Raw genomic sequence first — 56,205 nt, 5'->3', positions numbered from 1 at the left:
CGGCCCCATCCCGCGAATATCAATCTGGCGGTTGTTGCCGCGCTGGCCGCTGGTGGAGTTCCCGGTCAGGTTTACGCCCGGCATGGTGCGGATAATTTCCGATACGTCGCGGGCGGGAGGGTTTTTACGAATTTCGTCGGCGGTAATGGTCGAGACCCCCGGCGCCTGAAGGTTCTGCTGCGCCGCGGTAACCACCATGGTTTCCGCCGGGTCGTCGGCGGTTTTAGCCGCGGTGTCCTCGGCGTGCAGCCCTGGCGCTACCCCGTATATTCCCAGAGCGACCTGTAAGGTCAGGAATTTCATTTTCTTATTCATTATGAGCCCTGCTGTGAGTTTAACTTTCCCAAAAAAACGCGCGTCAATACGCTATTGCAAATGCAAATAGTTATCAATAATATTATCAATAATTTTTTACAGTTCGAAAAAAAACAATACATAGCGCGGGGTTAACGTGGCGGAGACGGTAACGACAGGAAGTAATGCCTGGTGGGCGCGTAAACGCGGCCCGGAGTGGCGACAGGAAGGGGAGTCATGCCATGTCACCTTCTGGTGGCGGGATCCGGCGGGCAGCGAGCTGACGTCGCCCGTTCAGCGGGTGTGGATCTACATCACCGGCGTTACCGACCACCATCAGCATGCGGTGCCGCAGTCGCTGGAGCGCCTTGCGGGGACCGACGTCTGGCGCTGGCAAACGACGCTGCCCGCCAGCTGGCGCGGCAGCTATTGCCTGATTCCCTCCTTACGGACAGACGATTTTCCGGCAGACGTTTTCCGCAGCGCGCGCCCGGATAGCGCGGGGCTGCGTGAAGGCTGGCGCGCGCTGTTGCCGCAGGCGATTGCCGACCCGTTGAATCCTCACAGCTGGCGCGGCGGGCGCGGCCACCCGGTCTCCGCGCTCTCGCTGCCGCTCTCGCCGCCGCAGCCCGGCTGGCAAACGCCGGATGCGCTCTACTTGCCGCCGCTGTGCATCGACTGGCGCAGCCGGCATCTGGGCAACACCCGCCGGGTATGGATCTTTACCACCGGCAGCGACATGCCTGCTGAACGGCCGCTGGCGGTGCTGCTGGACGGTCAGTTCTGGGCCGAGAGCATGCCGGTATGGCCCGCGCTGGCGTCGCTCACCCGCGAAGGCCAGCTGCCGCCCGCGGTCTATCTGCTGATCGACGCCATCGACACGCCCCACCGCAGCGCGGAGCTTCCCTGCAACGCCGATTTCTGGCTGGCCCTACAGCAGGAGCTGCTGCCGCAGGTGCAGAGCCTTGCGCCCTTCAGCGATCGCGGCGAGCACACCGTGGTCGCCGGTCAGAGCTTCGGCGGCCTGGCGGCGATGTTTGCCGGGCTTCACTGGCCGCAGCGCTTTGGCTGCGTGCTGAGCCAGTCCGGCTCGTTCTGGTGGCCGACCCGCGGGGCGCAGCCGGGCGGCGCGCTGGTCGACAGGCTGGCGCGCCGCGAGCTGTCGCCGGGAAATTTGCGTATCTGGCTGGAAGCGGGCGTGCGCGAACCGATGATTTTTCAGGCCAATCAGGCGCTTTTACAACAGCTACAGCAGGCGCAGCAGCCGGTTTTCTGGCGCCAGGTCGACGGCGGTCATGACGCGCTGTGCTGGCGCGGCGGGCTGACGGCAGGGCTGATTCAGCTCTGGCTGCCGCTTTGCGAAAGCCGCGCGTAAGGCGTTTTATGACAGGAGTTTGCGATGCAATTCAGTAACCCTTTCGATAACCCGCAGGGGCAGTTCTACATTCTGCAAAACGCCCGCCAGCAGTTCAGCCTCTGGCCGCAGCAGTGCGCGCTGCCGGAAGGCTGGGCGGTGGTCTGCGAACCGCAAAACGCGGAGGACTGCAGCGCCTGGCTTGCCGCGCGCTGGACCTCTCTCACCCCGGCGCACTACGCGAATTAAGGAATCTGTGATGACCGAACGTTTACCCCTGACGGCGGCGCAGCCGGGGATCTGGATGGCGGAAAAGCTCTCTTCGCTGCCGAATGCCTGGAGCGTGGCGCACTATGTGGCGCTGGAAGGCGCCATTGACCCGACCTTGCTGGGGCAGGCTATCGTTGTCGGCCTGCAGCAGGCGGATACCCTGCGTTTTCGCTTCGGCGAGGATGACGGCGAGCTCTGGCAGGCGCCGGACGACAGCCTTGTTTTTTCGCCGCCCGCGGTTGTCGACGTCCGCGCGGCGAGCGACCCGCACGCCGCGGCGCAGGCGCTGATGCAGGCCGACCTGCTCCAGGATCTGCGCGTCGACAGCGGCAACCCGCTGTTCTGCCATCAGCTGATCCGCGTGGCGGAAAATCAGTGGTTCTGGTACCAGCGCTACCACCACCTGCTGGTGGACGGCTTCAGCTTCCCGGCCATTACCCGGCAGATAGCGCAAATTTATCGCGCCCTGCAGCGCGGCGAGCCGCTACCGGCTTCCCCCTTCACGCCGTTTGCGGAGGTGGTGGAGGAGTATCGGCGCTACCGTGAAAGCGACAGCTGGCAGCGCGATGGCGCCTTCTGGGCGCAGCAGCGCCGGGAGCTGCCGCCGCCGGCGTCGCTGTCGGCGGCGCCGCTGCCCGGACGCGCCGCGACGACGGACGTCTGGCGGCTGAAGGTGACGGCGGATGCCCAGGCGTTCAGCCAGCTTGCCGCCGCCGCGCCGCAGTGCCAGCGCGCCGATCTGGCGCTGGCGCTGGCCGCGCTGTGGCTTAGCCGCCTGTGCGGACGCAGCGCCTGGTCTGCGGGCTATATCTTCATGCGCCGTCTGGGGTCCGCCGCGCTGACCGCCAGCGGCCCGGTGCTTAACGTATTGCCGCTGGCGGTAACGATTGAAGCCGAAGAAACGCTGGCGCAGCTGGCGCTGCGGCTGGCGGCGCAGCTGAAAAAAATGCGCCGTCATCAGCGCTATGACGCCGAGCAAATCGTCCGCGACAGCGGTAAAGCCGCCGGGGACGAGCCGCTGTTCGGCCCGGTATTTAACGTCAAACTGTTCGACTATCAGCTGGCTATCGATGGCGTAAGCGCCACCACCCACACCCTCGCTACCGGGCCGGTCAACGATCTTGAGCTGGCGCTGTTCCCGGACGAGGCGGGCGGTTTATCCATTGAGGTGCTGGCGAACAAGCAGCGCTATGACGAGGCGGAGCTTCAGCGCCATACGGCGCGGCTGTCGGCGATGCTGGCGCAGTTCGCCCGCAGCCCGCATCTGCGCTGCGGCGATGTGGAAATGGTTTCAGCGGCGGAGTATCAGCAGCTTGCGCAGATCAACGATACCGATGTGATGCTGCCGGAAACCACCCTCAGCGCGCTGGCGGCGGCGCAGGCGATGAGAACGCCGGATGCCCCGGCGCTGGCGGATGCCCGCTGGCGGTTCAGCTACCGCGAAATGCGCGAGCAGGTGGTGGCGCTGGCAACGCTGCTGCGCGCGCGCGGCGTGAAGCCCGGCGACAGCGTGGCGGTGGCGCTGCCGCGATCGGTCTTCCTGACCCTGGCGCTGCACGGTATCGTCGAGGCCGGCGCGGCCTGGCTGCCGCTGGATACCGGCTACCCGGACGATCGCCTGCAGATGATGCTGGAGGATGCCCGGCCGTCGCTGTTGATTACCTCTGAGGAGCAGCGCGCCCGCTTCCCGGGGATAGCGACCCTGTGCTATAGCGAACCGCTGCCGGCGACCGACGGCGCCGCGCTGGCGCTGTCACGCCCGGAGCATACCGCCTATATCATTTTTACCTCCGGCTCTACCGGCCGCCCGAAAGGCGTGATGGTCGGACAAACGGCGATCGTCAACCGCCTGCTGTGGATGCAGGAACGCTATCCGCTCGGCGCCGACGATGTGGTGGCGCAGAAGACGCCGTGCAGCTTTGACGTGTCGGTGTGGGAATTCTGGTGGCCGTTTATCGTCGGCGCGCAACTGGTGATGGCGGAACCTGACGCGCACCGCGACCCGCAGGCGATGCAGCGCTTCTTCACCCGCTATGGCGTGACGACCACGCACTTTGTCCCGTCGATGCTGGCGGCGTTCGTCGCCTCCCTTGACGGCGACAATGTGGACAGTTGCCGTTCATTACGCCGGGTGTTTTGCAGCGGCGAAGCCCTGCCGACCGCGCTGTGCCGCGACTGGGAGCGCCTCACCGCCGTACCGCTGCACAACCTGTACGGCCCGACGGAGGCGGCGGTGGACGTCAGCTGGTACCCGGCTTATGGCTCCGAGCTGGCGGCGGTTGTCGGCAACAGCGTGCCGATCGGTTTTCCGGTGTGGAATACCGGCCTGCGCATTCTCGACGCCATGATGCGCCCGGTGCCGTTTGGCGTGGCGGGAGATCTCTATCTCACCGGCATCCAGCTGGCGCAGGGCTATATGGGGCGCGCCGATCTGACCGCCAGCCGCTTTATCGCCGACCCGTTCGCCCCCGGCGAGCGCATGTACCGCACCGGCGACGTCGCGCGCTGGCTGGATAACGGCGCGGTGGAGTACCTCGGGCGCAGCGATGACCAGCTCAAAATCCGCGGACAGCGGATCGAACCTGGCGACATTGACCGCGTGATGCTGAGCCTGCCGGACGTGGCGCAGGCGGTAGCGCATGCCTGCGTCTTTAACCAGGCGGCGGCCGTCGGCGGCGATGCCCGTCAGCTGGTGGGGTATCTGGTGTCAGAGTCCGGCTTGCCGCTGGATACCGACGCGCTGCTGGCACGGTTGCGTGAACAGCTCCCGCCGCACATGGTGCCGGTGGTGCTGGCGCAGCTGCCGTCGCTGCCGCTCAGCGCCAACGGAAAACTGGATCGTAAAGCGCTGCCGCTGCCGACGATTAGCCGGACGACTTGCGGGCGCGCGCCGGAAACGGACAGCGAGCGGGCCGTGGCGCAAGCGTTCAGCGTCCTGCTCGGCTGCGAGGTGGACGATGTGGACGCCGACTTCTTCGCCCTCGGCGGCCACTCGCTGCTGGCGATGCGCCTGGCCGCCCAGCTCAGCCGCGGCTTTGCGCGCGAGGTCACGCCGGGGCAGGTGATGGTCTCCTCAACCGTTGCGAAGCTCAGCGCGCTGCTGGAGACACAGGATGACGGCCGCGCGCAGCGCCTGGGCTATGAGGCTATCCTGCCGCTGCGCGACGGCGACGGGCCGACGCTGTTCTGCTTCCATCCGGCCTCCGGCTTTGCCTGGCAGTTCAGCGTGCTGGCGCGCTGGCTGGCGCCGCGCTGGGCGGTGACCGGCATTCAGTCGCCGCGCCCGGCGGGGCCGATGGCGACAGCGGAAAATCTCGATGCGCTGTGCGACAGCCACCTCGCCACCCTGCAGCAGCAGCAGCCGCACGGCCCGTACTACCTGCTCGGCTATTCGCTCGGCGGCACGCTGGCGCAGGGGATTGCGGCCCGGCTGCGCCAGCGCGGGGAAACGGTCGCGTTTCTCGGGCTGCTCGACACCTGGCCGCCGGAGACGCAAAACTGGGCGGAAAAAGAGGCGAACGGTCTGGACCCGGAGGTTCTGGCGGAAATTAACCGTGAACGCGAGGCGTTTCTGGCCGCCCAGCAGGGGAATGCCTCCGGCGAACTTTTTACCGCCATTGAGGGCAACTACGCCGATGCGGTGCGCCTGCTGACCACCGCTCACAGCGTGCCGTTTGACGGTAAGGCTACGCTATTCGCAGCGCAGAAAACGCTGCCCGCGGGGATCGATCCGCAAAGCGCCTGGGCGCCGTGGGTGCGGGAGCTGGACGTGTACCGGCTGGACTGCGCGCATGTGGAGATAGTCTCCCCGCAGGCGTTCGAGACGATTGGCCCGGTGCTGCGGGAGGCGCTGGGGTAAGGATGGACGTTCCCCTCTCCCGGCCGGGGGAGGGGCATTATTGCCGCTGGCGTCCTAACGGCACCACCAGCGGCGTGTGCGCCACCGGGTCGTCGATAATGGTGCAGCGCATCCCGTAGATCGCCTCAATCAGCTCCGCCGTGACAATCGCTTTCGGCGCCCCCTCGGCGATGATTTTGCCGTCGCGCAGGGCGATAAGGTGCGTGGCGTAGCGGCAGGCCTGATTGAGGTCGTGCAGTACCGCCGCCAGCGTATAGCCTTTCTCCTGATTCAGCTCCCGCAGCAGCTCCAGCAGATCGATCTGGTGGCTGATATCAAGCCACGTGGTGGGCTCATCCAGCAGCATAATGGCGGTTTCCTGCGCCAGCACCATCGCAATCCACGTCCGCTGGCGCTGGCCGCCGGAGAGGGTGTCTACGCTCTGCGCGGCCAGATGGGTGATGCCGGTGGCCTGCATGGCGCGGCTGACCGCCTCGTCATCCTCCTTGCGCCAGCGGGTAAACAGCGGCTGGTGCGGATAGCGTCCGCGCGCCACCAGCTCCTGGACGGTAATGTCGCCCGGGGTGGTGGCGTTTTGCGCCAGCAGGCCGATGCGCTTCGCCACCTCTTTACTGGCAAAGCGCTGAATGTGCTCGCCGTCGAGGTAAACGTGGCCGCGCTGCGGCGCCATCAAGCGGCTCAGGGCGCGCAGCAGCGTCGACTTTCCGCAGCCGTTGGGGCCGATAATGGCGGTAAAGTGGCCGTCCGGAATCGCCACGCTCAGGTTCTCGGCGATGGGGGTTTTGCCGTAGCCCAGCGTGAGCGCTTCGCCGTGCAGGCGGGCCGTGTTGTCTGTCATTTCCTGCGGGACTCCTGAATAAGCAGCGCGATAAGGTAGAGGCCGCCGAGGCTGACGGTCACCACGCCGACCGGCAGCTGATACGGCATAAACAGCCGCTGGGCGCCAAAATCCGCCAGCGTCAGCAGCAGCGCGCCGCACAGCGCCGACTGGGTTAATCCCCAGCGCGCCGTGCCGCAAAGCCGTCTGGCGATGTGCGGGGCGATCAGCGCGATAAACGAAATCGGTCCGGCGAGCGCCGTGGCGGCCGCGGTCAGCAGCACCGCCACCAGCATCATCAGCAGGCGGGAGCGCTCGACGCTGACTCCAAGCGCGCAGGCGCTGTCGTCGCCCATCTCCAGCAGGCGCATCCGGCGCACCAGCAGCGCGGCGCACGCCAGCATCGCCAGCAGCAGCGGCGCGGCGGGCCAGGTCTTCGCCCAGGTCATGCCGTTGAGCGATCCGGCGTTCCACAGCCCGGCGGACAGCGAGGTTTCCAGCGACGCCTGCAGCAGCAGCCAGGTGTTAAACGCCATCAGCATCGCCCGCATGCCGATGCCAATGATGATAAGCCGGAAGGTGTCGATACCGTTGCGCCAGGCCAGCAGCCAGACCAGCAGCGACGCGACGACGCCACCGGCCATAGCCGCGGCGGTGATGGCCGCCAGATGCTGGCCAAACAGCACCATCGCCACCAGCACGCCGCTCCAGGCGCCGACGTTAAAACCCATCACGTCAGGGCTGCCGAGCGGGTTGCGCATCAGCGACTGAAACATGGCGCCGCTGACGCCCAGGGCGGCGCCTACCAGCAGCGCCATCAGCACCCGCGGCAGCCGCCATTCGGTCACCACCAGCGTGACGCTGCGCGGCGCATCGCCCAGCAGCGCGGCAAACACCTGCGAAAAATCGAGGGTCACGACGCCGCTGCGCAGGCTCAGAAGGGCCGTCAGCAGGCTGAGGGACAGCAGCAGCAGGCAGGTGACGACCAGACGACGGGACGGTGCCATCATGCGCGGCCTCCCCGCGGCTGGCGGCGCACCAGCCAGATCAGCACCGGCGCGCCGATAAAGGCGCTGACCACGGAAACGCGCAGCTCTCCCGGCACGATCAGGCGGCCAATAATATCGGCAAACAGCAGCAGGGACGGGGTGGCGAGCAGGGTAACCGGCAGCGACCAGCGGTGGTCGGCCCCCACCAGCCAGCGCGCGATATGCGGCATCATCAGGCCAACGAACGCGATGGGGCCGACGACGGCGGTGGCGCTGCCGCACAGTACGGTAATGGTCAGCAGGCCGAGGATCTGCGTGCGGGCAACGCTGTTGCCCAGCGCGGTCGCGGTATCGGCGCCGAGGCTCAGGCCATTGAGCGAACGGCTGAGCAGCAGCGCAACGGCGGTGGCGATAAGCACCGGGAGGAAGACCACCCTGAGGGTGGCGAGCTGGCGAATATCCAGCGAACCCGCCTGCCAGAAGCGCAGCTGATCGTAGACGTCGGGGTTAAGCAGGGCGATACCGCTCGACAGACCTTCCAGCACCGCGCCGAGCGCTACGCCCGCCAGCGTCAGGCGCACCGGGCTCAGCTGCCCGCCGCCCTGGCTGCCGGTAAACGCCACCAGCAGCGAGGCGATAAAGGCGCCGCAGAACGCCAGCAGCAGCTGCTGCTGAGGGGAAGAGAGGCCGAGCAGCGCGGCGCCGAGGACGATAGCGAAGCTGGCGCCTGCGTTAACGCCAAGGATGCCCGGGTCGGCGAGCGGGTTGCGGGCGAGGGTCTGCATCAGCGCGCCCGCCAGCCCCAGCGCGCCGCCCGCCAGCAGGCCGGCGAGGGTGCGGGGGAGACGGGCGTCGAGCACGATGGCGCAGTCGGCGCTTCGGCACTGGCCGCTGAACGCGTCCACGACTACGCCGACCGGCAGTGAAGCGGCGCCGGTCAGCAGGCTCAGCGTGACGGCGAAAAGCAGCAACAGGATTAATCCGGGCACGGCGACGGCACGCGCCGCGACAGGGGAAAACGACATAGCAACATCCCTGATTTGATAATGATAGTAATTATCGTTATCGATCTTATTTGTTTATGTTAGCATGTGCGGCCACGGAAATGATATGAAAAAAGCATCAGGGCGCGGCATGAACAAACACTCCTGGTTACTGAACCTCAGCTTGTTAAAGACCCATCCGGCGTTTCGCGCCGTATTTATCGCACGTTTTATCTCCATCCTGTCGCTTGGCCTGCTCGGCGTGGCCGTACCGGTGCAAATCCAGATGATGACCCACTCCACCTGGCAGGTGGGGCTGTCGGTCACGCTGACCGGCGGGGCGATGTTCGTCGGCCTGATGGCGGGCGGGGTACTGGCGGACCGCTATGAGCGAAAAACGCTGATTCTGCTGGCGCGCGGCACCTGCGGGGTCGGTTTTCTCGGGCTGTGGCTGAACGCGCTGCTGCCCGCGCCGTCGCTGCTGGCGATTTATCTGCTGGGTATCTGGGATGGCCTGTTCGCTTCCATTGGCGTGACCGCGCTGCTGGCGGCGACGCCCGCGCTGGTCGGGCGGGACAACCTGATGCAGGCCGGGGCGATCACCATGCTGACGGTGCGCCTGGGTTCGGTGATTTCGCCCATGGTCGGCGGCGTGCTGCTGGCCAGCGGCGGCGTCGCCTGGAACTACCTGCTGGCGGCGGTCGGCACCTTTATCACCACGCTGACGCTGCTGCGCCTGCCGAAACTGCCGCCGCCGCCCCAGCCGCGGGAGCACCCGCTGCGTTCGCTGATGGCCGGGCTGCGGTTTTTATGCAGCAGCCCGCTGATTGGCGGTATCGCGCTGCTCGGCGGTCTGCTCACGATGGCCAGCGCAGTGCGCGTGCTCTATCCGGCGCTGGCGCAGGGCTGGCAGATGTCAGCGTCGCAGATTGGCATCCTCTACGCCGCCATCCCGCTCGGCGCGGCGCTGGGCGCGCTGACCAGCGGCAGGCTGGCGCATACGCCGCGCCCGGGCGTGCTGATGCTTGCCAGCACCGTCGGCGCGTTTGCGGCGATTGGCCTGTTCAGCCTGATGCCGGTCTGGCTGCTGGCGGCGCTGTGCCTGGCGGTGTTCGGCTGGCTGAGCGCCATCAGCTCGCTGTTGCAGTACACCCTGATTCAGTCCCAGACGCCGGAGGCGATGCTGGGGCGGATCAACGGCCTGTGGACGGCGCAGAACGTTACCGGCGATGCGACTGGCGCCGCGCTGCTCGGGGGGCTTGGGGCGGTGATGACGCCGGTGGCGTCGGCGAGCGTCAGCGGCGGCATACTGGCAGCCGTCGGCGTGGCGCTGGTGCTGCTGTTGGGCGAACTGCGGCGCTTTCGCCGCGAGGTGCCAGCCTGATGCGGCGGCGCCGCATCAGGTAAAACAGGTTCAGCCGAAGAGTGCCTCCAGCCGCGCCAGCACCTGCATGGCGCTGTAGTAGTCGAGGCGGAAGGTTTCCGTTCCCAGCGCATACACCCGTTTGTCCTTCACGGCCGGCAGGTGGGACAGCAGCGGGTTAGCGTAGATAGCCTCGACGTCTTTCTGGTCGCCCGCGAACAGGAACAGCGCGTTCCCCGCAAGCCCTGCGGCCAGGCTCTCACCGCCAAGCTGTACGATATCGTGGCGTTTGCCCTGGCTCAGGCTGGTTTGCAGCCCGGCGGGCAGCGGCGCCAGGCGGAAGCCGAGCTGGTCCAGCAGCTTGCCCTGCGCCGACTCCGGCGTCCACAGGTTGGCGCTGTGCGCCGCGGCGGTATAGACCAGCGCGCTGACCGGCTGCGGCGGCAGCGTTATCTTCGCCTTTGCGGCGGCAAGCTGCTTATCAAACTCGGCAATGCGCGCGGCGGCCTGCTTTTCCTGGCCGGTGATGGCGCCAAGCTGCGTCAGCAGCGCCTGCCAGCTTTTATCGTCGTAGTTGACGATAAGCACCGGCGCAATCGCCGAGAGCTGATCGTACAGCGCGATGGCCGAATCGCCGCCGGTGGCGCTGATGAGGATCAGATCCGGCATTTGCGCCGCCACGGCCTCCGCGCTCGGTTCGCCGATATAGAGCCGCGTCAGGTTGCGCTGCTTCGCGACCTGGCTCCACTGGCGCAGAAAGCCCTGGTCGTCGGCCACGCGGTTATTGGGCGTGGTCGCGCCGCTTGCGACGATCGGCGCGTCGATCGCCAGCAGCGAGCCGGTGAGGGTAACGCTGGTGGAAACGATGCGCAGCGGTTTGTGGCCGAGGGTGTGGACGCCGCGGCTGTCGGCGACCTGGCGCGGCCAGTCGGCGGCATGCGTTACGGATAATCCTGAGACGCACAGCCAGGCGATAAGCAGAACGTTACGGACAAAAACAGGGAATTTCACGCGGTAAGATTCCTTAATCATTTAAGTTAATGCGTCTCATTTTCACTTTAATGTGCCTCCGGTGCAAGCAGGAAGAGACACTGGCTGTTGACATACGGACGTTTTACTTTTAGGTTACCAATCCAAAATATAAATGATAATCATTATTAATATCTTTATCGTTTTTGAGGATGATATGGAAATGGAAACGTCACTGTCTGAAGACATTCAGCGCGCGGCCGCCCCCCTGACGGCCGAGAGCTTCTTCTTTATGTCGCCGTACCGTAGCTTTACCACCCACGGCTGCTTCCGTCGCGTCGCGCAGCCGGTGCAGGGCGGGGACAATCTTAACGGCGATTTTCAACAGGCCGTTGCCCGCGCGTTTGGCGATGCCCGCGCGGCGGGGATCGCCAAACCGCTGCTGGTAGGCGCTATCCCGTTCGACACGACCCAGCCTTCGGCCCTGTTCATTCCTGAGCGGAGCCGCGCATTTTCCCGCACCGATAAGCAGCGCTCCGCGCGCTATACGACGGGAATGCCGCCGCTGCAGGTGCTGGCCCGCGAGGAGATCCCGGCGCAGCAGGGGTTTATGTCGATGGTGGAGCGGGCCGCGGCGCTGACCGCGACGCCGAAGGTCGATAAGGTGGTGCTGTCGCGGCTGATTGAGCTGGCGACCGACAGGCATGTCGATACCGGCGCCATGCTGGAGCGGCTGATTGCCCAGAACCCGGCCAGCTTTAATTTTCATATCCCCTTGCCGGACGGCGGCGTACTGCTGGGCGCCAGCCCGGAGCTGCTGCTGCGCAAGGAGGGGAGTCATTTTAGCTCGCTGCCGCTGGCGGGGTCTGCCCGCCGCCAGCCGGATGATGTGCTGGATCGCGAGGCGGGCAACCGCCTGCTGGCGTCGGAAAAAGACCGCCACGAGCATGAGCTGGTCACCCAGGCGATGAAAGCGGTGCTGTCGCCGCGCAGCCTCGAGCTGACGCTGCCGCCGTCGCCGCAGCTGGTGACGACGCCGACGCTGTGGCATCTGGCGACGCCGATCGAGGGGCGGGCGAAGCCGGAAGAGAACGCGCTGTCGCTGGCCTGCCTGCTGCATCCGACGCCGGCGCTGAGCGGCTTCCCGCACGCTATCGCCAAAACCCTGATTGCCGACCTTGAGCCCTTCGAGCGCGAGCTGTTCGGCGGCATCGTCGGCTGGTGCGACGACGAGGGCAACGGCGAGTGGGTGGTCACCATCCGCTGCGCCCGCGTGCGGAAGAACCAGATTCGTTTATTCGCCGGGGCAGGGATTGTTCCGGCGTCGTCGCCGCTGTCGGAGTGGCGGGAAACGGGCGTCAAGCTCTCCACCATGCTGAACGTGTTCGGCCTGCACTGAGGACTCCCCATGAGCATTGCGTTTACCCGCTGGCCCGCTGAGCTTGCGGCCCGCTACCGTGAAAAAGGGTACTGGCAGGATCTGCCGCTGACCGACATTCTCACCCGCCATGCCGACAGCGACGCGCTGGCGGTGATTGAGGGCGAGCGCGCGCTGAGCTACCGGACGCTGAACCAGCAGGTGGATAACCTGGCCTGTCAGCTGGCGCGCCTCGGCGTGAAGGCGGGCGAAACGGCGCTGGTGCAGCTTGGCAACGTGACGGAGTTTTATGTCACGCTGTTTGCGCTGCTGCGTCTTGGCGTGGCGCCGGTTAACGCGCTGTTCAGCCATCAGCGCAGCGAGCTGAACGCCTATGCGGCGCAAATCGCGCCGGCGCTGCTGATCGCCGACCGCGAGCACGCGCTGTTCGCCGATGAGGCGTTCCTGCAGGATTTTATGGCCGAACACCGCTGCGTGCGGACGGTGCTGCTGCGCAACGACGACGGCGAGCAGAGCCTGGCGGCGGCTATCGCCCGTCCGGCAGAGCGTTTTGCTCCCGCGCCGTCGCCAGCCGATGAGGTGGCGTTTTTCCAGCTCTCCGGCGGCAGCACCGGGACGCCAAAGCTGATCCCCCGTACGCACAACGACTACTACTACAGCATTCGCCGCAGCAACGAGATTTGCGCCTTCGGCCCGCACACCCGCTACCTGTGCGCGCTTCCGGCGGCGCACAACTATCCGCTGAGCTCGCCCGGCGCGCTGGGCGTGTTTCTCGCCGGCGGTCGGGTGGTGCTGGCCTCTGATCCGAGCGCCACGCAGTGCTTCCCGTTGATTGAGAAGCACCAGATAACCGTCACCGCGCTGGTGCCGCCCGCGGTCAGCCTGTGGCTGCAGGCGGTTCAGGAGGGCGGCAATGCGCCGCTGCGCTCGCTCACGCTGCTGCAGGTGGGCGGCGCCCGGCTGTCGGCAACCCTGGCCGCGCGCATTCCCGCCGCGATCGGCTGCCAGCTGCAGCAGGTGTTCGGTATGGCCGAAGGGCTGGTGAACTACACCCGGCTCGACGACCCGCTGGAGCGCATTATCCACACTCAGGGCTGCCCGATGAGCCCGGATGATGAGGTGTGGGTCGCCGGTGAGCGCGGCGAACCGCTGCCGCGCGGCGAGGTGGGGCGTCTGATGACCCGCGGACCGTACACCTTTCGCGGCTACTACAACAGCCCGGCGCATAACGCCAGCGCGTTTAACGCCGACGGCTTTTACTGCTCCGGCGACCTGATTTCCATGGATCAGCACGGCTACATCACCGTGCAGGGGCGCGAGAAAGATCAGATCAACCGCGGCGGTGAAAAAATTGCCGCCGAAGAGGTGGAAAACCTGCTGCTGCGCCATGAGGCGGTGATTCATGCGGCGCTGGTGAGCATGGAGGACAGCCTGCTGGGTGAAAAAAGCTGCGCGTATCTGGTGGTGAATGCGCCGCTGCGCGCGGTCGCCGTACGCCGGTTCCTGCGCGAGCAGGGCGTGGCGGAGTTTAAGCTGCCGGATCGGGTGGAGTGCGTCGACGCGCTGCCGCTGACGCCGGTCGGCAAAGTGGATAAGAAAAAACTGCGTCAGCGCCTGGCAGAACGCCCGCTGGCCTGAAGGAGACTAGAGTATGGCAATTCCAAAACTGCAGGCCTATGCGCTGCCGACCGCCGCGGATCTTCCGTCGAACAAGGTGAACTGGCCGTTTGAGCCCGCGCGGGCGGCGCTGCTGATCCACGATATGCAGGACTATTTCCTCAATTTCTGGGGCGACAACAGCCCGCTGATGGCAACCGTGGTCGCGAATATCGCCGCGCTGCGCCAGTACGCCAAACAGCACCATATACCGGTGTACTACACCGCGCAGCCGAAAACCCAGAGCGATGAGGATCGCGCGCTGCTGAACGATATGTGGGGGCCTGGGCTGACGCGTTCGCCGGAGCAGCAGCGCATTATCGCGGCGCTGGCGCCGGACGAGGCGGATACCGTGCTGGTGAAATGGCGCTACAGCGCGTTTCACCGCTCACCGCTGGAGCAGGCGCTGAAAGAGACCGGCCGCGACCAGCTGGTGATTACCGGGGTGTATGCCCATATCGGCTGCATGACCACCGCCACCGACGCCTTTATGCGCGATATCAAACCGTTCTTTGTTGCCGATGCGCTGGCGGATTTCAGCCGCGAAGAGCACCTGATGTCGCTGAACTATGTGGCCGGGCGCAGTGGGCGGGTGGTGATGACCGACGAGCTGCTGCCGCTGCCGGGGTCGAAGGCGGCGCTGCGCGCGCTGATTCTGCCGCTGCTGGATGAGTCCGATGAGCCGATGGATGATGAAAACCTGGTGGACTACGGCCTGGATTCAGTACGCATGATGGCGCTGGCGGCGCGCTGGCGTAAGGTCCACGGCGATATCGATTTTGTGATGCTGGCGAAGAATCCGACTCTCGACGCGTGGTGGGCGCTTATCTCCCGCGAGGTGAAATGATGGCGGGGTTCGATTTTCGCGGTAAAACCGTCTGGGTGACTGGCGCCGGTAAGGGCATCGGCTACGCTGCGGCGCTGGCGTTTGTTGATGCCGGGGCCGAGGTGGTGGGGTTCGACCTGGCCTTCGACCTGGCGGATTATCCGTTCGCCACCGAGACGCTGGATATTGCCAGCGCCGGGCAGGTGGCCGACATGTGCGGGCGTCGCCTGCGGGCGGATGCGCGCCTCGACGTGCTGGTCAACGCGGCGGGCATTCTGCGCATGGGCGCGACCGATGCGCTAAGTATGGCGGACTGGCAGCAGACCTTTGCCGTGAACGTCGGCGGCGCGTTTAACCTGTTCCAGCAGACCATGGCGCACTTTCGCCAGCAGCGGAGCGGGGCCATCGTCACCGTGGCGTCCGATGCCGCGCATGCGCCGCGCATCGGCATGAGCGCCTATGGCGCATCGAAGGCGGCGCTGAAGAGCCTGGCGCTGACGGTGGGGCTGGAGCTGGCGAGCTTCGGCGTGCGCTGTAACCTGGTCTCGCCGGGGTCTACTGACACCGACATGCAGCGCGCGCTGTGGGCCAGCAGCGATGCTGAGCAGCAGCGTATTCGCGGCTTCGGCGAGCAGTTTAAGCTGGGGATCCCGCTGGGGAAAATCGCCCGTCCGCAGGAGGTTGCCAGCGCTATCCTGTTTCTGGCCTCCGATGGGGCCAGCCACATCACCCTGCAGGATATTGTCGTCGACGGCGGCTCGACGCTGGGAGCGTAAATTATCTGGAAACGACACCTTAGCCTTGAGGAACTCAACGCCACCAGCAGCAGCACCCTGGTGGCGCATCTCGGTATCGTCTACACGCGGCTGGGCGATGATACGCTGGAGGCGGAGATGCCGGTGGATAACCGCACGCACCAGCCGTTTGGCCTGCTGCACGGCGGCGCGTCGGCGGCGCTGGCGGAAACGCTGGGGTCAATGGCGGGCTATCTGATGACCCGCGACGGGCAGTGCGTGGTGGGCACCGAGCTTAACGCGACCCACCATCGCGCGGTGTCGCAGGGCCGCGTGCGCGGGGTCTGCCAGCCGCTGCACCTCGGGCGTCAGAGCCAGAGTTGGGAAATTGTGGTGTTCGATGAGCAGGGACGGCGCTGCTGCACCTGCCGGTTGAGCACCATGGTGCTGGGGTAAGCTGTTCATGCATAGAGTGACCGGCTTAACACTGTGATGTAAATGTCTGGTTTGACCACACATTATTGCGTTTCAAAGTTGTTAAATTTTAACCGTTGTTCTAGAAACAAAATGTAACATCTCACTGTTTCACAACAACGGATAACAACCATGAACAACTCAGGGAAATACCTGCTGTGGGCGATTCTCTCGATTGTGGGAGCGTTCGCCCTTGGCTACATCGCGCTTAACCGCGGCGAGCAGATCAACGCGCTGTGGATAGTCGTTGCCGCGGTGTGTATCTATCTTATTGCCTACCGCTTCTATGGCCGCTACATCGCCAAAACGGTGCTGGCGGTTGACCCCACCCGCATGACGCCCGCCGTCCGTCATAACGACGGTCTGGACTATGTGCCGACCGACAAAAAAGTGCTGTTCGGCCACCACTTTGCCGCGATTGCCGGCGCAGGCCCGCTGGTGGGGCCGGTGCTGGCGGCGCAGATGGGCTACCTGCCGGGGATGATCTGGATCCTCGCCGGCGTGGTGCTCGCCGGGGCGGTACAGGACTTCATGGTGCTGTTCGTCTCGACCCGCCGCGACGGCCGCTCGCTGGGCGAACTGGTGAAAGAAGAGATGGGCGCAACCGCCGGGGTGATCGCGCTGATCGCCACCTTTATGATCATGGTGATTATTCTGGCGGTGCTGGCGATGATCGTGGTGAAAGCGCTGACCCACAGCCCGTGGGGAACCTACACCGTCGCCTTTACCATCCCGCTGGCGATTTTTATGGGTATCTATATTCGCTATCTGCGCCCCGGGCGCATCGGCGAGGTGTCGGTGATTGGCCTGGTGCTGCTGGTGTTCGCCATCATTTCCGGCGGCTGGGTGGCGGCAAGCCCGGCCTGGGCGCCGTTCTTTGACTTTACCGGCATACAGCTGACCTGGATGCTGGTGGGCTATGGTTTCGTGGCGGCGGTGCTGCCGGTGTGGCTGCTGCTGGCGCCGCGCGACTATCTCTCGACGTTCCTGAAAATCGGTACCATCGTCGGTCTGGCCATCGGTATTCTGATCATGCGTCCGACGCTGACCATGCCCGCGCTGACGAAGTTTATCGACGGTACCGGCCCGGTGTGGACCGGCAGCCTGTTCCCGTTCCTGTTTATTACCATCGCCTGCGGCGCCGTGTCCGGCTTCCACGCGCTGATCGCCTCAGGCACCACGCCGAAGATGCTGGCGAACGAAGGGCAGGCCTGTCTTATCGGCTACGGCGGGATGCTGATGGAGTCCTTCGTGGCGATCATGGCGCTGGTGGCGGCGTGCATCATCGACCCGGGCGTCTATTTCGCCATGAACAGCCCGCTGGCGGTGCTGGCGCCAGCGGGAACCGTCGACGTGGTGGCCTCCGCCGCGCAGGTGGTCAGCAGTTGGGGCTTTAGCATTACGCCGGACGCCCTGCATCAGATAGCCAATGAGGTCGGCGAGCAGTCGATCATCTCCCGTGCGGGCGGCGCGCCGACCCTGGCGGTAGGGATGGCCTATATCCTGCACGGCTCGCTGGGCGGGCTGATGGATGTGTCGTTCTGGTACCACTTTGCGATTCTGTTTGAGGCGCTGTTCATTCTGACCGCCGTTGACGCAGGCACCCGCGCGGCGCGCTTTATGCTGCAGGATCTGCTGGGGGTCATCAGCCCGAATCTCAAGCGTACCGACTCCCTGCCTGCTAACCTGCTGGCGACGGCGCTGTGCGTGCTGGCGTGGGGCTACTTCCTGCATCAGGGCGTGGTTGACCCGCTGGGCGGCATCAACACCCTGTGGCCGCTGTTCGGCATCGCCAACCAGATGCTGGCGGGTATGGCGCTGATGCTGTGCGCGGTGGTACTGTTTAAGATGAAGCGCCAGCGTTACGCCTGGGTCGCGCTGCTGCCGACCGCCTGGCTGCTGGTCTGTACCCTCACCGCGGGCTGGCAGAAGGCCTTCAGCAGCGATGCGAAAGTGGGCTTCCTCGCCATCGCCAACAAGTTCCAGGCGATGATCGACAGCGGTAGTATTCCGCCGCAGTACACCCAGTCTCAGCTGACGCAGCTGGTGTTTAACAACCGTCTGGATGCGGGACTGACCATCTTCTTTATGGTGGTGGTTGTGGTGCTGGCGGTTTATTCTGTGAAGACCGCGCTGGCGGCGCTGAAGGAAGACAAGCCAACGGCGAAAGAGACGCCGTACGAGCCGATGCCGGAGAACCTGGAAGAGATTGTGACCCAGGCGAAAGGGGCGCACTAACCCCTCACCCTAACCCTCTCCCCAACCGGGGAGAGGGAATAAAGACGAGACATGAACGATGTTCGACACCCTATCCAAAGCGGGAAAATACTTAGGCCAGGCGGCGAAAATGATGATCGGCGTTCCTGATTACGATAACTACGTCGAGCATATGCGCCAGACGCATCCGGACCAGACGCCGATGACCTATGAAGAGTTTTTTCGCGATCGTCAGGACGCCCGCTACGGCGGCAAAGGCGGCGCGAAGTGCTGCTAGCCTTCTTTCGGTAGATAGAGGCTGATTTGTTCCTGAGTACAGCCATAAATGGCGGCCAGCTTTTCACGAGTACGTCTTTGCGGGCGTGTGTCTTTAGCCTCAAGCTGTGATACCGCAGACTGGCTGATGCCCAGCTTATCGGCGACATCCTGTTGTGATAATCCGCGCATTATGCGCCAGGCCGCCTGAAGGCTGACGTTTTCACGGTTCATAATAGCGCAGACCGCATCAGGCAGGGGGACATCGTCGTATTTATCGGATTCCCAGGGGATGTCTTCCCAGTCCTGCTCATTTTCATCATCGTATTCAGCCAGTTTCATACGCATACGACAATATTCGCTATAGGGGATCACCACGTACTGGGGATCTCCTTTATCATCTCTGATGAGTTGCACTGCCATAGGGTGTCGGCTCCTCGTGAAGGTAGGTTGTGGAGGTTCTGCGTTTTATGGCCACCACATAGCAGCCCTCGCCGGTATCTCCATTCAGCGTGAAGATGATGCGGTAATCGCCCACTCGTAACCGATAATGATCTTCAGGCATTGACAGTTTCTTAATATCTGCCGCTGGCGCATTTCTATCATCCATTGTCCGCAGCTTTTCCGTAATCCGTTTCCGGTAGCGGGCATCGATTGCCGCAAGCTGCTTCTCTGCGCGCCTTGACCAAAAAACGATCATATCGTCCTCCACTGTACGCCTGTTTTTTCATAAGTAAATAATAAGATTATTAGAAAATTTATAAGCGTGTTGTTGCTGAACAATAGCGCTATTGGGGAAGCCACGGAAGACGAAAAGGGGAGGGATGCGAAGCGGCTCGAAAACGCCTCTGTCAGGCGACAGAGGCAAACAAAAATTATGGATTACGCGTCGAGATTCTCCACGTTCTCAAAGGCGGCGTAGAGCGTTTGCGGCGTCAGCGTTACCGGTAAGTTGACTGTCGCAGCGCGGGTCAGCCGTACTGACGCACTCTCGCCACCAGCTCTTCTGCGCTGTCGATGCGCCCGGCAATCACGATTAATGCCTTGCCCAGCTGAATGGCGTGGCGCAGGCATTCGTTGCGCATGGCCTCATCGGCGATGGTGTCGATGTCCGCGACGTGCGACAGCCCAACGCTGCGGCGGATAAGCTCGGTGCCGCAGAAGCCCACCGCATCCTGCCATACTTTGCCCAAAAACGCGGACGCATAGCCCGGCCAGGCCAGCGCCGCATCGCGGGATTTGGCCTCCGCCAGCGCCAGAAACTCCCCGCGAAAGGTCGTCCACAGCTGCTGAATATCGCTCAGGCGCTGCTCGCGGGCGGCGGCGGCATCGCGAATGCCCAGCTGTCCCGGCAGGCCGCAGTAGTTCAGCAGCAGGTTGCCGATGGCGGTCCCCACGTCGAAGCCTATCGGACCGTAGTAGCCGAACTCGGCGTCAATGGCCTTCAGGCTGTTCCCGGCCACGAAAACGGAGCCGCTGTGGATATCGCCGTGCAGTAACGCTTCGGCGTGTGACAAGAAGCGGTGCTTGAGCGACGCGACCGCGGTCTTTAGCGCGTCGTCATTACGCAGGGCCGCGACATCCGCCTCCAGCGCCGCGGGGTAGCTGTTGCGTTCGTGGATCTGGTAGGGGTCGTTGAAGAACAGATCCTCTGTTATCTCGCACATCTCCGGGTTAATGAACTGCGCCACCCGAGCTTTCTTTTCATGCGGATGCAGGTAAAAGTCGCTGGTATGAAACAGGGTATGCGCCAGGTAGCGGCCCAGCTGGCGCGCGGCCTGCGGGTAGTAGACGCCTTTGATGAGCTCCCCGCGCCAGATGCGGTGATCGGAGAGATCTTCCATCACCATTACCGCCAGCGCCGGGTCAAAGTGGTGGATTTTTACCGTGTGCTGCGGGCTGTGGCGGTAGTGCTCGACCAGGGTTTGCGCCTCGAGGCGCGCGCGGTCCAGGGTCAGCGGCCAGGACTCGCCGACGCAGCGGACATAGGGTAGCGCCTGCTTAACGATGATGCGGCTGACGCCGTGGGTATCGAAAATTTTGAAGACCAGGTTGAGGTTGCCGTCGCCGACCTCCTGCGCTGACGTCAGGTCTGACGGGTTATCCAGGCCGCCATATTGTTGCGCGTAGGCCACAGCATCGTGGGCGGTGAAGGTATGGTATTGCGACATTGCCTCGATCCTCATCATTCAGAAATAAAGCCATTCAGACGTCTATACATCCGAATTCCATCCTGACACAATGCAATACAACAACGCAACATGGATTTAACGACATGCATACATTACAAACCACCAGCCTGCGGATCCGCGATAACGCGCTCTTTATTCTTGACCAGCAGGCGCTGCCGCAGGAAAAGCGCTGGCTGGACGCCAGCACCGTCGAGGCGCTGGTGGGGCACATTCATGCCCTGCGGGTGCGCGGCGCGCCGCTGATTGGCCTCTCCGCCAGCCTGCTGCTGGCGCTGCTGGCAGAGCAGGGGCATTCACGCGATGCACTGCTGCATGCGCTGGAAACGCTGCGCGCGTCGCGTCCGACGGCGGTGAACCTGATGAACAATCTCGACCGCATGAAGCTCGCGCTGCGCGAAGAGGGGTTTGTGGCGGCGCTGGTGACGGAAGCCTTGCGGTTGGTCGAGGAGGATAAAGCCCTGTGCGACGGCATCGCCCGCGCCGGCAGCGCGCTGGTAAAACCCGGCAGCCGCCTGCTGACCCACTGCAATACCGGCGGGCTGGCGACGGCGGGCGTCGGGACAGCGCTGGGAGTTATTCAGCAGGCGCATCGGCAGGGAAAGGTGGCGAACGTCTGGGTGGATGAGACGCGTCCGCTGTTGCAGGGCGGACGTCTTACCGCATGGGAGCTTGGCGAGCTGGGCGTACCCTATCAGCTGATTACCGACTCAATGGCCGCCAGCCTGATGGCGAAGGGGCTGGTGGACGCGGTGTGGGTTGGCGCTGACCGTATTGCCGCGAACGGTGATGTGGCCAATAAGATTGGCACCTATTCGCTGGCGGTACTGGCGAAATTCCACGGCATCCCGTTTTACGTCGCCGCGCCGCGCACCACGCTTGACCCGCATTGCCCGAACGGCGAGGCTATCCCCATCGAGCAGCGGGCGGCGGCTGAGGTCACCGGCGCTGCCGGCAGCTTTGGCGCCGTACGGTGGACGCCGCCGGATGCTCAGGTGTACAACCCGGCATTTGACGTGACCCCCGCGACGCTTATCAGCGGCTGGGTGCTGGACAGCGGAATCGTGACGCCGGAAGAGGTGGAGAAAGGGGTTTTTGCTATCGCGAGGTAACAGCAGACGGGCGGTTGACGTTCTCCCTTCCACCTATGGCGCGCGGTTCATCCTTAGCTTTCTTACCACCGGCGCCCCCTGCGCATCGATATAACGCTCGGGCCAGATGCTTTCGGGCTCGACGTCAAGCGCTTGCGCAATGATCGATTCCCCCTTTGGCCAGGGACGATACAGCGCATTGGCAAGCGTGGAGGATGAAAGCCCGGCCCTGCGCGACAGCGCCGCGAGACTGGTCCCGCGCTTCTTGAGCGCCGCAATAATGTCGGCGTGATGCCAGTTTTGCCGGTCCATTGTGTTCTCCTTACACGTGGTCGTTACGTGTTCAATTATCCCGCTTTGGGATAAAAAGACAACGCGCGGATATTCGATTTCCGGATATTACTCAGGAATCGGACTCATGGCCTCTGTTTACTCGGACGACTATCAGCGCGTTATTCGCGCGCTTAAAAAAGCGCGAAAGGAACGGAGGATTACGCAGGCGCAGCTCGCAGAGGCCTTAGGCAAACCGCAGTCATTTATTGCCAAAGTAGAGAGCGGTGAGCGTCGGCTGGATGTGGTGGAGTTTGTGCATCTGTCGCGGCTGGTGGGCATTGTGCCGGAGGTCGTGCTTGACGGCATCGGGAAAAATATCAGGCTGCTTGAGCCTGCGGATAAATGAAGAGAAAAGGTCGGTGACGATGTTTTTTCGATCGCCAAATCGTTAGCCGGATCCCTCTTTGCAATGGTAAAGAGGGAACGCCGTGTTCACGCCAGGCGCGGGTAGCCGTCCGCAATACTGCTGCCGGTAAACTGCGCTATCCAGCCTTCGGGGTTATCGAAAACGCGAATTGCGGTAAAGTTCGGTTCAGACCCCATATCAAACCAGTGCGGGGTGCCCGCCGGGACGGAGATCAGGTCATTTTTCTCACACAGCACCTGATACACCTCGTTGCCGATATGCAGGCAAAAAAGACCTGCGCCCTCCACGAAGAAGCGCACCTCGTCTTCGCCGTGGGTATGTTCGCTCAGGAACTTCTCGCGCAGCGCCGCTTTCTGCGGGTTGTCGGCGCGCAGGCTGATAACGTCCCAGCTCTGATAGCCTTTTTCCGCCACCAGTGTGGCAATAGCGTGCTGATAAGCCGCGAGCACGGCGTCCGGCGTCGGGTTATCGCCGAGAGCCTGGTCCGCCTGCCAGCGCTCAAAGCGCACGCCTTTGGCGCTGAGCTGCCGGGCGATTTTCTGGGCGTCGGTACCGTGCCAGGTCGGCTGGCTGGCGTCATTATCGGAAAAAATCGTCAGTGCGCTCATGAGGGAATCTGCTCCGGATGAATATCGTCAAAACGATGAACCTGGTGATGGTGGCTGGCGGCATCGCCGTCGCCGCGAACTAACTGCAACGTCCGAAAACCGGCCTGTTCGGCGGCGTCCAGCTCCTGATGGATATCAGAAAGGAACAGGATTTGCGCGGGCGAATGGCCGAGGCTGGCGGCGATATTCTGGTACGACTGCACCTCGCGCTTAGCGCCGATGTGCGTGTCAAAATAGCCGCTGAACAGAGAGGTAATATCACCCTCGTCGCTGTAGCCAAATAACAGTTTCTGCGCCGCAACGGAGCCTGAAGAATAAACATACAGATCAAGACCCTGCGCCTTCCATTTCTCCAGTGAGGGCAGCACGTCGGGGTACAGGTGACCGCGAAAGTCGCCGTTGACGTAGCCATCCTGCCAGATAATACCCTGCAGCGCTTTGAGCGCCGTAGACTTGCGATCTTCGTCCATAAAGGCGAGCAGCGTCGCGATAAGCTCTGCGGCGGTGGCGTCCGGGCGGGTGATTTCCGCGCGCAGGTTATCGAGGATGGTACTGACCGGCTCAACGAACTGCTGGGCGTTGACGAACGCCGCAAGACGCTCGCGGGCGTAGGGAAACAGCACGTTATGAACGAAGCGAATATCGCTGGTAGTACCCTCAATATCGGTCACGATCGCGCGGATCATAATGTCTCCAGTTGGCGTAAGCGCAGTTCGCACTCAAATAAAAATTCCAGCCCTTCGAGATGACGGCGGGCCTCGGCCACATCGCGTCCCCAGCAGGTCAGGCCGTGGCCGCGTAGCAAGAAGCCGTAGCTCAGCGGGCGCGTGCGGGCGTAGTCTTCAATACGTCCGGCAAGGGCGGCAATATCCTGATCGTTATCGAAAACCGGAATTCGTACGGCGTCAAGGTGGCTGGTCTGGCCGCGCAGCGATTTTTGCATTTCGTAGCCCTGCAGCACCAGCTCGGCGGATTTTTCGATACGAGAGAGGATAGTGGCATTGACTGTGTGGACGTGCAATACCGCGCCCGCCTGCGGAAACAGGCGATAGATAAGCGTATGCAGCCCGGTTTCTGCCGACGGCTTGCGGCCGGACGGCGCGTGGTTGGTGGCTATCTCTACCGGTAAGAAGTCTTCTGGCGTCAGGCTGCCCTTGTCTTTACCGGATTCGCTCAGCCAGCAGGTGAGTTCATCTTCGCGAACGGACATATTGCCGCCGGTCGCGGGCGCCCAGCCTTTGGCGCCAATCCAGTGACAGGCCCCGACAAGGGCGGTGAGCTGCAGGTTGTTGGTCATCTTTTCCTTTCTCCGGCGGTCAGGAATATTGCTATCGTTTAGACGTCTAAGCGTCTTGATTGCCAAATATTAACATCGTGTTATAGTGGCATCAACAACAGCATTACAACTGGTCAACACTAAAATGAGCAATAACCCTCTGATCCCACAAAGCAAATTGCCCAGTCTGGGCACTACTATTTTTACGCAAATGAGCGCGCTGGCGCAGCAGCACCAGGCCATCAACCTGTCGCAAGGGTTTCCGGACTTCGACGGCCCACGCTATTTGCAGGAGCGGCTGGCGCATCACGTCAGCCAGGGGGCGAACCAGTACGCGCCGATGACCGGCGTGCAGGCGCTGCGTGAGGCGATTGCGCAGAAAACGGCGGCGCTGTATGGTCATGCGCCGGACGCCAATAGCGATATTACGGTGACCGCCGGAGCAACCGAGGCGCTGTACGCCGCGATTACCGCGCTGGTGCGCCAGGGCGATGAGGTTATCTGTTTTGACCCCAGCTACGACAGCTATGCGCCTGCCATCGCGCTTTCCGGCGGGGTGGTGAAGCGTATTGCCCTGACGCCGCCGCATTTTCGCGTCGACTGGCAGGCGTTTGACGGGCTGCTGAGCGAGAAGACCCGGCTGGTTATCCTCAATACGCCGCACAACCCGTCGGCAACGGTGTGGCAAAAAGCCGATTTTGACGCGCTGTGGCAGGCGATTGTCGGGCGCGAGATTTATGTGCTGAGCGATGAGGTGTACGAACATATCTGCTTTGCCCGCGACGGCCACGCCAGCGTGCTGGCGCATCCGCAGCTGCGTGAGCGCGCGGTGGCGGTATCGTCGTTTGGCAAAACCTATCACATGACCGGCTGGAAAGTCGGGTACTGCGTCGCGCCCGCGGCCATTAGCGCTGAGCTGCGCAAGGTGCATCAGTATCTCACCTTTGCGGTAAACACCCCGGCCCAGCTGGCGCTGGCCGATATGCTGCGCGACGAGCCCGCGCACTATCGCGAGCTGCCGGCGTTTTACCGCGCGCGCCGGGATCTGTTTATTAACGCGCTGAGCCAGAGCCGGCTGGAGATCCTGCCGTGCGAAGGCACCTACTTCCTGCTGGCGGATTACAGCGCGATTTCCGATCTCGATGATGTGAGCTTCTGCCGCTGGCTGACGACCGAGGTCGGCGTAGCGGCGATTCCGCTGTCCGTCTTTTGCGCCGATCCGTTTCCGCACAAGCTGATTCGCCTGTGCTTTGCCAAGCAGCCGTCGACGCTGCTGGCGGCGGCCGAACGGCTGTGTCGGCTATAGCTATTTCACCGTCCACGCCTGAGAGAACTGGCGGTCGGCAAACAGGTCGAGCAGGCCGCTCATCTGGCGCAGGCGCAGTACTTCGTCGGCATCCATTCCGAGCTCGGCGCTGATTTTTTCATCGCTCCAGCCAAGCTGCGCCAGCTCGCGGACAATATCCGCCATCGCATTGATTTGATGGCGCCCGCGGGCGCGGTTATGGCGGATAGTCGACGCCATGCGCCCGCTGGTTTCTGACGATTTTTCTGACAGGCAGCTCACCGGAACGTAGCCCTTAAGCTGACGTTTAAGCGTAGCTTTGGATTTCGCCAGCGCGTGGCGGTGAAAGCCATCGACGATTTCATAATGATCTTTTTGCCGGTAAACCACCACCGGTTGGGTGAAGCCGTCGGCCTCCAGCGATTTTTGCAGCAGCCTTTTCTCCGGCGGCGCCACGTTGTTCGGGTTATAGCTGTTGGGCGTGACCTGCTCCTGTTTCACCCATAATACGCAATCGACCGGGTTTTCTTTAAAGGGGCTATGCGCGTGGATGGCCTGACGAAGCTGATTAATCGCCTCAATGCGCTGGTCTTCGCAAAGCGACTCCAGAAGCTGGCCAATCTGTTCAATTATTGATTGTTGCATAGAATTCCCCACTGTTGGCGCTTTTGGTTCATACGTTCCCTATAGCGCTGATAGTTACCGGTTTTGGTCGGGCTGAAGGACAGCATGCGACACCAGTAATCGTTATTTAATAAGACTTTGCAGATTCTGCGCCACGACGGCACATCTTTTGAACCGGTATCGCCGTGCTGGCTGTCGGGAATGTCATCCATTCCCTTCTTTTGATACCAGTGCAGGTAGACGGCGATTTTGTTGCGGTAGTGCTCTGCGGTGGGCGGCGGCATGGTGTCGAGCAGGAACATGGCGTAGCTTTTCCAGCTGTGTTGCTCCGGTTTTTCCAGCTTGCGGTGGCCGTAAAACTGATTGTCATGCCCGGCGTAAACGCCGCCGCAGTGCGCGCCGCTGACCCGTTGGCACATCGCCGCCCAGCGTTCCGGCTCCAGAACGTGGTAGAGCCACAGTCCCTGGCGCTGTTCAGGGCCAAACGGTTCGCAGATGCGCATGTAGCGCAGCGGTACGCCGGCCTGGTACATCAGGTTGTAAAGCGGGTTGTAGCAGCTCTGCGTGCGGGCAAACCACGTCCAGATATCGGCCGTTTTCCAGTCATAAATGGGATAAACGTACCAGGCGTGGCCGCCGGGGGACATGCTGGTCCACGGTTTGTCGTCGGCAAAGCGCTGCTTGCGCTGTGAGGCTACGGCCAGGAAGCGGGTGTAGGATTCATCGGCGCGAATACCCACCAGCACCGCCGCAGGACGCTTTTGCGAAAACCACTCGGCGAAGTCGCGCACGAAGGTTTCGAACGTCATGCCGGGGCGGTAAAACGAGAAATACTCAGGGTCGGTGATGGCATCATCGGGCGCCTGGCGTACCCACTGCATCCCGGGCTCCCAGCACTGCCATTCCGGCGTAAACTGGGTCAGCGCGTTGGGCGTGGTCAGCGGCAGGGCGACCCAATAAAACGTCTCAATGACGTCCTGATACTGTTCGCGCATTTTCTGGCAATGATTAATGGTGCTGCTGAATTGCGCTTCCCAGTCGATGAATAATACGCTGAATCGCTTGCCGAGCTTTCTGGCCAACTGCCCGGTTAAATGCAGCATCACGGTAGAGTCTTTTCCGCCGGAAAATGAGACGCAGACCTTATCGAAATTGTTCAGCACCCACGTAATACGCTCCTCGCCAGCGTCCTTTACAGAGGCGTCGAGTGGGTATTTGAAAACAGACATGGCAACAATCCCTGGTTGGCTGATATGATATTGTTAATTTTAAAAGTATATAAAAAACAACAATGAGTAAACGACTTTATTGATGTATTAACTATATTAATATATCAATAAGAATTTATATTTATAGTAAATCTTTGTGCGAAAGTTCTTAATTTTTGCGCCGGTGTTTCTTAAAGAACGCTAATCCTGGAGATAAATTCGGCAAAGCTGGTATTGTTCAGCGAAGTCCGGTTATAAATCATGTACAGCGTCACCGTTGGCGAAGGGACGGGCGTTAATAACGCTTTTAACTGCAGAAAATCTTTAAAATACTCATACACAAGGTCAGGGAGAAAACCGACAAGGTCGCTGTTGCTGATCATGTTCATCAGCGCAAAGACCGAGCTGCTGCGAAACGAAACCTTTCGCTCCTGAAAATAGGGGTGGCTATCTACCTGAATGGATTTAAGTATTGGGTCATCCACCACGTAAGAGACTGTGCTTTCCGACAACAGTTGTTCCAGCGTCACCGTTTCTTTCAGGCGAGGGTGGGCGCGTCGGCATATGGGAATCAGCCTGAAAGACTGCAGCGGCTGGCAGACGACGGAGAGATTGGTCGACGGCGTTGTGGTGATGACCAAATCGGCTTTACGGTAATTGAGCAAATCCTCTGCGCTTTGCTGGGCGATAAGCATATCGTGATGTTCAATAAGCAAATTGGGCTCTTGCTCGAAAATATTGAACAGGTTTTTTACAGGGTCAAGGATAATGAGCTGCGGCGCATAGACGATAAATTTTCTGGCCAGGTCGGTTCGGCTCATTAGCTGAAGCGTTTTTTCGATCTGATTTAAATTATTGTCCAGGTGGTGATGCAAATTCACCGCAATGGTTGTCGGCGTGATCCCTTTTCCCGCACGGATAAACAGCGGATCATTAAGCTGGGTGCGCAGGCGCTGTAGCGACTGGCTCACGGCTGAGGGGGTGATAAACAGGGATTCCGCGGCTTTGCTGATGCTGAGGTGCTGATAAATACATTCGAAAATAACCAATAAATTCAGGTCGAACTTTTTAAGATCGTAGAGGTTTGCCATTTTTTTTGTCCTTGTTAATTTGCAACTATTGATAATAAATATAGCTTGCAATTGAGTTATTCACATCCATGCTTTTTGTTTAACTTAAAGGTCAATGAAAGCCTGCTTAATATATATGTAAAAAAATGTTTTATCCAGCGCCGGGGCGCGTCGGGCAACCATTCTTTGAGAGAATTTTATCACCCGACGTTATTGATTTAATCGCTGCCCATCATCGCATGCAGGCTGGTGCTATCCGGAAGGCCAACAACCTGCTGTAATTGTTTAGCATCATTCATATAATAAATGGCTGGAGTGACTGCCGCCCCTAAATCAATAAGGATTTTTTTATTATCATTGAGGATTTTTAGCTTATCCGGAGCGATAAGACGCGAGACTTCAGGGACAATTTTTCCTGAGGACTGCTCGTAGTCACGCCATGTTTTCGCCGGGTCCATTGACGAAAGGATCGCGGCCGCCGTCGCCGGGCTATCCGGTTTAATTACGCCAACGAGTAATGTTCGAATTTGCACTTTTCCTGAGTCTATCCATGGACGCGACTGCTGCCAGAACTGCCGACAGTAGGGGCAAAAGGGGTCTGTAAAGAGATAGATAATCCGTGGCGCGTCTTTTTTGCCATCAAGCAGCCAGTGCGCTTGCTCCATCCGTTGCCAGATTGCCTGTTCTTCGCTATTGCTGGCCGTATTTTGCGTGGCCGAGGGAGTTTGACCGGCGTCGGCAGACAGTGCTTGCGTGCTGACGAGGAGAGGTAGCAGGGTGAGAAAAAGTGCGAGCTTACGCATGGGAACACCTTGTGAAGCAGGTAAATAACAGTGTGAACGGCTGAACCTATCACAACCATAGATAAGACCCGGGGTGCTGCAATTGCGCTTCGCCAGAGCGGATGCTGTAATCCTTCACGCTGTGACAGCCTTACCTGTAAGGTCATGCAGAGCGCAACACATCGCCAGCAGATGCTGGCACTGAAAGCCCTCAGGGGCTTCAGGTAACGGGGCCATCTGCAAAGGTGGCCTTTTTACTTTAGCTGACATTGTGCGCATGTGCCGGGCTCGCGGGATAAGCGTATATAAAGATTCACAAAGTAATTCGCCGCGCATTGTTAGCCAGCGCTTATTGATTTGATAAAGGAAACGCATTAGCCGAAGCGGGGAAAGTTAGTTACCTTAGCCCTCAACGAAAACATGGAGGAAGTACAGATGTCTTTAATTAATACCAAAATCAAACCTTTCAAAAACCAGGCGTTCAAAAACGGTGAATTCGTCGAAGTTACCGAGAAAGATACCGAAGGTCGCTGGAGCGTCTTCTTCTTCTACCCGGCTGACTTCACGTTCGTTTGCCCGACCGAACTGGGTGACGTCGCGGACCACTACGACGAACTGCAGAAACTGGGCGTAGACGTGTACTCGGTTTCTACCGATACCCACTTTACCCACAAAGCGTGGCACAGCAGCTCCGACACTATCGCGAAAATCAAATACGCGATGATCGGCGACCCGACCGGCGCGCTGACTCGTAACTTCGACAACATGCGTGAAGATGAAGGCCTGGCCGATCGCGCAACCTTCGTTGTTGACCCGCAGGGCATCATCCAGGCTATCGAAGTGACCGCTGAAGGTATCGGCCGCGATGCGTCTGACCTGCTGCGCAAAATCAAAGCGGCGCAGTATGTGGCTTCCCACCCAGGCGAAGTGTGCCCGGCTAAGTGGAAAGAAGGCGAAGCTACGCTGGCGCCATCACTGGACCTGGTCGGTAAGATTTAAGTCAGATAGGCCCGGCGGCGCTGCGCTTGCATGGGCCTGCAACATCACAGGCCGGGTCACGAAGTACCACCCGGCGCTCCACGGGTGCATCGCACCCGTTTTTTCCAGCACCATGATGCAAGTTGCATTCAGGCAGCCGGCGTAAGGCCGCTTGCATGATGATGTTTTTAGAGAGGGAAGAATAATGCTCGACACGAATATGAAAACCCAGCTCAGGGCTTACCTTGAGAAACTGACCCGGCCTGTTGAGCTGATTGCCACGCTGGACGACAGCGCTAAATCGGCAGAGATCAGGGAGCTGCTGGCTGAAATCGCCGAACTGTCAGCAAAAGTCACCTTTAAAGAAGATAACGCTCTGGCGGTACGTAAACCCTCTTTCCTGATTACCAATCCGGGGTCTGACCAGGGGCCGCGCTTCGCCGGTTCTCCGCTGGGGCATGAGTTTACCTCGCTGGTGCTGGCGCTGCTGTGGACCGGCGGTCATCCGTCGAAAGAAGCGCAGGCGCTGCTGGAGCAGATTCGCGATCTTGACGGTGATTTCGAGTTTGAAACCTATTATTCGCTCTCCTGTCACAACTGTCCGGACGTGGTGCAGGCGCTGAACCTGATGGCAGTGCTCAACCCACGCATTAAGCATACGGCGATTGACGGCGGTACGTTCCAGAACGAGATCACCGATCGCAACGTAATGGGCGTTCCGGCGGTCTTTATGAACGGCAAGGCGTTCGGCCAGGGCCGTATGACCCTGACGGAAATCGTCGCCAAAGTGGATACCGGCGCGGAGAAACGTGCAGCAGAGGCGCTGAACCAGCGCGACGCCTACGATGTGCTGATCGTCGGCTCCGGCCCGGCGGGTGCGGCGGCGGCGATTTACTCCGCCCGTAAAGGTATTCGTACCGGGCTGATGGGCGAGCGCTTTGGCGGTCAGGTGCTGGATACTGTGGACATAGAGAACTATATCTCGGTACCGAAAACGGAAGGCCAGAAGCTGGCGGGCGCGCTCAAGCAGCACGTGTCCGACTATGACGTCGACGTCATTGACGCCCAGAGCGCGCGCAAGCTGACGCCTGCTGCCGTTGAAGGCGGTTTGCACCATCTTGAGACGGTCTCCGGCGCGGTGCTTAAGGCGCGCAGCATTATCATTGCCACCGGGGCAAAATGGCGCAACATGAACGTGCCGGGCGAAGATCAGTACCGTACGAAAGGCGTGACCTATTGCCCGCACTGCGACGGCCCGCTGTTTAAAGGCAAGCGAGTGGCGGTCATCGGCGGCGGTAACTCCGGCGTTGAGGCGGCGATCGATCTGGCCGGTATTGTCGAGCACGTGACCCTGCTGGAGTTTGCCCCGGAGATGAAGGCCGACCAGGTGCTGCAGAATAAAGTCCGCAGCCTGAAAAACGTCGATATCATCCTCAATGCGCAGACTACCGAAGTGAAGGGCGACGGCAGCAAAGTGACCGGTCTTGACTACCGTGACCGCGTTAGCGGCGACGCGCATCATGTCGCGCTGTCGGGCATTTTTGTTCAGATTGGCCTGTTGCCGAACACGAACTGGCTGGAAGGCGCCATTGAGCGCAACCGCATGGGCGAAATCATCGTCGATGCAAAATGCGAAACCAGCGTGAAGGGCGTGTTCGCGGCGGGCGACTGCACCACCGTTCCGTACAAGCAGATAATCATCGCCACCGGCGAAGGCGCAAAAGCCTCCCTCAGCGCATTTGATTATTTGATTCGTACCAAAACGGCATAAAAAAGAAAGTAAGACGATACCTGCAATGTAAAGAGGCGACCTTCAGGTCGCCTCTTTTTTTTTACGCTAGCGTTAACGCACAACCAGCACCGGAATATGCGCATGGCGGATCACGTTCGAGGCGTTGGAACCCAGCAGGTGCGTGGTGATAGAAGGGTTGCGGGAACCGATAACCACAACGTCCGCATGCAGGTCTTCGGCGAGGTCGTTAACCGCATCGCGAATGTTGCCGAAGCTGACATGCAGCTTAATCCGGGACGGCTCAATGCTAAAGTGGGTGACCATAGTCTTCAGGCGCGTTTCAGCTTCCTGCTGTAAATGCTCTTCAAAACGGCGCAAATCCGCCGCAAAACGGCTCATCGTCATGCTGGCGGAGCCGGGTAGCACATGCAGAAGATGAATAACGCCGTCCTTCTGCGCCATAAACTCCGCGTGGCGAATGGCCTTATCGCTCAACTCCATTTCAAAGACATCAACCGGCATAATGATCGTATGGTACATATGCTTTCCTCCTTGCGATTGTCGTTACTGTTATACAAACACATTATGCACATTTATTGTGTCATTCAGGTCGCAAATTTGTGATCTGTCGCAGGAGAGTAGTGCAAAATAGCGTCATGGCTGATGCGGAAAGAGGATGTATATACATCCTCTAAAAACGACGGGATTAACGGTGGAATTCGCCGGCCGCTTCCGGCTGATAGAGTAATTCCAGCACTTCAAGGTGGGTTGCGGTGCCGTTTGGCAGCTCCCAGTGAATAGTGCTGCCGACGCGCAGGCCCAGCAGCGCCGCGCCGACGGGCGCCAGAACGGACAGCTGCGTGCTGCTGTCGGTCATCTGCGTCGGGAAGACCAGCGTGCGCACGCGCTCTTCGCCGGTGGTAAGATCGCGGAATCTGACCTTGCTGTTCATGCTGACGACATCGTGCGGCATCGACTCCGGCGCACACATCTGGGCGCGGTCTAATTCGTCATTCAGCGCGTCGGCAACCGGTGAACTGGCCCATGCAGGTTGTTCCAGCAGGCGATCGATACGTTCCGCATCAAATTCGTTAATGATAATTGCGGGTCTGGTCATTGTTTACTCCATGTTATTCCAGGTACCAGTGTCCAAAAGAAAACCCTCGCCGGGGGAAGGCGAGGGTTTAATCGTTCGACCATCATACTGACTGAGGTCGAAAGTTTGAAGTGATTTAGCTCACATAAGAGGAGCATCCCGTCGATATCCGCGCTGGCAAAAAGGGGCTGGCGCGGGTTAACGATTAATAACCGACCTGATCGATAACAAACTGCTGTCCGCAGTTGCCGGGGTGCGGTTGCGCCAGCAGGGAGCCTTCCGACAGCGGCGCGTTAATGGCGCTGGCCTTGATGGCAATCTGCATTTCGGTCAGGTAAGCCGGATTACCGTTACAGGTCAGTTTGATGGCCTTGACGCCCTCCTGGCCGTAGCTTTTGGCGACGGCGCTATCGAAGTCGCTGCGGCTGACGGTTTTGCCGTAGTTGTCGGCGAGGAACGTTCCCAGCGCGCTCTGACGCACTTCGCCGTTCAGGCGCACCATCGTGCCGAAATAGGCATCGGGATCGAAACCGAAGCAGACGCCATGCTTGGCGTATTCATAGCGCTCAAGGCAGGATTTACCGCCGCTGCCAGGCATGACGTTGTTGAGTTTATTCGCCATTTCCAGCGATAAACCGGTTTCTGCCGCCGCGCATTTGCGGCTGGCGCGCACCTCCGGCATATTCGGCTCCGGGCGCGTGGCGCAGCCGTAGCGCATCCAGCGACGGTCGTCGACGCCGCGCGCGGCGATAGACTTCGGCAGCCCTGGCCACAGGCCATGCACGGTCAGAAAACTGGTCTTGTCGGCCACGTCTTTCTGTAAACGGCATTCTGGCGGCGCATCGTGATTACGATCGTACTGGCTCTGACAAAAACCGGTTTGCCAGGAGAGCGCCAGCACATAGCGGTCAAAATCGCCGTACTGGGTGGCCTGCAGCGGATCGGCTGATGCGGCAAAGGCGGGCAGCAGAGCAAAGGCAGGCAGCAGCGTGAGTGTCTTCCATCCGGGAGTCATTGGGGATATTCCTGTAAACCTGAATTGTTTTTATTAAATCACAAAAAAGGCCAGTGAGGAGGACTCACTGGCCTGGTCTGGCAGATTTATTACCGTACGATCAGTTCCATAGCGCCAGGATAGGCCAGCCGACCAGCAGCAGTAAGGAAATATAAATGACGCCAAAGATAGCGCCCAGGCGCCAGTAATCCCGTGACTTGACGTAGCCGCAGCCGTAGATAATAACGCCAGGGCCGGTGGCATACGGCGTCAGGCAGCCCATGATCCCGATAGACAGCACCAGCAGCAGGCAAAGTTGCTCCATCGGCACGCCCGGAATGCCTTTGCCGACGGCGAGGATCACCGGCAGCATGGTGGCGGTGTGGGCCGACAGGCTGGCGAACAGGTAGTGGGCAAAATAGAACACCAGCACCAGGACAATAACCGTCGCGGTAGGTGAAAAGCCTTCCAGGTGCGTGCTCATGGTGTCGGCAAACCATTTGATAAATCCTGAACGCGTCAGGCCGTTTGCCATCACCACCAGCGTGGCGAGGTTGACCAGCGTGTTCCAGGCGCCGTTGTATTTGGTTATCTCTTTCCATGGCACAACGTGAAGTGCCAGCATCAGGGATACCGCCAGCATCCCCACCGCCGTGGCGTCGATGAAATCACCACCGAAGACCCAGAGCGCCAGGCTTAACAGCACCAGACAGATAAGCGTTATCTCTTTTTTGCTCAGCGCGCCCATCTCTTTCAGCGCCTCGCGGGCCCAGCCGGAGACCTCGGCGCTGTGGGTGATTTCGGGCTTATACAGAACGTAGGAGAGCCAGGGGGCTATCACCAGCAGAATCAGGCCCACGGGCAGGAAGCCGAGGAACCACTGCAGCCAGCTTATCTGGATACCGGCGATTTTGCTGACAAACTCAAGGCCGAGCACGTTGGGCGCTGCGCCGGTGACGAACATCGACGAGCTGAGGCTGGTACTGATGACCATCATCCACATCAGGTAGCCGCCGATGCGGCGAGACGACGGATCGTTGGGGAACGAGTTAAACAGCGGCGGCAGGTTTTTGATAACCGGGAAGACGGTACCGCCGGTACGGGCAGTATTCGAGGGGGTAAACGGCGCCAGCAGGATATCGATAATCACGATAGCGTAACCCAGCGTCAGCGTGCGCTTGCCCATAAACTTGACCATAAACAGAGCAATACGGCGGCCAAGCCCGGTGACCTCATAGCCCAGCGCGAAGATAAACGCGCCAAATACCAGCCAGACCGTGGTGCTGGAAAAACCGGCCAGCCCCCACTTTAGCGCCTGCGCGCTGGCTTCAAAACCAGGCTTCGCCAGCTCTTTGGCGTCAAAGAGCAGGTACTGGCTGCCGATGACGCAGATCGTCACGGCGATAAAGCTGATCGCGGTAGCCGGGATGGGCTCGAGGATCATACCCACAATCATGGCGACAAACACGGCGAAATAGTGCCACGCCTGCGGCGGCATGCCGTCAGGCACGGGAATTAAAAACAATATAAACATCACAAACAGGGGGGCCAGCAACTTCCATATCTGGCCTTTTGTTAGGGACATAACCAATTCTCCATAAAGTTTTTTTTATCATTCATTGCGCACGCGCCATGGCGCGGGTTAACCCGACGTTGGGGCCAGAAGGGGGCTGGTCTGACGCGTCGAAAGGAGGCGTTGCAAATAATTCAGGGTGTCAGGCGGGACCATATGGGCAATGGTCTGCAGATCTTTTTTAACCAGTAATTTACGCACGCGAGAGGCGGAGACCGGTATGTCGAGGTAGCACAAACGCGGGATCTCGACTATCTCAACCGGCGGGAATTCCAGCGACGGCGTCTGCAGCCAGAACTGCATGTCGCGGTTGTACTGAGAAGTGACCTGACAAAATGGCTCGGTGCCGACAAAGCGGTGGGTGATGCCGAGCGCGGGGGCAATATACTGGCGAAATATTTTGAGATCGATTTCGGTGTAGCAGTGGTTGATGACGTTCTGCTCTTTAATGAAATAGCAGGGGAAGGTCGCCCGGGAGATGATATATTCCGAGCCCGGGTGCACCGTCAGCCCGCTGATGCCGCGGGTGCCTTCCAGCACCAGCGCCAGCCTGTCCTTGTACGGAAATCGCGACGTATCCTCTTTCACCAGAAACAGGTGCAGCCAGTCGCACTGCGCTGCGGCCTGCTCCACCAGGTAGCGATGCCCGTTGGTAAACGGGTTGGCGTTCATCACGATGCTGCCAATCTTCGCGCCCTCGTGTCGCTGTAACGAGAGCTGTTTGATATAGCGTCCAATGCTCGACGGGTTGTTTTCCATCAGCACCATGATGCCCGGTACGCGCACCAGGGTATAAAAGCCGCATTTGGCGAATAAGTCTTCGTTTTCCGTTTTGGTGTAAATAAACAGATGCGTTCTCTGCCATTCATACGCCAGATTAATTAATTCGGTTGCTAAGGTTAATGCCAGTCCTTCTCCCCGCGCGCTATCGCTGATGGCGACGCATTTAATAATATTTCCCGCCAGCCCGCCGCAGGCGATGAGTCGCCCGCTGCGGCTCAGGGTAATAAATTCCTCAATGGTAGTATCGATACGCAGATCATTCTCATTAAGGAATTGCGTAATGGCGGCGATTTTGTCGTTTTCAGAACGCCTGACGCGAGAAATCAAAAGGTTATCGAACATGTGGGATCCTGTATATGCATGACGGACGCGGTGCCTTTTTCATTATCAGGATCATAAAGAGGAATATGACGAGGGTATTTGAAGTTATCCACAAACAAACGTGTGGTTTATATGGTTTTTATTCCCGGTGTTTCCCGTGGAGATATTCTTCAGCGTTGATGCGTTTAAATAGAGAATGGTGGGTGGGGCGGGTAAAATAAGATAAACAAATTTATTACAATTTAAAAACGAATTTTTAAATATAGCGCGGGGAGAAAACGTCGGGGCGCGAAAATACGCCCCGACAATAATAGCCGCAATATTTCAGCCGCCGATAGCGGCGACGGACGGCACCAGCACTTCGGTGGCGACGATAACCACAATCAGGCCGACGATAACCGGCACGGAGGTGCGTTTTACCACCTCAAAGGGGGATATTTTCGCCATCCCGGCGACGGCGACCACGACGCCGGAGACCGGGGAGATCGTGCGGCCAAGGTTGGAGGCCTGCAGCATTGGGATCGACAGGTATGCCGGATTGATACCGGAGGAGTGCGCCAGTTTTGGGATCATCTCGACAAACGCGTAAAACGGCGCGTTACCGGAACCGGTGGTCATGGCCGCCAGCATCGTCAGCACGACCAGCACCAGCATCAGAATAATGCTGGCGGAGCCGAACGAGGTCGCGATGGAGATGAGGCTGTCGATAAAGCCGATGGTGCTTAAGCCCTGAGCAAAGACGCCCGCGGCCACCAGCAGCATGACGACGCTGGCAAAGGCGTCCGCCATGCCGCGATAGGCCACTTCCAGGCCAGCGAAAACCTTTTTAGTATCGAAACCGCGTATGAATTCCAGAATAGCGGCCAGCAGCATACAGAGTACCAGGATGGTAATAATGTGCAGTTCCGGGCCCCATTTGCCGTCAAAGACCAGCACGCCGAGAATGGGCGTAAACGGCAGGATGGCGTAAAACGCCGGTGCGGTGGTGGTAATTTCGCTGACGTCCAGCATCTCGTGGCTGATATTTTCTTTTTTATCCAGATAACGCTGCCAGAAGAAATGCGCCACCGCCATGCAGACGATTGCCGCAATTGAGATAGGCAGCGTAGTTTTAAAGGCAAAATCAATGAGCGGCATTTCCGCCGCTTTTGCCGCCAGCACAACGTCGCCGGATGTCGGAGAAAGAATTAACGCCGCCGGGGAGGCGCAAATCGCCGCCGCCGCGCCGCGGCTGATGCCGACGTTTACCATCACCGGGAACAGCGTTGCCATCAGCAGGACGCCAAGACCGGTGGCGGATGAAACGGCGAGCGACATCAGGCAGGCCAGGAAATAGGCCGCCACCATCAGCAAATAGGGCGAATTAATATAACGCAGCGGTTTGGAGGCCAGTTTCACTACCATGTCATTCGCGCCAATGTGCGTCATATAAGCGGCGAAACCACACAGCATCATGATCATCATGCCGAGATCGCCACCGCGGCTCATCAGCAAAATTTTAACATATTCAACGATATCAGTCGCGGAGTAGCCGGTGCTGGTGGCGCTGCCGGGGAGAACCTTGTGGCCCATCACCGCGCTGGCGATAAGCAATAACAGACCGCCGACAAATAAGACGCCGGTTGCGGAGTAACCTTTTATGATGTAGCGGGCGACGCCCACTATGACGACAACCCCGATAAGGAGTTCAAACAACGTTAGCATGATAGATCCCTGTGTGTCTGTTGCCCAAAGAATATTCTGTGCAAAAGCGATTTCAAAAAAAGAAGCTATGGAATGTGCCGAATAAACGCGCTGAACTTGCTGACGGAAATCAATAAACCGGCGAGCTGATACGCCCGCGAAAGTAAAACACAGCCGGTAATCACACTATATCTCTTTTGTCGTTGTCGAATTTTCGCTGTAAAAGATGCATAAATGAAAAAAAATTGTTACGTTAAAGTGTCTCTATATTCATAAGGCAATCTGAGTGCTTTATGAACCCAGGACGCGGGCATGACGTGAGAAAATGTAAGGATTGTCCCGCAAAATATAAGAAATCCACGCTTCTCATAGGGATTTTAATTATTCATCTGCTCCAGATTATTCTGTAATAAACAAGACAAATCCTGGTCTGTTCATGCTTTATTAACTTTATGCTTGTTACAATTTTCGGATATCTGTATTTCGGTCATAATAATGTGTTAAAAGTGAATAAATACGTAATTTTAATTATCGCCTTTGTCAGCCAGATGATGTTTTCAACCACTGCGCAGGCATCGTTTAGCGCTACCGTCAGCGACGCCTGGTCCACGCTGAGCAATAACGTCACGCAAACCTGGCAGGCGCCGGAGCATTACGATCTCTATGTCCCGGTGATCACCTGGCATGCGCGCTTTGCCTACGATCAGGAAAAGATCGATAACTACAATGAGCGCCCCTGGGGCGCCGGGTTCGGGATGTCGCGCTGGGATGAAAAGGGCAACTGGAACGGCCTGTATCTGATGGCGTTTAAGGACTCGTTCAACAAATGGGAGCCGATTGTCGGCTACGGCTGGGAAAAAACCTGGCGCCCGCTGGCGGACGACAACTTCCATCTGGGACTGGGGTACACGCTGGGGGTGACGGCGCGTGATAACTGGAACTATATTCCGCTGCCGGTGATCCTGCCGATGGCGTCGGTGGGGTACGGTCCGGCGACGTTTCAGATGACCTACATCCCAGGTACTTACAACAACGGTAACGTTTACTTTGCCTGGCTACGGTTTCAGTTTTAACGATTTGTCCGGTTTGTGACAAAACGTGCTCTCGGCAGCGTTGTGAGTAAAAACAATGACTAACCGTTACTGAAATAAAAACTTAGAGACTTTTATCACTTTTTAGTTAACTTACACTGGACAAAAGCCACCACAATTGCTGTACTGTTACTCGACACAGCATTTGTGTCGTTTTTTCATGTAAAGGTAATTTTGATGTCTAAGATTAAAGGTAACGTTAAGTGGTTTAATGAGTCCAAAGGTTTTGGTTTCATTACTCCGGAAGATGGCAGCAAAGACGTGTTCGTACACTTCTCCGCTATCCAGACCAATGGCTTCAAAACTCTGGCTGAAGGTCAGCGTGTAGAGTTTGAAATCACTAACGGTGCCAAAGGCCCTTCTGCTGCAAACGTAACCGCTCTGTAAGCATAACGTCAGTAGAATTCAAAACCCGCCATTGGCGGGTTTTTTTTCGCCTTTTTTTACCGGGCGGCGGAGAACAACCAGAAAGCCAGCGCCGTCATGGCGAAGGAACCGAACAGGTTGACGGCCACGTTCATCAGCGCCCACCCCAGGCGTCCTTCCTGCAGCAGAAAGACCACTTCCGCAGAGAAAGTCGAAAACGTCGTCAGACCGCCGCAGAACCCCGTGGTGATCAGCAGCTTCCAGAGTGGGTCGATGGTGGTTATCCGGTTAAACCAGGCCAGCCCGGCGCCGATGATAAACGCCCCGAGCAGGTTAGCCGTCAGCGTACCGACAGGAATCGCGTGATGCAGCGGGTTTAGCCGCATACCCAGTACCCAGCGCAGCACGCTGCCCGTTCCCCCGCCAATAAATACAGCCAAAAGAAGTTGTAACACCACGATTTCCTGCTATCAGAATAATGAGAGAATTATCTTAGCGCTGAAGCCGCCTTCTGGCTACGGCGGGACGACAGGAGCAGGCTATGCGTGTTGCAGCAGGACAATTTGTGGTGACGCCGGAGTGGTGCAAAAATGCGCAGCTCTGCGTTGAGCTGATGCGGCGGGCGGCAGAGGAGGGAGCGTCTTTACTGGTGCTCCCTGAAGCGCTGCTGGCGCGGCACGATAATGACCCGGATATGTCGGTAAACTCGGCACAGCCGCTGACGGGCGGCTTCCTGAGCGCGCTGAGCGCAGAGAGCCGGCGTAATGCGCTGACCACGGTGCTGACTCTCCATGTGCCGACGACGGACGGGCGGGCGGCGAATACGCTGGTCGTGCTGCGCGGCGGCGAGGTTATCGCGCAGTACCGGAAACTGCACCTTTATGATGCCTTTTCCGTACAGGAATCCCGGCGGGTGGACGCGGGCGACCGCTTGCCGCCTCTGGTTGAGGTCGACGGGATGCTGGTCGGGCTGATGACCTGCTATGATTTGCGCTTTCCGGAGATGGCGCTGGCGCTGGCGCTGCAGGGCGCTGAGGTGCTGGTGTTGCCCACCGCCTGGCTTCGCGGGCCGCTTAAGGAGCACCACTGGGCGTCGCTGCTGGCGGCGCGTGCGCTGGACACCACCTGCTACATTGTTGCCGCCGGTGAATGCGGTAATAAAAATATCGGCCAGAGCCGGATAATCGATCCGCTCGGCGTCACGCTTGCGGGTGCCGGGAGTTTACCGCAGCTGATTTTTTCTGATATTAGTAAAACCTGTTTACAAGAGGTGCGCGCGCAGCTGCCCGTCCTGCGTAACCGGCGTTTTGCGCCACCGCAAATTATGTGATGTTTTTTTAAACAACGCTTGATTCACCTTGTTACAGATTGCTATTGTGTGCGCGCGCCAAATGTCCGTTAATTAGCTACGGTTTTAGTGGCGCATTTTGCAGCCTGTTTTAATGAAGAAGGTATCTATGGGTGAGATTAGTATTACCAAACTGCTGGTGGTTGCCGCACTGATTGTCCTGGTGTTTGGTACCAAGAAGCTGCGTACGCTGGGCGGAGACCTGGGAAGCGCGATCAAAGGCTTCAAAAAAGCCATGAATGACGATGATACCAGCGTGAAGAAGAGCGCTGAAGAAGACGTCCCGGCAGACAAAATCTCTCATAAAGAGTAAGAGTGCGGCCGGTTGCGGCGTGCGGAACAACAAAAAAAACCGGCCAACTGCCGGTTTTTTTGTCGAAGTTGTAAATCAATATTTCAGACTTACTTCACTTCCATCCCTTTTGCCTGCAGATCCGCATGGTAAGAGGAGCGAACAAACGGGCCGCAGGCCGCGTGGGTAAAGCCCATCGCCATCGCTTCCGCTTTCATCTCTTCAAACTCGTCGGGGCTGACGTAGCGCTGTACCGGCAGGTGGTGGCGGCTCGGCTGCAGATACTGGCCGAGGGTCAGCATGGTGACGCCGTGGCGACGCAGGTCGCGCATGACCTCGACGATTTCGGCGTTGGTTTCACCCAAACCGACCATCAGACCTGACTTGGTTGGGATCTCCGGGTGCGCTTCTTTAAAACGCTCCAGCAGCTTCAGGGACCAGCTGTAGTCCGCGCCCGGGCGTACCTGGCGATACAAACGCGGTACGTTCTCAAGGTTGTGGTTAAACACGTCCGGCGGCGTGGCGGTGAGGATCTCCAGCGCGCGGTCCATACGGCCGCGGAAGTCCGGCACCAGCGTTTCAATCTTGATGCTTGGGCTCTTTTCGCGAATGGCGCTGATGCAGTCAGCAAAATGCTGGGCGCCGCCGTCGCGCAGGTCATCGCGGTCAACGGAGGTGATAACGACATAGCGCAGCGCCATGTCGGCGATAGTCTGCGCCAGCTTTTGGGGTTCGTTGGCGTCAGGCGCAACCGGACGGCCATGGGCCACATCGCAGAACGGGCAGCGACGAGTACAGATAGCCCCGAGGATCATAAAGGTGGCTGTACCGTGGTTAAAACATTCCGCGAGGTTCGGGCAGGAGGCCTCTTCGCAAACGGAGTGTAAACCGTTTTTGCGCATCGCCGCTTTGATTCCCTGGATACGGGATGAGTCAGCCGGAAGTTTGATTTTCATCCATTCCGGTTTTCTCAGCAGAGCTTCTCGCTCGGTAGCCACGTTCTTAACCGGGATAAGGGCCATTTTATCGGCGTCGCGGTATTTAACACCGCGTTCCATCACAATGGGTTTACTCATAGCGTGCGTGTTCCAGTTGCGAGTAACGAAGGAAAGCTTTCAAATTCAAGTAAATGTTGTATTTATCAACTATTTTTGAATTTTATGCAGGCAGTATACCATTAATCAGAGTGATAAGCAGCCTGGCCACCCGCGAATTTGTAAACCAGTTGTTGCTTTATGTGCGCACAAGCGTTTACAGCGGGGCAGAACCAGGCAACACGCGTCAGAATACCTGACAAATAGCGGCAATCACGTTTTGCAGCATTTCATCCCGCAGACTCATTTTGTTGTAGTACAGCGCAACGTCGACGGATTCATCGGCGATAGCCGGGAAATCGATAACCTGCAGCGGCCAGCAGCGCGCGAACAGCGAGAAGCAGCGGAAGGGCATCAGACCCAGCAGATCGCTGCCGGCGATCAGCGCGGCGATGGTGACGAGGTTATAGCTGCTGAAGCTAATCTGCCGCTCCGGGAAAATCTCATAGATTCGCTTACGCAGTTCGGCATGCGCGGCGCCTTCCAGCATCAGCAGGGTGTATTCGTACTGAGTCATCGCCTCGGGCGGGGTGCAGGCCGCGAGCGCCGGATGGCCCTGGCGACCAACCAGCACCATGCTGTCCCGGTACAGCAGATGGTGTCCATGAGCGCGGGTACCGACCGCGTGGGTATCAATGACCAGATCGGTCTGAAACTGGTTTAGCTGGGCGCTGGCGTCGGTGACGGCGACGTTGCGTAGCAGAACCTGCGGGAAGCGGGATTTGACGCTCTGATAGATAGCGGGCATCACGAGAGCGCCCACGGTAGGCGATGTGCCAATAGTCATGGTGCGCTGTTTGTCATACCCGCCGCTCAGGTCCAGCGCGCCGAGGATAGAATCCAGACCCTGGCTGATGTACTCATGCAGGTGGGTGGCATACGCCGTTGGCGTCACACCCTGGCCTTTACGAATAAACAGCGGATCGGGGAAAATGGTGCGCAATTTTTGAATGGACTGGCTAATTGCCGACGGCGTCAAATTAAGAATTTTCGCGGCATTAACGATGCCTTTGTGCACATATACCGCCTCAAAAACCGTCAATAAATTAAGGTCGATATTGCGTAGCATTCTAAAAATTTGCGGGGTATCGCTCTCCAGCCGCGAACCTATTCGGTTTTCCGGGGGATCTTTATATTCCACGCTTATACTCCGTATTTATTCACCGTATGAATAATAGTTGAAGTTGTATTTGCTGCTATTATTAAGCTGAATGTTTACCTACGGAGACTGACATTGATATGACCATATATCAATGGGTTGTGTCGTTGTCTTCGACGGGTCTCGTGTTCCTGGGAGGGCAGACGGGACATCCTGTATATGTCGCCTGATGTTCTGTACAGGTGCAGGGAAAATATAGAAACTCAGGGTTAATGTAAAGGGCGGGGGGATAAAAGGAAGGGCGGCCCGACAAAACATCAGGCCAAACCATTAAATTTATTCAGCGTCAATATATTGATGTGGTGGATTGTTTAGTAATGCTAAAAAATTAGCGACCAGCACGGGCGATATATTTTCGGGGGCAGCGTCGGCATACCACTGCTGCATCTGCGCCATTTCCATTCCCGCATAGCCGCAGGGGTTGATGCGTAAAAACGGCGATAAATCCATGGCGATATTGAGCGCCAGGCCGTGGAAAGAGCAGCCTTTGCGGATGCGTAAACCCAGCGAACAAATCTTCTTCTCGCCGACGTATACTCCGGGCGCATCTGCCCGCGCGCGCGCCTCAATACCGTACGCCGCCAGGGTATTGACCACGGTTTGCTCAAGCAGCGTAACCAGCTCGCGTACGCCGAGCTTGCGGCGCTTCAGGTTGAGCAGTACGTACATGACCTGCTGGCCCGGGCCGTGGTAGGTCACCTGGCCGCCTCGGTCGCTCTGAATGACGGGAATATCGCCGGGCACCAGCACGTGTTCAGCTTTACCCGCCTGGCCCTGAGTAAACACCGGCTGATGCTCAACCAACCAGATTTCATCTGGCGTCGACTCATCGCGGCTATCGGTGAAGTCATGCATGGCCTGGGAAACGGGCTCGTAGGGTTGTAAACCGAGCTGGCGGATAAGAATGGTGTTCAGATCCAAAACGGCATCTCCGGGGAGAAGGGGAACAATGGCTGGGGATTATATCACAGACGGGAGGCGGGTTGCCCGGCGAGTACCGGGCAACGGGGTTTACAGCACCATACGAACGATTTCGATATTGCCCAGCTCTTCGTACAGCGTCTCAACCTGTTCGATATGCGTTGCGGTGATGGTGATGGATACCGAGTGGTAATTGCCTTTGCTGCTCGGTTTTACCTGCGGGGAGTAATCACCAGGCGCATGGCGCTGTACCACTTCAACCACCTGATCAACCAGCTCAGGCTTCGCCAGACCCATCACCTTGTAGGTGAACGAAGTAGGGAATTCAAGCAGTTCGTTAAGTTTGGTTTTCATGTCAGCTCCAGTGGTATAAAGAATTACTCCCGCGTCAGGCGCGGGAGTAATGTTTCTGATAATCATTATATGGGGATAAAGATCACACTTTCAAGTGTTCACTTTTTAGCCAAACCAGTGATGAAACATTAACTTAATGTAATCAATGATTTTACCGAAGAAGTTGCCTTCAGGGATCTCCTGCAGCACCACCAGCGGACGCTGTTCGATGGTTTTGCCGTCCAGCTGGAAGTTAATGGTGCCGACAACCTGGTTTTTCTGCAGCGGCGCGTGCAGTTCGGTGGAGTTCAGCACATAGCTGGCTTTCAGATCCTTCATTCGGCCGCGCGGGATGGTCAGGTAGACGTCCTGGTCCACGCCCAGGGAGGCACGGTCGGTGTTGCCGAACCAGGCCGGTTCAGAGGCGAACTCTTTCCCTGCCTTCAGCGGGCTGACGGTTTCAAAGAAGCGGAAGCCCCAGGTCAGCAGCTTTTTACTTTCGGTCTCGCGACCCTTGTAGGTGCGGCCGCCCATCACGGCGGACACCAGACGCATCTGACCTTCGGTCGCGGAAGCGACGAGGTTGTAGCCCGCTTTGTCGGTATGCCCGGTTTTGATGCCGTCCACGTTCAGGCTGTTGTCCCACAGCAGGCCGTTACGGTTCAGCTGGCGGATGCCGTTAAAGGTAAACTCTTTTTCACGGTAGATGGAGTATTCGTTCGGCACGTCGCGGATCAGCGCCTGGCCGATCAGCGCCATATCGCGGGCGGAGCTGTACTGACCGTCAGCGTCCAGGCCGTGAACGGTCTGGAAGTGGGTGTTTTTCAGGCCCAGCGCGTTGACGTAGTTGTTCATCAGTCCGACGAACGCGTCCTGGCTGCCGGCGACGTAGTCGGCCATCGCCACGCAGGCGTCGTTACCCGACTGCAGGTTAATCCCGCGGATCAGCTGCGAGACCGGCACCTGCATGCCTGGTTTGAGGAACATCAGCGATGAGCCTTTGAATACCGGGTTGCCGGTGGCCCAGGCGTCGTTGCCGACGGTGACCAGATCGGAATCCTTGAACTTCCCGGCTTTCATCGCCTGGCCGATGACGTAGCTGGTCATCATTTTGGTCAGGCTGGCTGGGTCGCGGCGTTCGTCAGCGTTTTGTTCCGCCAGAACTTTCCCTGAGTTGTAATCGATAAGGATATACGACTCCGCGTCAATCTGCGGAACGCCAGGGATCATAGTTTTGATATTCAGATCATCGGCATGCGCGGCGGAGGAGAGCGCCGCAACGGACAGCGCCGTGATGAGTAAACGAGCAGAAAAAGAGGTCTTCATGGTCAGAACAACGACATCCGTGATGGAGTTAAAAAAAGTGCCTTACTATAGCAAATGCTCTATGAGCAGGCATCCTGGTTTACGTACGAGAGTGTTAGCGACTTTTACATACGCAGCGCTTGCAGGATGCCCGTTCCATCTATTAGTTGGCGTGAGTAATAAACGACTGCAGCTGCGCTTCGCTTTGTAAACGCTGCTGCAGCGTGCTGGCTTCCGCTTTGTCGGCGAACGGCCCTAGCTGGATCCGCCAGACGGCGCCGTTTGCCGTCACGCGGCCGGGCACTGAAAACTGCTGGCTCAGACGCTGCTGATACTGCTGCGCGCGCGCCTGATCGCTGACGGCGCCGACCTGCACCACGTAGCTGCCGGAGGCCGCAGCGGCGGCGGTGGCGGCAACGGCAGGCGCTGCGGTATGGCTGGTGTTGCCCTGCACGGAGCCCGGCGCGGTCACCGGCGCGTTCTGCGTGCCCTGGCTCTGCGCCGCGGCGGTTGGCGCAGCAGGCTGTGCGGCGGGCGTTGCGGCCGGAGCGTTATCTTCCAGCACGCCGCTGGCGAGCGGCGTTGGCGCGCCGAGGAAGCCGCCGGAATTTACCGGTGCGCCGGTATTATCCTGCGGCTTGAGCGTATCGTTGCTGATGGCTTTTACATCCCCCTGAGGAGAGGAGACCTGTGGCGCCGAAGACGCGCCGCCCATACCGCCGCTCAAATCAGGGCGGGAAGGCAGGGCGTAGGTTTGTTTCGCCACCGTCGTACAGGCCATGCCGGGGCCGGAAAGCGAGCCGTCCGGAGCCACGATAATCGGGTCGATGCGCACTTTGGTGTTATTGGAGGTGTTCAGGCGATCCGCTGCCGCGCGCGACAGCGAAATCACGCGATCGTTGCCGTACGGGCCGCGATCGTTAATGCGCACCACCAGCATACGGCCATTCGCCAGGTTGGTGATTCGCGCATAGCTTGGGATCGGCAGCGTAGGATGCGCGGCCGTCAGCTGCATAGGGTCAAACGCCTCGCCGGAGGCGGTGAGATTACTGCCCGGCTCCGCATCATAGATGGCGGCAAGACCCGTCTGGCTGAAGTTCGCCGGGTCCTGAACAATTTTATAGTTCTTGCCGTCGCGCTGATAATCCTGATTCGCCGATGGATTCAGAGATTCATAATGCGGATCGGCACCGCTGATTTCCACGACGGGCCCATTACAGACCGCCGGCTTCGGCGCCGTGACGGTCTGCTGTTGACCATCATCACTTGAACACGCTGCCAGCAGTCCCGCTGCGATGCAGATCCCAAGCCATTGCTTACGCATTGCGCTCCCCTTATACGCTTTTCGACAACATTTTTCTGTGGGTGTGTATCGACATCACAATACCAAACCCGGCCATCAGTACGATCAGGGCTGAGCCCCCATAGCTGACCAGCGGTAACGGTACGCCTACCACCGGCAAGATCCCACTCACCATACCAATATTTACGAAGACATAAACGAATAAAATCAGCATTAAACCCCCGGCCATGACGCGACCAAAGGAGGTTTGCGCCTGGGCGGCAATCCACAGCCCGCGCATGATAAGCAGCACGTACAGCGCCAGCAGCACCAGAATACCGATAAGCCCCAGCTCTTCCGCCAGTACCGCAAAGATAAAGTCGGTGTGACGTTCCGGCAGAAACTCCAGCTGCGACTGGGTGCCGTGCAGCCAACCTTTGCCGCGCAGGCCGCCGGAGCCAATAGCAATTTTAGACTGAATAATATGATAACCCGCGCCGAGCGGATCGGTTTCCGGGTCCAGCAGCATCATAACGCGCTGACGCTGATAGTCATGCATCAGGAAGAACCACAAAATGGGGATAAACGCGGCGATCAGCACCACCGCGATGCCGATAAGCCGCCAGCTTAGCCCCGCCAGGAACAGCACGAACAGGCCGGAAAGGGCGATGAGGATTGCCGTACCGAGGTCAGGCTGCGCCGCAACCAGCAGCGTCGGGAGGAAAATCAGCACCAGCGCAATGGCGGTATTTTTCAGCGTCGGCGGACAGACGTCGCGGTTGATAAAGCGCGCGACCATCAGCGGCACCGCGATCTTGGCGATTTCCGAGGGCTGGAAACGCACAACGCCAAGGTCGAGCCAGCGCTGCGCCCCTTTCGAAATGGCGCCGAAGGCGTCAACCGCCACCAGCAGGATAATACAGAAAATGTATAGCCACGGCGCCCACCCTTCGTAGACACGCGGCGGGATCTGCGCCATCACCACCATGATGACCAGCCCCATGGCGATCTGGCCGATTTTACGCTCCATCATGCCGATGTCCTGGCCGCTGGCGCTCCAGATAACCAGGGCGCTGTAGGTCAGCAGCGCCAGCAGGATAAGCAGCATGGTGGGGTCGATGTGGATTTTATCCCACAGCGATTTTTTGTTCGGATTATCCGTCATGATTATTGGTCCTCCGCCGCTGCGGCTGCCGGGTTTTCTGACGGCAGATCGGTGTTGTTGTCGCCCAGCATAATGTGGTCAAGTATCTGGCGCATAATGGTGCCGACCGCCGGCCCTGCGCCGCCGTTCTCCAGAATCATCGCCACGGCGACCTGGGGATTGTCGTAAGGCGCAAAAGCGGTCATCAGCTTATGGTCGCGCAGACGTTCGGCGATTTTATGCGCGTTATAGGTTTCGTTCGCCTTCAGGCCGAAGACCTGCGCGGTACCGGATTTCGCCGCAATCTTGTAAGGCGCGCCGGCAAAGTATTTATGCGCGGTGCCGTTCGCGCGGTTGGCCACGCCGTACATCCCGTCTTTAGCGATTTCCCAGTAGCCGGAATGGATATCGCCGACCGGAGTCTCATGCGGCTGTGCCCACGGCACCTGCTTGCCTTCCTCGACGGTGCTCATCAGCAGATGCGGCACTTTCACCACGCCGTCGTTAATCAGGATCATCAGCGCTTTGTTCATCTGTATCGGCGTCGCCGTCCAGTAGCCCTGGCCGATCCCTACCGGAATGGTGTCGCCCTGGTACCACGGTTTCTTATAGCGTTTGAGCTTCCAGTCGCGGGTCGGCATGTTGCCGGAGCGCTCTTCCGAGAGATCGATACCGGTATAATGACCGTAGCCAAATTTCCCCATCCACTCGGCGAGGCGATCGATCCCCATGTCGTACGCCACCTGATAGAAGAAGGTATCCGCGGATTCCTCCAGCGCTTTGGTGACGTTCAGGTGGCCGTGGCCCCATTTTTTCCAGTCGCGGAAACGCTTTTCGGAGCCGGGCAGCTGCCACCAGCCGGGGTCGAATAAGCCGGTGCTGCGGGTGATGACGCCTGCGCTGAGCGCAGAGACCGCCACATACGGTTTTACCGTCGATGCCGGCGGGTAAACCCCCTGCGTCGCGCGGTTGACCAGCGGCGTGTTGGGGTCGTTCAGCAGCGTCGAGTAGTCTTTGCTGGAAATGCCGTCGACGAACAGGTTCGGGTCATAGCTTGGCATCGACACCAGCGCCATAATGCCGCCGCTGCGCGGATCGGTCACGACCACCGCGGCGCGGCTACCGGCGAGCAGGGTTTCAATGTACTGCTGAAGCTTCAGATCCAGCGTCAGGTAAATATCGTGTCCGGCCTGCGGCGGAACTTCCTTCAGCTGACGAATAACGCGGCCGCGGTTGTTAACCTCAACCTCTTCGTAGCCGGTCTGGCCATGCAAAACATCTTCGTAGTAGCGCTCAATGCCGAGCTTGCCGATATCGTGCGTGGCGGCGTAGTTGGCAAGCTTGCCGTCTTTATCCAGCCGTTCAACGTCTTTATCGTTAATTTTCGACACGTAGCCAATGACGTGGGTCAGCGCGGAGCCGTACGGATAGTAGCGGCGCTTATAGCCTTTAACTTCCACGCCGGGGAAGCGGTACTGGTTTACGGCAAAGCGCGCGACCTGCACTTCCGTCAGGTTGACTTTGACCGGGATAGAGGTAAAGCGGTGAGAGCGGGAGCGCTCTTTTTTAAAGTTGGCGACATCGTCGTCGGTGAGGTCGACAACGCTGCGCAGGTCGTCCAGCGTCTGCTGCAGGTTATCGACCTTCTCCGGCATCAGCTCAAGCTGGTAAATCGTCCGGTTCAGCGCCAGCGGCGTGCCGTTACGGTCGTAAATGATGCCGCGGCTCGGGGGAATCGGCACCAGCTTGATGCGGTTTTCGTTCGAGCGCGTCTGGTAATCGGTGAAACGGACGATCTGCAGATTATAGAGGTTGGCGATCAGTACGCCGGTAAGCAGCAAAATCCCCGTAAAGGCGACCACCGCCCGGCGCACAAACAGCGCAGACTCAGCCGTATAGTCGCGAAAAGAATTCTGTAATTTCATCCGCTGCTTAATCTAACCTGGTCATCATTACTCACGGTGATAAGGATGGTTGGTGGTAATGCTCCACGCCCGGTACAGGCTTTCTGCGACCAGCACTCGCACCAGAGGGTGGGGGAGCGTTAGCGTGGAAAGGGACCAACTTTGCTCTGCGGCGGCTTTACAGGCCGGGGATAATCCCTCCGGGCCGCCAATCAACAGGCTGACGTCGCGGCCATCCTGCTTCCAACGCTCCAGCTCGCGGGCCAGCTGCGGCGTATCCCAGGGTTTCCCTGGGATATCCAGCGTCACAATACGGTTTTTGCCCGCCGCGGCCAGCATCATTTCGCCTTCCTTCTCGAGGATACGCTTGATGTCCGCGTTTTTACCGCGTTTACCGGCGGGGATTTCCACCAGTTCGAACGGCATATCTTTCGGAAAACGGCGTAAATACTCGGTGAATCCGGTCTGAACCCAATCCGGCATTTTGGTGCCGACGGCGATGAGCTGCAGCTTCACGCATTAACCCCAGAGTTTTTCCAGCTCATACAGGCGACGGCTTTCTTCCTGCATGACGTGGACAATCACATCGCCTAAATCAACGACGATCCAGTCTGCGGCATTTTCGCCTTCCACGCCAAGCGGCATCAGGCCCGCGGCGCGGGACGCCTGGACAACGTGGTCAGCAATGGACATCACGTGGCGGCTGGAGGTGCCGGTACAGATAACCATGCAGTCGGTGATACTGGATTTACCTTGAACGTCTAAGGCAATGATGTCCTGACCTTTCAGGTCATCAATTTTGTCGATTACAAAATCCTGGAGTGCTTTACCCTGCAAGTGAATTCCCCCTGGGGTGATGAATTAATAACAATAAACGGCCCGTCAGTATACCTGAAATGGCGGTGTTGTCGGGACAAATGTCACCCGACGGGCGTGACAGGCGGGCTATCATCCCATCCCAACGCCATGAATGCATCGCCATTTTTGTAAAACAATTTCTGTAAACCGTCGGGTGGGAGAAGTCTGGCTGCGGAGAATAGCAGTCTGTGAGTGCGTGTCAATGGTCTGAGGAGGGCTTACCTGGAGAAAATCTGAGAAACCGTCAGCGCGTGTGGTACAGGCCCTGCTGTTCAATGTAGGTCAGAACGGAGGCGGGCAGCATATCGGCGCAGGATTCGCCCTGCTGCAGCCGCTCGCGGATAAGGGTGGCGGAGATATTGAACCACGGCGTTTCGGCCAGGTAAATTTTGCCCGCCGGCAGAAAATGCAGGTCGTCTGCGCTTGAGGTGAGGTGTGCGTCGAGCCACTGCTGATGCGCATCGTCTTTCATCATCATCGGATAGCCGGGGCGGCGACAAACCAGCAGGTGCGCGTTATCAAGAATGCTCTCGTAGTCGTGCCAGGTGGGAAAATTGATCAGCGAGTCCTGGCCGATGATAAACGCCAGCGGCTTCTCCGGCCCGATCTCCTGGCGCCAATGGCGCAGCGTCTCGGCGGTATAAGAGGGGGTATCGCGCTGCAGCTCTCGCTCGTCCAGCACAAACAGCGGCTTATCGGCAATTGCCAGCGCCAGCATATGCTTGCGCTGCTCGCTGCTCGCCTCCGGCTGCGGGCGATGCGGCGGGACGTTGTTCGGCACAATGATGACTTTGGTTAATCCAATTAGATTGGCCAGGGTCTCCACCGGCTTGAGGTGTCCATAATGCACCGGGTCAAAGGTGCCGCCGTAAATAGCCTGCAATTGCTTCATATCAACCATCAACAAAAACATCTGCCAGCGCTTTGTGGCAAAACAACAGCGAAAGACTTTCCAGTTCGGCCCAGACTGACTGGCCGTAGTCCTGTTTAAGGGTCAGTTCGGTACGCGCCAGCAGCGATACGCACTGGCGCAGCTGATCCGCGCTCAACCGGTTGAGCGCGTCGCTGACCAGCGGACGACGGTTTTGCCAGACGCGGTGCTTATCAAACAGCGCGCGCAGCGGCGTGTGCGCAGACTGGCGTTTTAAATTCACCAGCAGCAGCAGCTCGCGTTGCAGGGTTCGCAGCAGGATAACCGGTTCGCCGCCCTCAAGACGCAGCTGCTGCAGGATGTGCAGCGCGCGCTTGCTTTTCCCCGCCAGCAGCGCGTCCAGCCAGTGGAACGGCGTGAAGTGCGCGGCGTCATTGACCGCCTGCTCAACGCGCGGCAGCGTCAGCTTACCGTCGGGCCACAGCAGCGACAGCCGCTCCAGCGCCTGCGCCAGCGCCAGCAGGTTACCCTCATAGCAATAGCACAGCAGCTGGCTGGCGGCCTCATCAAGATGCAGATTTTGCTGTTTGGCGCGAGCGGCCAGCCAGCGGGGCAGCTGCGCCTGCTCCGGGGTCTGGCAGGCGACCTGCACCGAGCGTTGCGCCAGCGCGGTAAACCAGGCCGCATTCTCTTGGGCTTTGGTGAGCTTATTGCCGCGCACGATCAGCAGCAGATCGTCATGCAGCAGCCCGATCAGCGCATTGAGCTGTTCATTAATGGCGGCGTTGGGGCCGTTTTCAGGCAGCAGCAGCATCAGCGTCTGGCGGCTGGCGAAAAGGCTTCGTTCCTGGCTCAGGGAAAACAGGGCGTTCCAGTCGGTGCTGGTATCAATGTTGACGGTATGGTGTTCGTCGAAGCCGTGAGAGGCCGCCTGTTCGCGGATGGCGTCCTGGCTTTCCTGAAGCAGAAGAGGATCGTTGCCGAGCAGCAGATACGCCGCGCGCAGCCCTTCAGAGAGCTGCGCGCGAAGTTGTTCCGGGTACAACCGAATCATCAGTTACCCAGCGTGGTGGAAACACGCGTTCCGGCCGGGGCGCTGCTGCTGCCCGCCGCCGGTTTTTCGCTGTTGCTGGCGGCGCTTTTCTCCGCCACCTTCACGCTTGGCAGCTTACGAATCAGCTGTTCTGCGGCTTTGTCATACATTTCCTGGATGATCATGTCCTGCTCCGCATCTTTCGCCAGCGCCTGCTGCGGGTTATCGAAGAAGGAACGATACACCTTGGTCTGGATTGGGTAGATGTCGTGACCCGGGATCAGCACGCTGGCGTTGACGGTCAGGATCATCTGGTATTCCGCGGTCTGGCCGTTCTGGAATACGGACGCGGTATCTTTAGAGATACCCGCGCCAAGCAGACGCAGCGACGGAATATCCTTATTCACCGCGCTGTACTCAACGATTTCAACACCGTTAAGACGCAGCTGGTTGCGCACCGAGCGGCTCAGCGGGCCGTTCGGATCGCCGGAATCCAGGATCATTTTGTTCATGGAAGTCGGAACCTGCGTTGTGCTACGCAGGTGCCAACCGCATCCGGCGGTAGCCAGTACCGCCAGAGATAACAACAACGTTGTCAGAATTCGCACGCTTCCTCCTGCGCTTAGCCAACGACCAGGTTAAGCAGTTTACCCGGCACGTAAATCACTTTGCGCACGGTAACGCCATCAAGATATTTTGCCACCAGGTGTTCCTGGCCTGCACGCTCGCGCACCTGCTCTTCAGTCGCATCAACCGGTACGGTGATTTTACCGCGAACCTTGCCGTTGACCTGAACCACGACGAGCGTGCTGTTCTCTACCATCGCTTTATCATCGGCGACCGGCCACGGCGCGTTATCGATATCGCCTGCGCCGCCCAGCGTCTGCCACAGCGTGAAGCAGATGTGCGGGGTGAACGGGTTGAGCATACGCACTACCGCCAGCAGCGCTTCCTGCAGCAGAGCGCGATCCTGCTCGCCGTCGGTCGGCGCTTTCGCCAGCTTGTTCATCAGCTCCATAATAGCCGCAATTGCGGTATTGAAGGTCTGACGGCGGCCGATATCGTCGGTCACTTTGGCAATCGTTTTGTGCACGTCGCGACGCAGCGCCTGCTGATCGTCACTCAGCGCATCGACGTTCAGCGCCGCAACCGGGCCCTGGGCGTTGTGCTCGTAAACCAGCTTCCAAAGGCGTTTCAGGAAGCGGTTCGCCCCCTCAACGCCGGATTCCTGCCATTCCAGCGTCATATCCGCCGGGGAGGCGAACATCATGAACAGGCGCACGGTGTCCGCGCCGTAGCGCTCAACCATTTCCTGCGGGTCGATACCGTTGTTTTTCGACTTGGACATCTTGCTCATGCCGGTATACACCAGCTCATGGCCTTCGCCGTCCTTCGCCTTCACGATACGGCCTTTTTCGTCGCGCTCGACGATGGCGTCTTTTGGCGATACCCAGTTACGTTCGCCGTTTTCACCCACGTAGTAGAAGGCGTCCGCCAGCACCATCCCCTGACACAGCAGCTGTTTCGCCGGTTCGTCGGAGCTGACCATACCCGCGTCGCGCATCAGCTTGTGGAAGAAGCGGAAGTAGAGCAGGTGCATGATGGCGTGTTCAATACCGCCGATGTAGATGTCCACCGGCAGCCAGTAGTTGGCGGCGTCGGCGTCCAGCATGCCTTCCTGATACTGCGGGCAGGTGTAGCGCGCATAGTACCAGGAGGACTCCATGAAGGTGTCGAAGGTGTCGGTTTCGCGCAGCGCCGGCTGGCCGTTAACGGTGGTCTTCGCCCACTCAGGATCGGCTTTGATGGGGCTGGTGATACCGTCCATCACAACGTCTTCCGGCAGGATAACCGGCAGCTGATCTTCCGGCGTCGGCATCACGGTGCCGTCTTCCAGCGTGACCATCGGGATCGGCGCGCCCCAGTAGCGCTGACGGGATACGCCCCAGTCGCGCAGACGGAAGTTCACCTTACGCTCGCCCACGCCTTTGGCGGCCAGCTTGTCGGCGATGGCGTTAAACGCATCCTCAAAGCCCAGACCGTCAAATTCGCCGGAGTTAAACAGCACGCCTTTTTCGGTCAGCGCCTGGGCGCTGAGATCCGGCGCAGAACCGTCAGCGGCCAGAATAACCGGTTTGATGGTCAGGCCGTATTTGGTGGCAAATTCATAGTCGCGCTGATCGTGACCCGGAACGGCCATGACCGCGCCGGTGCCGTATTCCATCAGCACGAAGTTAGCGGCCCAGACCGGAATTTCTTCGCCGGTCAGCGGGTGAATCGCTTTGAAACCGGTATCGACGCCTTTCTTCTCCATAGTCGCCATATCGGCTTCGGCCACTTTGGTGTTACGGCATTCGTCGATAAACGCCGCCAGCGTCGGGTTGCCCGCTGCGGCTTTCTGCGCCAGCGGGTGGCCCGCGGCGACCGCCAGGTACGTAGCGCCCATGAAGGTGTCCGGGCGGGTGGTGTAAACGGTCAGCGTGTTGTCATAACCGTTCACATCGAAGGTGATTTCCACGCCTTCGGAACGGCCGATCCAGTTACGCTGCATCGTTTTCACGGTATCCGGCCAGTGATCCAGCTTGTCCAGATCGTTCAGTAGTTCGTCGGCGTAGGCGGTGATCTTAATGAACCACTGCGGGATCTCTTTACGCTCAACTTTGGTATCGCAGCGCCAGCAGCAGCCGTCGATAACCTGTTCGTTCGCCAGGACGGTCTGGTCGTTCGGGCACCAGTTCACTGCGGAGGTTTTCTTGTACACGAGGCCTTTTTT

General features: G+C 59.2%; 57 protein-coding genes (2 of these 57 cut by a window edge). 20 read left to right on the top strand and 37 right to left on the bottom strand.

All coding sequences use genetic code 11. The features are described from left to right. Positions 1–315, bottom strand: the start of a protein-coding gene (locus ENTCL_RS16010; RefSeq protein WP_013367186.1) for a TonB-dependent siderophore receptor. It extends 1,947 nt beyond the left edge of the window; 315 of the gene's 2,262 nt are visible here — the first part of the coding sequence; it begins with the start codon at positions 313–315; the stop codon falls past the left edge of the window. Between the two features lie 136 nt (positions 316–451). On the opposite strand from ENTCL_RS16010, the gene fes reads away from it, so the two are divergent. Genes fes through entF form a run of 3 tightly spaced genes read left to right on the top strand, consistent with a single transcriptional unit; the run spans position 452 to position 5,777 of the window. Further along, a complete protein-coding gene (gene fes, locus ENTCL_RS16005) occupies positions 452–1,669 on the top strand; it encodes an enterochelin esterase (protein WP_013367185.1) in 1,218 nt (405 codons plus the stop codon). Positions 1,670–1,693: 24 nt separating this feature from the next. Continuing rightward, a complete protein-coding gene (locus ENTCL_RS16000; protein WP_013367184.1) occupies positions 1,694–1,897 on the top strand; it encodes an MbtH family protein in 204 nt (67 codons plus the stop codon). Positions 1,898–1,907: 10 nt separating this feature from the next. Then, positions 1,908–5,777: an enterobactin non-ribosomal peptide synthetase EntF gene (gene entF / locus ENTCL_RS15995; RefSeq protein WP_013367183.1), complete on the top strand. Its 3,870-nt coding sequence runs from the start codon at positions 1,908–1,910 to the stop codon at positions 5,775–5,777. A gap of 37 nt (positions 5,778–5,814) precedes the next feature. On the opposite strand, the gene fepC is transcribed toward entF, so the two are convergent. From fepC to fepD, 3 genes are read right to left on the bottom strand one after another with little or no spacing between them, the layout of a single operon-like run. Continuing rightward, positions 5,815–6,615, bottom strand: a complete 801-nt coding sequence (gene fepC, locus ENTCL_RS15990; protein ID WP_013367182.1) for an iron-enterobactin ABC transporter ATP-binding protein — start codon at positions 6,613–6,615, stop codon at positions 5,815–5,817. After that, positions 6,612–7,604: an iron-enterobactin ABC transporter permease gene (gene fepG / locus ENTCL_RS15985; RefSeq protein ID WP_013367181.1), complete on the bottom strand. Its 993-nt coding sequence runs from the start codon at positions 7,602–7,604 to the stop codon at positions 6,612–6,614. The genes fepC and fepG overlap by 4 nt, the downstream gene beginning before the upstream one ends. Beyond that, on the bottom strand, positions 7,601–8,608 hold the full coding sequence (gene fepD / locus ENTCL_RS15980) for a Fe(3+)-siderophore ABC transporter permease (RefSeq protein ID WP_013367180.1): 1,008 nt from the start codon (positions 8,606–8,608) through the stop codon (positions 7,601–7,603). The genes fepG and fepD overlap by 4 nt, the downstream gene beginning before the upstream one ends. Before the next feature lie 109 nt (positions 8,609–8,717). Here fepD and entS point away from each other — a divergent pair, with 109 nt between their 5' ends. After that, on the top strand, positions 8,718–9,950 hold the full coding sequence (gene entS, locus ENTCL_RS15975) for an enterobactin transporter EntS (RefSeq protein WP_013367179.1): 1,233 nt from the start codon (positions 8,718–8,720) through the stop codon (positions 9,948–9,950). Positions 9,951–9,980: 30 nt separating this feature from the next. On the opposite strand, the gene fepB is transcribed toward entS, so the two are convergent. Then, on the bottom strand, positions 9,981–10,961 hold the full coding sequence (fepB, locus tag ENTCL_RS15970) for a Fe2+-enterobactin ABC transporter substrate-binding protein (protein WP_044611988.1): 981 nt from the start codon (positions 10,959–10,961) through the stop codon (positions 9,981–9,983). A 160-nt stretch (positions 10,962–11,121) separates the two neighbouring features. On the opposite strand from fepB, the gene entC reads away from it, so the two are divergent. The 7 genes from entC to ENTCL_RS15935 all read left to right on the top strand — a co-directional run bounded on the left by entC (position 11,122) and on the right by ENTCL_RS15935 (position 18,460). Then, positions 11,122–12,297 carry an isochorismate synthase EntC gene (gene entC, locus ENTCL_RS15965; protein WP_013367177.1) on the top strand — a complete coding sequence of 392 codons (1,176 nt, stop codon included), beginning with the start codon at positions 11,122–11,124 and terminating at the stop codon, positions 12,295–12,297. Between the two features lie 9 nt (positions 12,298–12,306). Beyond that, a complete protein-coding gene (gene entE / locus ENTCL_RS15960; RefSeq protein ID WP_013367176.1) occupies positions 12,307–13,914 on the top strand; it encodes a (2,3-dihydroxybenzoyl)adenylate synthase EntE in 1,608 nt (535 codons plus the stop codon). A 13-nt stretch (positions 13,915–13,927) separates the two neighbouring features. Then, a complete protein-coding gene (locus tag ENTCL_RS15955; protein ID WP_013367175.1) occupies positions 13,928–14,779 on the top strand; it encodes an isochorismatase in 852 nt (283 codons plus the stop codon). After that, positions 14,779–15,534, top strand: coding sequence for a 2,3-dihydro-2,3-dihydroxybenzoate dehydrogenase EntA (gene entA / locus ENTCL_RS15950; protein WP_013367174.1), 756 nt, complete (start codon positions 14,779–14,781; stop codon positions 15,532–15,534). The genes ENTCL_RS15955 and entA overlap by 1 nt, the downstream gene beginning before the upstream one ends. Further along, positions 15,535–15,948, top strand: coding sequence for a proofreading thioesterase EntH (gene entH / locus ENTCL_RS15945; RefSeq protein ID WP_013367173.1), 414 nt, complete (start codon positions 15,535–15,537; stop codon positions 15,946–15,948). It begins immediately after the preceding gene. Between the two features lie 150 nt (positions 15,949–16,098). Continuing rightward, complete coding sequence (gene cstA, locus ENTCL_RS15940) at positions 16,099–18,204, top strand: pyruvate/proton symporter CstA (protein ID WP_013367172.1); 2,106 nt, start codon at positions 16,099–16,101, stop codon at positions 18,202–18,204. Between the two features lie 58 nt (positions 18,205–18,262). After that, a complete protein-coding gene (locus ENTCL_RS15935; protein WP_013367171.1) occupies positions 18,263–18,460 on the top strand; it encodes a YbdD/YjiX family protein in 198 nt (65 codons plus the stop codon). Here ENTCL_RS15935 and ENTCL_RS15930 read toward each other — a convergent pair. The 3 genes from ENTCL_RS15930 to mtnK all read right to left on the bottom strand — a co-directional run bounded on the left by ENTCL_RS15930 (position 18,457) and on the right by mtnK (position 20,609). Then, entirely contained in the window at positions 18,457–18,861 is a 405-nt protein-coding gene (locus ENTCL_RS15930) for a helix-turn-helix domain-containing protein (protein WP_013367170.1), read from the bottom strand. The two genes, ENTCL_RS15935 and ENTCL_RS15930, sit on opposite strands and share 4 nt — an antisense overlap. Continuing rightward, a complete protein-coding gene (locus ENTCL_RS15925; protein WP_013367169.1) occupies positions 18,836–19,138 on the bottom strand; it encodes a type II toxin-antitoxin system RelE family toxin in 303 nt (100 codons plus the stop codon). Before ENTCL_RS15925 ends, ENTCL_RS15930 begins: the two co-directional genes overlap by 26 nt. 271 nt (positions 19,139–19,409) lie before the next feature. Further along, positions 19,410–20,609: an S-methyl-5-thioribose kinase gene (mtnK, locus tag ENTCL_RS15920; protein WP_013367168.1), complete on the bottom strand. Its 1,200-nt coding sequence runs from the start codon at positions 20,607–20,609 to the stop codon at positions 19,410–19,412. A gap of 104 nt (positions 20,610–20,713) precedes the next feature. Between mtnK and mtnA the strand changes: the two genes are divergently transcribed. Continuing rightward, positions 20,714–21,739 (top strand): S-methyl-5-thioribose-1-phosphate isomerase, encoded by a 1,026-nt coding sequence (mtnA, locus tag ENTCL_RS15915; protein ID WP_013367167.1) that lies wholly within the window; start codon positions 20,714–20,716, stop codon positions 21,737–21,739. 33 nt (positions 21,740–21,772) lie between these two features. On the opposite strand, the gene ENTCL_RS15910 is transcribed toward mtnA, so the two are convergent. Beyond that, entirely contained in the window at positions 21,773–22,030 is a 258-nt protein-coding gene (locus ENTCL_RS15910) for a helix-turn-helix domain-containing protein (RefSeq protein ID WP_013367166.1), read from the bottom strand. Positions 22,031–22,136: 106 nt separating this feature from the next. Here ENTCL_RS15910 and ENTCL_RS15905 point away from each other — a divergent pair, with 106 nt between their 5' ends. Continuing rightward, the gene (locus ENTCL_RS15905) at positions 22,137–22,397 is read left to right on the top strand and encodes a helix-turn-helix domain-containing protein (RefSeq protein WP_013367165.1); all 261 of its coding nucleotides are present in this window, start codon (positions 22,137–22,139) and stop codon (positions 22,395–22,397) included. An 86-nt stretch (positions 22,398–22,483) separates the two neighbouring features. Here ENTCL_RS15905 and ENTCL_RS15900 read toward each other — a convergent pair whose 3' ends face one another. Genes ENTCL_RS15900 through ENTCL_RS15890 form a run of 3 tightly spaced genes read right to left on the bottom strand, consistent with a single transcriptional unit; the run spans position 22,484 to position 24,323 of the window. After that, positions 22,484–23,026, bottom strand: a complete 543-nt coding sequence (locus ENTCL_RS15900; RefSeq protein ID WP_013367164.1) for a 1,2-dihydroxy-3-keto-5-methylthiopentene dioxygenase — start codon at positions 23,024–23,026, stop codon at positions 22,484–22,486. Next, a complete protein-coding gene (gene mtnC, locus ENTCL_RS15895; RefSeq protein WP_013367163.1) occupies positions 23,023–23,712 on the bottom strand; it encodes an acireductone synthase in 690 nt (229 codons plus the stop codon). Before mtnC ends, ENTCL_RS15900 begins: the two co-directional genes overlap by 4 nt. Continuing rightward, the gene (locus tag ENTCL_RS15890) at positions 23,709–24,323 is read right to left on the bottom strand and encodes a methylthioribulose 1-phosphate dehydratase (RefSeq protein ID WP_013367162.1); all 615 of its coding nucleotides are present in this window, start codon (positions 24,321–24,323) and stop codon (positions 23,709–23,711) included. The genes mtnC and ENTCL_RS15890 overlap by 4 nt, the downstream gene beginning before the upstream one ends. A 124-nt stretch (positions 24,324–24,447) precedes the next feature. On the opposite strand from ENTCL_RS15890, the gene ENTCL_RS15885 reads away from it, so the two are divergent. Further along, a complete protein-coding gene (locus ENTCL_RS15885; RefSeq protein ID WP_013367161.1) occupies positions 24,448–25,608 on the top strand; it encodes a pyridoxal phosphate-dependent aminotransferase in 1,161 nt (386 codons plus the stop codon). Here ENTCL_RS15885 and ENTCL_RS15880 read toward each other — a convergent pair whose 3' ends face one another. The 4 genes from ENTCL_RS15880 to dsbG form a co-directional block, all read right to left on the bottom strand. Further along, entirely contained in the window at positions 25,609–26,232 is a 624-nt protein-coding gene (locus ENTCL_RS15880) for an IbrB-like domain-containing protein (protein WP_013367160.1), read from the bottom strand. It lies immediately after the preceding gene. Beyond that, entirely contained in the window at positions 26,217–27,440 is a 1,224-nt protein-coding gene (locus tag ENTCL_RS15875) for a phosphoadenosine phosphosulfate reductase (RefSeq protein WP_013367159.1), read from the bottom strand. Before ENTCL_RS15875 ends, ENTCL_RS15880 begins: the two co-directional genes overlap by 16 nt. A 170-nt stretch (positions 27,441–27,610) precedes the next feature. Continuing rightward, a complete protein-coding gene (citR, locus tag ENTCL_RS15870; protein ID WP_013367158.1) occupies positions 27,611–28,510 on the bottom strand; it encodes a DNA-binding transcriptional repressor CitR in 900 nt (299 codons plus the stop codon). Between the two features lie 197 nt (positions 28,511–28,707). Next, complete coding sequence (dsbG, locus tag ENTCL_RS15865) at positions 28,708–29,292, bottom strand: thiol:disulfide interchange protein DsbG (protein WP_013367157.1); 585 nt, start codon at positions 29,290–29,292, stop codon at positions 28,708–28,710. Positions 29,293–29,706: 414 nt separating this feature from the next. Between dsbG and ahpC the strand changes: the two genes are divergently transcribed. Continuing rightward, complete coding sequence (gene ahpC / locus ENTCL_RS15860) at positions 29,707–30,270, top strand: alkyl hydroperoxide reductase subunit C (protein ID WP_013367156.1); 564 nt, start codon at positions 29,707–29,709, stop codon at positions 30,268–30,270. A gap of 184 nt (positions 30,271–30,454) precedes the next feature. Further along, complete coding sequence (ahpF, locus tag ENTCL_RS15855; RefSeq protein ID WP_013367155.1) at positions 30,455–32,020, top strand: alkyl hydroperoxide reductase subunit F; 1,566 nt, start codon at positions 30,455–30,457, stop codon at positions 32,018–32,020. A gap of 72 nt (positions 32,021–32,092) precedes the next feature. Here ahpF and uspG read toward each other — a convergent pair whose 3' ends face one another. The 6 genes from uspG to dcuC form a co-directional block, all read right to left on the bottom strand. After that, positions 32,093–32,521, bottom strand: coding sequence for a universal stress protein UspG (gene uspG, locus ENTCL_RS15850; protein ID WP_013367154.1), 429 nt, complete (start codon positions 32,519–32,521; stop codon positions 32,093–32,095). Positions 32,522–32,687: 166 nt separating this feature from the next. Beyond that, the gene (gene rnk, locus ENTCL_RS15845; RefSeq protein WP_013367153.1) at positions 32,688–33,098 is read right to left on the bottom strand and encodes a nucleoside diphosphate kinase regulator; all 411 of its coding nucleotides are present in this window, start codon (positions 33,096–33,098) and stop codon (positions 32,688–32,690) included. 184 nt (positions 33,099–33,282) lie between these two features. Further along, entirely contained in the window at positions 33,283–34,092 is an 810-nt protein-coding gene (gene rna, locus ENTCL_RS15840; RefSeq protein ID WP_013367152.1) for a ribonuclease I, read from the bottom strand. 100 nt (positions 34,093–34,192) lie between these two features. Continuing rightward, complete coding sequence (locus ENTCL_RS15835) at positions 34,193–35,656, bottom strand: anion permease (RefSeq protein WP_013367151.1); 1,464 nt, start codon at positions 35,654–35,656, stop codon at positions 34,193–34,195. 57 nt (positions 35,657–35,713) lie between these two features. Beyond that, a complete protein-coding gene (gene citC, locus ENTCL_RS15830) occupies positions 35,714–36,769 on the bottom strand; it encodes a [citrate (pro-3S)-lyase] ligase (RefSeq protein ID WP_013367150.1) in 1,056 nt (351 codons plus the stop codon). Positions 36,770–37,072: 303 nt separating this feature from the next. After that, the gene (dcuC, locus tag ENTCL_RS15825; protein WP_013367149.1) at positions 37,073–38,452 is read right to left on the bottom strand and encodes an anaerobic C4-dicarboxylate transporter DcuC; all 1,380 of its coding nucleotides are present in this window, start codon (positions 38,450–38,452) and stop codon (positions 37,073–37,075) included. A gap of 431 nt (positions 38,453–38,883) precedes the next feature. Here dcuC and pagP point away from each other — a divergent pair, with 431 nt between their 5' ends. Together pagP and cspE are read left to right on the top strand one after the other, a co-directional pair. Next, positions 38,884–39,504: a lipid IV(A) palmitoyltransferase PagP gene (gene pagP, locus ENTCL_RS15820; protein ID WP_013367148.1), complete on the top strand. Its 621-nt coding sequence runs from the start codon at positions 38,884–38,886 to the stop codon at positions 39,502–39,504. Positions 39,505–39,699: 195 nt separating this feature from the next. Further along, positions 39,700–39,909 (top strand): transcription antiterminator/RNA stability regulator CspE, encoded by a 210-nt coding sequence (gene cspE, locus ENTCL_RS15815; RefSeq protein WP_000034826.1) that lies wholly within the window; start codon positions 39,700–39,702, stop codon positions 39,907–39,909. Between the two features lie 56 nt (positions 39,910–39,965). Here cspE and crcB read toward each other — a convergent pair whose 3' ends face one another. Further along, the gene (gene crcB / locus ENTCL_RS15810; protein ID WP_013367147.1) at positions 39,966–40,343 is read right to left on the bottom strand and encodes a fluoride efflux transporter CrcB; all 378 of its coding nucleotides are present in this window, start codon (positions 40,341–40,343) and stop codon (positions 39,966–39,968) included. An 86-nt stretch (positions 40,344–40,429) separates the two neighbouring features. Here crcB and ENTCL_RS15805 point away from each other — a divergent pair, with 86 nt between their 5' ends. Next, a complete protein-coding gene (locus ENTCL_RS15805; protein ID WP_013367146.1) occupies positions 40,430–41,218 on the top strand; it encodes a deaminated glutathione amidase in 789 nt (262 codons plus the stop codon). Between the two features lie 127 nt (positions 41,219–41,345). Further along, positions 41,346–41,549 carry a twin-arginine translocase subunit TatE gene (tatE, locus tag ENTCL_RS15800; protein ID WP_013367145.1) on the top strand — a complete coding sequence of 68 codons (204 nt, stop codon included), beginning with the start codon at positions 41,346–41,348 and terminating at the stop codon, positions 41,547–41,549. An 89-nt stretch (positions 41,550–41,638) separates the two neighbouring features. Here tatE and lipA read toward each other — a convergent pair whose 3' ends face one another. The 14 genes from lipA to leuS form a co-directional block, all read right to left on the bottom strand. Then, complete coding sequence (lipA, locus tag ENTCL_RS15795; RefSeq protein WP_013367144.1) at positions 41,639–42,604, bottom strand: lipoyl synthase; 966 nt, start codon at positions 42,602–42,604, stop codon at positions 41,639–41,641. A 205-nt stretch (positions 42,605–42,809) separates the two neighbouring features. Beyond that, the gene (locus ENTCL_RS15790) at positions 42,810–43,763 is read right to left on the bottom strand and encodes a YbeF family transcriptional regulator (protein ID WP_013367143.1); all 954 of its coding nucleotides are present in this window, start codon (positions 43,761–43,763) and stop codon (positions 42,810–42,812) included. Between the two features lie 294 nt (positions 43,764–44,057). Next, positions 44,058–44,702 carry a lipoyl(octanoyl) transferase LipB gene (gene lipB, locus ENTCL_RS15785; protein ID WP_013367142.1) on the bottom strand — a complete coding sequence of 215 codons (645 nt, stop codon included), beginning with the start codon at positions 44,700–44,702 and terminating at the stop codon, positions 44,058–44,060. A 90-nt stretch (positions 44,703–44,792) separates the two neighbouring features. Then, positions 44,793–45,056 (bottom strand): DUF493 family protein YbeD, encoded by a 264-nt coding sequence (gene ybeD, locus ENTCL_RS15780; protein ID WP_013367141.1) that lies wholly within the window; start codon positions 45,054–45,056, stop codon positions 44,793–44,795. Between the two features lie 105 nt (positions 45,057–45,161). Next, on the bottom strand, positions 45,162–46,361 hold the full coding sequence (gene dacA, locus ENTCL_RS15775; protein WP_013367140.1) for a D-alanyl-D-alanine carboxypeptidase DacA: 1,200 nt from the start codon (positions 46,359–46,361) through the stop codon (positions 45,162–45,164). A gap of 142 nt (positions 46,362–46,503) precedes the next feature. After that, positions 46,504–47,664, bottom strand: a complete 1,161-nt coding sequence (gene rlpA, locus ENTCL_RS15770; RefSeq protein ID WP_013367139.1) for an endolytic peptidoglycan transglycosylase RlpA — start codon at positions 47,662–47,664, stop codon at positions 46,504–46,506. A gap of 10 nt (positions 47,665–47,674) precedes the next feature. Further along, positions 47,675–48,787 (bottom strand): peptidoglycan glycosyltransferase MrdB, encoded by a 1,113-nt coding sequence (gene mrdB, locus ENTCL_RS15765; protein ID WP_013367138.1) that lies wholly within the window; start codon positions 48,785–48,787, stop codon positions 47,675–47,677. A 2-nt stretch (positions 48,788–48,789) separates the two neighbouring features. Next, the gene (gene mrdA / locus ENTCL_RS15760) at positions 48,790–50,691 is read right to left on the bottom strand and encodes a peptidoglycan DD-transpeptidase MrdA (RefSeq protein ID WP_013367137.1); all 1,902 of its coding nucleotides are present in this window, start codon (positions 50,689–50,691) and stop codon (positions 48,790–48,792) included. Between the two features lie 27 nt (positions 50,692–50,718). After that, on the bottom strand, positions 50,719–51,186 hold the full coding sequence (gene rlmH, locus ENTCL_RS15755) for a 23S rRNA (pseudouridine(1915)-N(3))-methyltransferase RlmH (RefSeq protein ID WP_013367136.1): 468 nt from the start codon (positions 51,184–51,186) through the stop codon (positions 50,719–50,721). Positions 51,187–51,189: 3 nt separating this feature from the next. After that, the gene (gene rsfS / locus ENTCL_RS15750) at positions 51,190–51,507 is read right to left on the bottom strand and encodes a ribosome silencing factor (RefSeq protein ID WP_013367135.1); all 318 of its coding nucleotides are present in this window, start codon (positions 51,505–51,507) and stop codon (positions 51,190–51,192) included. A 265-nt stretch (positions 51,508–51,772) separates the two neighbouring features. Then, positions 51,773–52,420, bottom strand: a complete 648-nt coding sequence (gene nadD / locus ENTCL_RS15745; RefSeq protein WP_157865555.1) for a nicotinate-nucleotide adenylyltransferase — start codon at positions 52,418–52,420, stop codon at positions 51,773–51,775. Position 52,421: 1 nt separating this feature from the next. Then, complete coding sequence (gene holA / locus ENTCL_RS15740; protein ID WP_013367133.1) at positions 52,422–53,453, bottom strand: DNA polymerase III subunit delta; 1,032 nt, start codon at positions 53,451–53,453, stop codon at positions 52,422–52,424. Beyond that, positions 53,453–54,040 carry an LPS assembly lipoprotein LptE gene (lptE, locus tag ENTCL_RS15735; protein ID WP_013367132.1) on the bottom strand — a complete coding sequence of 196 codons (588 nt, stop codon included), beginning with the start codon at positions 54,038–54,040 and terminating at the stop codon, positions 53,453–53,455. The genes holA and lptE overlap by 1 nt, the downstream gene beginning before the upstream one ends. A 14-nt stretch (positions 54,041–54,054) precedes the next feature. After that, positions 54,055–56,205: the 3' portion of a leucine--tRNA ligase gene (gene leuS / locus ENTCL_RS15730; protein ID WP_013367131.1), read on the bottom strand. 432 nt of this gene lie beyond the right edge of the window; 2,151 of the gene's 2,583 nt are visible here — the last part of the coding sequence; its start codon lies off the right edge, out of view — the gene reads right to left on this strand; it ends in the stop codon at positions 54,055–54,057.

The sequence above is a fragment of the [Enterobacter] lignolyticus SCF1 genome (assembly GCF_000164865.1).
Taxonomy (GTDB): domain Bacteria; phylum Pseudomonadota; class Gammaproteobacteria; order Enterobacterales; family Enterobacteriaceae; genus Enterobacter_B; species Enterobacter_B lignolyticus.
Note: the sequence above shows the minus strand (reverse complement) of the source record. Positions and strands in the feature narration are given on the sequence as shown.

Coding starts and splice junctions, on each gene's coding strand:
- ENTCL_RS16000 (WP_013367184.1), top strand. CDS start 1,694: ATGCAATTCAGTAACCCTTTCGATAACCCGCAGGGGCAGTTCTACATT.
- entF (WP_013367183.1), top strand. CDS start 1,908: ATGACCGAACGTTTACCCCTGACGGCGGCGCAGCCGGGGATCTGGATG.
- fepC (WP_013367182.1), bottom strand. CDS start 6,615: ATGACAGACAACACGGCCCGCCTGCACGGCGAAGCGCTCACGCTGGGC.
- fepG (WP_013367181.1), bottom strand. CDS start 7,604: ATGATGGCACCGTCCCGTCGTCTGGTCGTCACCTGCCTGCTGCTGCTG.
- fepD (WP_013367180.1), bottom strand. CDS start 8,608: ATGTCGTTTTCCCCTGTCGCGGCGCGTGCCGTCGCCGTGCCCGGATTA.
- entS (WP_013367179.1), top strand. CDS start 8,718: ATGAACAAACACTCCTGGTTACTGAACCTCAGCTTGTTAAAGACCCAT.
- fepB (WP_044611988.1), bottom strand. CDS start 10,961: ATGATTAAGGAATCTTACCGCGTGAAATTCCCTGTTTTTGTCCGTAAC.
- entC (WP_013367177.1), top strand. CDS start 11,122: ATGGAAACGTCACTGTCTGAAGACATTCAGCGCGCGGCCGCCCCCCTG.
- entE (WP_013367176.1), top strand. CDS start 12,307: ATGAGCATTGCGTTTACCCGCTGGCCCGCTGAGCTTGCGGCCCGCTAC.
- ENTCL_RS15955 (WP_013367175.1), top strand. CDS start 13,928: ATGGCAATTCCAAAACTGCAGGCCTATGCGCTGCCGACCGCCGCGGAT.
- entA (WP_013367174.1), top strand. CDS start 14,779: ATGGCGGGGTTCGATTTTCGCGGTAAAACCGTCTGGGTGACTGGCGCC.
- cstA (WP_013367172.1), top strand. CDS start 16,099: ATGAACAACTCAGGGAAATACCTGCTGTGGGCGATTCTCTCGATTGTG.
- ENTCL_RS15935 (WP_013367171.1), top strand. CDS start 18,263: ATGTTCGACACCCTATCCAAAGCGGGAAAATACTTAGGCCAGGCGGCG.
- ENTCL_RS15930 (WP_013367170.1), bottom strand. CDS start 18,861: ATGGCAGTGCAACTCATCAGAGATGATAAAGGAGATCCCCAGTACGTG.
- ENTCL_RS15925 (WP_013367169.1), bottom strand. CDS start 19,138: ATGATCGTTTTTTGGTCAAGGCGCGCAGAGAAGCAGCTTGCGGCAATC.
- mtnK (WP_013367168.1), bottom strand. CDS start 20,609: ATGTCGCAATACCATACCTTCACCGCCCACGATGCTGTGGCCTACGCG.
- mtnA (WP_013367167.1), top strand. CDS start 20,714: ATGCATACATTACAAACCACCAGCCTGCGGATCCGCGATAACGCGCTC.
- ENTCL_RS15910 (WP_013367166.1), bottom strand. CDS start 22,030: ATGGACCGGCAAAACTGGCATCACGCCGACATTATTGCGGCGCTCAAG.
- ENTCL_RS15905 (WP_013367165.1), top strand. CDS start 22,137: ATGGCCTCTGTTTACTCGGACGACTATCAGCGCGTTATTCGCGCGCTT.
- ENTCL_RS15900 (WP_013367164.1), bottom strand. CDS start 23,026: ATGAGCGCACTGACGATTTTTTCCGATAATGACGCCAGCCAGCCGACC.
- mtnC (WP_013367163.1), bottom strand. CDS start 23,712: ATGATCCGCGCGATCGTGACCGATATTGAGGGTACTACCAGCGATATT.
- ENTCL_RS15890 (WP_013367162.1), bottom strand. CDS start 24,323: ATGACCAACAACCTGCAGCTCACCGCCCTTGTCGGGGCCTGTCACTGG.
- ENTCL_RS15885 (WP_013367161.1), top strand. CDS start 24,448: ATGAGCAATAACCCTCTGATCCCACAAAGCAAATTGCCCAGTCTGGGC.
- ENTCL_RS15880 (WP_013367160.1), bottom strand. CDS start 26,232: ATGCAACAATCAATAATTGAACAGATTGGCCAGCTTCTGGAGTCGCTT.
- ENTCL_RS15875 (WP_013367159.1), bottom strand. CDS start 27,440: ATGTCTGTTTTCAAATACCCACTCGACGCCTCTGTAAAGGACGCTGGC.
- citR (WP_013367158.1), bottom strand. CDS start 28,510: ATGGCAAACCTCTACGATCTTAAAAAGTTCGACCTGAATTTATTGGTT.
- dsbG (WP_013367157.1), bottom strand. CDS start 29,292: ATGCGTAAGCTCGCACTTTTTCTCACCCTGCTACCTCTCCTCGTCAGC.
- ahpC (WP_013367156.1), top strand. CDS start 29,707: ATGTCTTTAATTAATACCAAAATCAAACCTTTCAAAAACCAGGCGTTC.
- ahpF (WP_013367155.1), top strand. CDS start 30,455: ATGCTCGACACGAATATGAAAACCCAGCTCAGGGCTTACCTTGAGAAA.
- uspG (WP_013367154.1), bottom strand. CDS start 32,521: ATGTACCATACGATCATTATGCCGGTTGATGTCTTTGAAATGGAGTTG.
- rnk (WP_013367153.1), bottom strand. CDS start 33,098: ATGACCAGACCCGCAATTATCATTAACGAATTTGATGCGGAACGTATC.
- rna (WP_013367152.1), bottom strand. CDS start 34,092: ATGACTCCCGGATGGAAGACACTCACGCTGCTGCCTGCCTTTGCTCTG.
- ENTCL_RS15835 (WP_013367151.1), bottom strand. CDS start 35,656: ATGTCCCTAACAAAAGGCCAGATATGGAAGTTGCTGGCCCCCCTGTTT.
- citC (WP_013367150.1), bottom strand. CDS start 36,769: ATGTTCGATAACCTTTTGATTTCTCGCGTCAGGCGTTCTGAAAACGAC.
- dcuC (WP_013367149.1), bottom strand. CDS start 38,452: ATGCTAACGTTGTTTGAACTCCTTATCGGGGTTGTCGTCATAGTGGGC.
- pagP (WP_013367148.1), top strand. CDS start 38,884: ATGCTTGTTACAATTTTCGGATATCTGTATTTCGGTCATAATAATGTG.
- cspE (WP_000034826.1), top strand. CDS start 39,700: ATGTCTAAGATTAAAGGTAACGTTAAGTGGTTTAATGAGTCCAAAGGT.
- ENTCL_RS15805 (WP_013367146.1), top strand. CDS start 40,430: ATGCGTGTTGCAGCAGGACAATTTGTGGTGACGCCGGAGTGGTGCAAA.
- tatE (WP_013367145.1), top strand. CDS start 41,346: ATGGGTGAGATTAGTATTACCAAACTGCTGGTGGTTGCCGCACTGATT.
- lipA (WP_013367144.1), bottom strand. CDS start 42,604: ATGAGTAAACCCATTGTGATGGAACGCGGTGTTAAATACCGCGACGCC.
- ybeD (WP_013367141.1), bottom strand. CDS start 45,056: ATGAAAACCAAACTTAACGAACTGCTTGAATTCCCTACTTCGTTCACC.
- dacA (WP_013367140.1), bottom strand. CDS start 46,361: ATGAAGACCTCTTTTTCTGCTCGTTTACTCATCACGGCGCTGTCCGTT.
- rlpA (WP_013367139.1), bottom strand. CDS start 47,664: ATGCGTAAGCAATGGCTTGGGATCTGCATCGCAGCGGGACTGCTGGCA.
- mrdB (WP_013367138.1), bottom strand. CDS start 48,787: ATGACGGATAATCCGAACAAAAAATCGCTGTGGGATAAAATCCACATC.
- mrdA (WP_013367137.1), bottom strand. CDS start 50,691: ATGAAATTACAGAATTCTTTTCGCGACTATACGGCTGAGTCTGCGCTG.
- nadD (WP_157865555.1), bottom strand. CDS start 52,420: ATGAAGCAATTGCAGGCTATTTACGGCGGCACCTTTGACCCGGTGCAT.
- holA (WP_013367133.1), bottom strand. CDS start 53,453: ATGATTCGGTTGTACCCGGAACAACTTCGCGCGCAGCTCTCTGAAGGG.